Origin of the sequence: Streptomyces sp. NPDC056222 (assembly GCF_042264065.1) — a bacterium.
Classification (GTDB): Bacteria; Actinomycetota; Actinomycetes; order Streptomycetales; family Streptomycetaceae; genus Streptomyces.
This window is the reverse complement of sequence record NZ_JBHJTL010000006.1, coordinates 112,158-159,020: the sequence shown is the minus strand read 5'-3', so window position 1 is coordinate 159,020 and position 46,863 is coordinate 112,158. Positions and strand designations below refer to the sequence as shown.

Below are 46,863 nucleotides of genomic sequence, written 5' to 3'. Positions count from 1 at the left end.
GTCCACGACCGGGCGGCCTTCCTTCGTACGGGGGTGCTTACCGCGAGCGCTTCGCGAGGCGCTCCACGTCCAGCAGGATCACGGCGCGGGCCTCCAGGCGCAGCCAGCCGCGCTGCGCGAAGTCCGCCAGGGCCTTGTTGACCGTCTCGCGGGAGGCGCCGACCAGCTGGGCGAGCTCCTCCTGGGTCAGGTCGTGGACGACGTGGATGCCCTCCTCGGACTGCACGCCGAAGCGGCGCGACAGGTCGAGGAGCGCGCGGGCGACACGGCCCGGAACGTCGGAGAAGACCAGGTCGGACATCTGGTCGTTGGTCTTGCGCAGTCGGCGGGCGACCGCACGCAGCAGGGCGGTGGCCACCTCGGGGCGGGCGTTCAGCCAGGGCTGGAGGTCACCGTGGCCCAGGCCCAGCAGCTTGACCTCGGTCAGCGCGGTCGCCGTGGCGGTGCGCGGGCCCGGGTCGAAGAGGGACAGCTCGCCGATGAGCTCGCCGGGGCCGAGGACCGCCAGCATGTTCTCCCGGCCGTCGGGTGAGGTGCGGTGGAGCTTCACCTTGCCCTCGGTCACCACGTACAGGCGGTCACCGGGGTCGCCCTCGTGGAAGAGCGCGTCGCCACGGGCGAGCGTCGCTTCACTCATCGAGGCGCGCAGCTCCGCGGCCTGCTCGTCATCGAGCGCCGCGAAGAGCGGGGCGCGCCGCAGAACGTCGTCCACGAGTTCTCTCCTACATGTCGACCTGCTCAGGGACCTTGATCCCATGATGCCGGACGCACAAAACAGTGCGATCAGTCACAACAAGTTTGACGTACCGAACCGCCCGTCCGTACGTCAGGGCCCCGATTGGGTCGTGATCGGTCGTGCCCAGGGCGGATGTCGGTGGTGGCCCTTAGGCTGGCCGAGTGTCCAACTCGCCGGTGAGAGCGCAGGCCAAGGGGGCTGGAAGAGTGTCAGCCAAGGGTAATTCCGCTGTGGGCGAACAGGGTGCGCCGAAACGGGCGAATGCGGCAAAACGCCCGGCGAAGGCGGCCCCCAAGGCCGCTTCGAAGACGGCGAAGCCCGCGGAGAAGGCCGCCGCGAAGACGTCGAAAGCCGCCGCGAAGACAGTGAAGCCCGTACCGAAAGCCGCGAAAGCGGAATCCCGGCTCGCGATGGTCCGCCGGGCCCGGAAGATCAACCGTGAGCTGGCCGAGGTCTTCCCGTACGCCCACCCCGAGCTGGACTTCCGGAATCCCTTCGAGCTGCTCGTCGCCACGGTCCTCTCCGCCCAGACCACCGACCTGCGGGTCAACCAGACCACCCCCGCGCTCTTCGCGGCGTACCCGACCCCCGAGGACCTGGCCGCCGCCGTCCCCGAGGAGGTCGAGGAGCTGATCCGGCCCACCGGCTTCTTCCGCGCCAAGACCAAGTCGATCATGGGCCTCGCCACGGCCCTCCGGGACGATTTCGGGGGCGAGGTCCCCGGCCGCCTGGACGACCTGGTGAAACTGCCCGGAGTGGGCCGTAAGACCGCTTTCGTCGTCCTCGGCAACGCCTTCGGCGTGCCTGGCATCACCGTCGACACCCACTTCATGCGCCTCGCCCGCCGCTGGAAGTGGACCGAGAGCGACGACCCGGTCAAGATCGAGGCGGAGATCGCCGAGATCTTCCCGAAGAGCGACTGGACGATGCTGTCCCACCGGGTGATCTTCCACGGCCGCCGGATCTGCCATGCCCGCAAGCCCGCCTGCGGCGCCTGCCCGATCGCCCCGCTCTGCCCGGCGTACGGAGAGGGCGAGACAGACCCGGAGAAGGCGCGGAAGCTCCTGAAGTACGAGAAGGGCGGCTTCCCCGGCCAGCGCCTCAACCCGCCCCCGGACTATCCGGGCCGCCCGGCCGCACCCGCCCCCGGCGTCGCCCCGGGAGCCGAGTGAGCCCAGCCGGCGGAGGGATCCCGGCGGGGCCGAGGGCGCCGAAGGATCCGATCCATGAGGGAACGAACCCACACACCGATCGCGTTGTGAACCACGGGGGTGCCTATGACGCGCACTGAAGAGACCGAAACACACACCGGGGAGACGACCCATGGCGTCGGGACCGGCGGCCTGCTCAGCCGGGACGGCCTGCCGGACTGGATCGCCCCCGTCGACCGGGCCGCGCGCGCCGTCGCGCCCGAGCAGCTCAGCCGCTTCCTGCCGCCCGCCAGCGGCGCCGGCCGCCAGTCCGCGGTCCTGATCCTCTTCGGCGAGGGCGAGCGTGGCCCGGAGCTGCTGCTCATGGAGCGCTCCGGCTCCCTCCGCTCGCACGCTGGCCAGCCCTCCTTCCCCGGCGGCGCCCTCGACCCCGAGGACGGCGCCCCGGCCGACGGCGGCCTGCTGCGCGCCGCGCTGCGCGAAGCCGAGGAGGAGACCGGCCTCGACCCCTCCGGCGTCCAGCTCTTCGGCGTGCTGCCCCAGCTCTACATCCCGGTCAGCGGCTTCGTCGTCACCCCCGTGCTCGGCTGGTGGCGCACTCCCACCCCCGTCGGCGTGGTCGACCCCGCCGAGACCGCCCGGGTCTTCACCGTCCCCGTGGCGGATCTCACGGACCCCGCGAACCGCGCGACGACCGTCCACCCCAGCGGCCACGAGGGCCCCGGGTTCCTGGTCGCATCCGCTCTGGTCTGGGGTTTTACCGCCGGAGTGATCGACCGGCTGCTTCACTACGCAGGCTGGGAGAGACCGTGGGACCGGTCCAAGAAGGTCCCGCTCGACTGGCGCTCATGACAGGCTGACCTCCGGGCCGGGGCGACCGAAGACGAATCTGCGAGGCTATTGACGGTGAACGTGCTGGACATCCTGTTGCTGCTCGCCGCCGTGTGGTTCGCGATCATCGGTTACCGCCAGGGCTTCGTGGTCGGCATCCTGTCGGTCATCGGCTTCCTCGGCGGCGGTCTCGTCGCCGTCCTGCTGCTCCCGGTCGTCTGGGACTGGCTGACGAACAAGTCCGAGGTCTCCACCACGGCGACGGTCGTCTTCGTGATCGTGGTGATCGTCTGCGCCTCGGTCGGTCAGGCCTTCACCACCCACCTCGGCAACAAGCTGCGCCGGCACATCACCTGGTCACCGGCGCGCGCCCTGGACGCCACCGGCGGCGCGCTGGTCAACGTCGTCGCGATGCTGCTGGTCGCCTGGCTGCTCGGCTCCATCATCGCCCAGACCTCGATGCCCACGGTGAGCAAGGAGGTGCGCGACTCCAAGGTGCTCCTCGGAGTCGAACGGGTGATGCCCCATCAGGTCTCCACCTGGTTCACGAACTTCACCTCCACCCTCGCCCAGAACGGCTTCCCGCAGGTCTTCAGCCCGTTCGCCAACGAGACCATCACGGAGGTCCGGCCCCCGGACCCGGCGCTCGCCGGCAGCCCGGTCGCCGCCCGCGCCCAGCGCTCCATCGTCAAGGTCGTCGGTACGGCGCCGAGCTGCGGCAAGGTCCTCGAAGGCACCGGCTTCGTCTTCTCCGACCGCCGTGTGATGACCAACGCCCATGTCGTCGGAGGCGTGGACGAGCCCACCGTCCAGATCGGCGGCGAGGGCAAGCTGTACGACGCGAAGGTCGTCCTCTACGACTGGGCGCGCGACATCGCCGTCCTGGACGTGCCGGATCTCGACGCCGAGCCCCTGCAGTTCACCGACGCGGACGCCCGCAGCAGCGACAACGCCATCGTCGCGGGCTTCCCCGAGAACGGCTCGTACGACGTCCGCTCGGCGCGCGTCCGGGGCCGTATCAACGCCAAGGGCCCGGACATCTACCACCGCGGCGAGGTCCGCAGGGATGTCTACTCCCTGTACGCGACGGTCCGTCAGGGCAACTCCGGAGGCCCGCTCCTCACCGCCGACGGCAAGGTGTACGGCGTGATCTTCGCCCGTTCGCTCGATGACGCGAACACCGGCTACGCGCTGACGGCCGACGAGATCCGGGACGACATCATCCAGGGCCGCGCGGCCAACCAGCAGGTGGACAGCCAGGGGTGCGCTCTGTAGCCGAACGGGCGATCGCGGTCAGTCCCGGGTGTGCCTGAGCCTTGCCGAGACCCAGCGGGCCCGGCGGCGCAGGATGCGCGGGATCCCCATCCCCTGCACGGGATGCGAGCGTCCCTGCTCCTGCGGGCCACCCCTTTCGCGGGAGCTCGACCCAGCGGTCGAGCGGCGGTTGCGTGCTGTGTCACCGTAGTCGTGCGTCCAGCCCATACCCCGACGTCTGCCCGTGGCCCAAGGTCGGTAACCGCCCAGGGGCCCGCCAATTGGAGTATGTCTGGGGCACATGGCCGTTCGTGGAACGGGAGTCCGGTCAGCGGTCGGGCTCGGGGTCCTTGAGCCAGTTGATGAGCTCCGTGGAGAACGCCACCGGGTCCTCCTCGTGCGGGAAGTGCCCCAGGCCGTCGAAGAGTCGCCAGCGGTACGGCGCCTCCACGTACTCCCCGGAGCCCGCCGCACTGCGCGTGCGCATCGCCGGGTCCATCGAGCCGTGAAGGTGCAGGGTGGGTACCCGCACCGGGCGCTTCATACGCCGGTTGAACTGGATTCCGTCCGGCCGCGCCAGGGACCGCACCATCCACCGGTACGGCTCGATCGAGCAGTGCGCCGTCGACGGGATGCACATCGCCCGCCGGTACACCGCGATCGCCTCCTCGTCCGGCAGCCCGGGGCCCGACCAGTCCTCGATCAGCTTCCCCACCAGCGCCCCCTCGTCCGCGACGAGCTGACGCTCCGGCAGCCACGGGCGCTGGAAGCCCCATACGTACGAACCGGCCCGCGACTGCGAGAAGTCGGAGAGCATCGCCGAGCGCCAGCGGCGCGGGTGCGGCATCGAGGAGACCGCGAGCCGGCGGACCAGCTTCGGCCGCATCACGGCCGCGGTCCAGGCGAGATAGCCGCCCAGGTCGTGGCCGACCAGCGCCGCGTCCGGCTCGCCGAGGGAGCGGACGACGCCGGTGATGTCGAGCGCCAGGTTGGCGGGGTCGTAACCCCGGGGCGTACGGTCGCTGCCGCCCACGCCCCGCAGGTCCATCGCCACGGCCCGGAAGCCCGCCTCGGCGAGAGCAGGCAGCTGATGGCGCCAGGTCCACCAGAACTGCGGGAAGCCGTGCAGCAGCAGCACGAGCGGGCCGTCGCCCATCTCCGCGATGTGGAAGCGCGCGCCATTGGCGGCCACGTCGCGATGGGTCCAGGGGCCGTCGATCCGTACGGGACTGCCGTTGCCGCTGCCGTTGCTGCTCTCAGGGACGGTCATGCAGACGAGCGTCCCACAGCGGCGGCCTTCTCCTGGACCGCGGCCGGCAGCTCCGCCCGAACGGGGCGGGGGTGCGGCTTGGCGTTCTGCAGGATCGCGGCCGTCTGCTTGGCCGAGTTGATGGACTTCTCCGGCGGCTTGACCTTCTTGAACTTGGCGTAGGCGAGCAGCCCGAGCAGCCCCGCCAGCAGCACGTTCGCCGCGAAGGAGAGCAGGAAGCACCACACGAGGTTCCAGCCGCCCTCGCCGTTGTGGCCGCCGGTCCAGGTGTTGATGGCGTAGGCGAGCGCGAAGCTCAGCATCGGCAGCGAGAACAGGAGCACCGTCGCCGCCGCCACGCCCGCCGCGCTACCGATGGCGCCGCGCTTGACGTCCTGCCGGATCTCCGCCTTGGCCAGGGCGATCTCGTCGTGCACCAGCGCGGACATCTCGGCTGTCGCCGAGGCGACCAGCTGACCGAGGCTGCGCTCGGTTCCGTTGACCGGGTCGCTCATCGCTGCTCCCTCTTCTCTTCTACGGTCCGACCTCAGATCATGCCGGACTGTCGCCGCCGTCGCGCGATGCCCCCGCCAGTTGGGCGCGCTCGCGATGCTCCGCTGCCTTCTTCTCGTAGATCTCGGCCATCCGGAGGTGGTATTCCGGATTGTCCTGTTCGTAGATGTCGGGGATGCCGTCCTCGTCCTCGTCGCGCTCCTCGTCCGCCAGCAGGGCCTGGTACTTCCGCACTCGCAGCTTGAGCAGAACGGTCGCGAGCACGGCCGCGATCCCCGAGCCGATCAGGACGGCCGTCTTGACCTCGTCGGTCAGGGCCGCGTCGCCCTCGAAGGCCAGCTCGGCGATGAGCAGCGAGACGGTGAAGCCGATGCCGGCCAGCGAGGCGACGGCGAAGACATCGCCCCAGGCCAGGTCCTTGTTGAGCTCCGCCTTGGTGAAGCGGGCGGCCAGCCAGGTGCCGCCGAAGATGCCGAGCGCCTTGCCGACGACCAGACCGAGCACGACACCGAGGGTGACCGGCTGGGTGAAGACCGCGCCGATCGACCCCCCGGTGACGGTGACGCCGGCCGAGAACAGGGCGAAGAGGGGGACGGCGATCCCGGCGGAGAACGGCCGGACCAGGTGCTCGATGTGCTCGCCGGGGGACTGCTCCTCGCCCTCACGCCGGGTGCAGCGCAGCATCAGGCCCATCGCGACGCCCGCGATGGTGGCGTGGACGCCGCTGTTGTACATCAGGCCCCAGATCACCAGGGCGAGCGGGACGTAGACGTACCAGCCGCGGACGCCCTTGCGCAGGAGCAGCCAGAAGACGGCGAGGCCGACGAAGGAGCCGCCGAGCGCGGCGAAGTTCATGTCGCTGGTGAAGAAGACCGCGATGATCAGGATCGCGAAGAGGTCGTCGACGACGGCCAGTGTGAGCAGGAACGCCCGGAGCGCGGAGGGCAGCGAGGTGCCGATGACGGCGAGGACCGCGAGCGCGAAGGCGATGTCCGTCGCGGTCGGCACGGCCCAGCCGTCCATCGAGCCGCCGCCGATGACATTGGTCAGGGCGTAGACGAGCGCGGGCACGGCCATGCCGCAGATGGCGGCGATCACGGGGAGCGCGGCGGCCTTGGGGTCGCGCAGCTCGCCGGCGACGAGCTCGCGCTTGAGCTCGATGCCGGCGACGAAGAAGAAGATCGCGAGGAGGCCGTCGGCCGCCCAGTGCTGGATGGAGAGGTCGAGCCCGAGGGCGGCGGGACCTATGTGGAAGTCCCGTACGGTCGCGTAGCTGTCACCGAGGGGGGTGTTCGCCCAGACGAGTGCGACGACGGCGGCCACCAGCAGGAGCACGCCACCGACGGTCTCGGCGCGCAGGGCGTCGGCGACGTACTGCCGCTCGGGCAGGGACAGGCGTCCGAGGAAGGTCCGGCGGGTGGGGGCGGGCGCGGGCACGGTGGGCGACCTCCGGTCGGTTTGGGCAGGGCGAAGCACATGCCGACCAGACTTCCCGGCGCACCTAGGTATTTCTGTCGCGTCTCTGACGCGATCTTTACTTTACCTAACAAGCTGGGACTGTGTCCGGTGATCGTCACTTTAGGTGGATATGCACGAAGGCGCCCACCCCAGATGACCCGGAGTGGGCGCCCGAACGAGCCGTGAGCCGTCAGTCCTCGCTGGAGGCCGCCGGCAGCTTCGTCTGGATGAGGTCCATGACGGACGAGTCCGTCAGCGTGGTGACGTCTCCCAGCTCCCGGTTCTCCGCCACGTCCCGCAGCAGCCGCCGCATGATCTTCCCGGACCGCGTCTTCGGCAGCTCCGCCACCGGCAGCACACGCTTCGGCTTCGCGATCGGGCCGAGCGTCGTGCCGACGTGGTTGCGCAGCTCCGCGACGAGCCCCTCGTCCTCGCTGGCCGTACCCCGCAGGATCACGAAGGCGACGATCGCCTGGCCGGTCGTCTCGTCCGCCGCGCCGACCACCGCCGCCTCGGCGACGGCCGGGTGCGAGACGAGCGCGGACTCGACCTCGGTGGTGGAGATGTTGTGCCCGGAGACGAGCATGACGTCGTCGACCCGGCCGAGCAGCCAGATGTCGCCGTCCTCGTCCTTCTTCGCGCCGTCGCCTGCGAAGTACTTGCCCTCGAAGCGCGACCAGTACGTGTCGAGGAAGCGCTGGTCGTCGCCCCAGATGGTGCGCAGCATCGACGGCCACGGCTCGGTGAGGACCAGGTAGCCGCCGCCGCCGTTCGGCACCTCGTTCGCGTCGTCGTCGACGACGGTGGCGGAGATGCCGGGAAGCGGGCGCTGGGCCGAACCCGGCTTCGTCTCGGTGACGCCCGGCAGCGGCGAGATCATCATCGCGCCGGTCTCGGTCTGCCACCAGGTGTCCACGATCGGGGTGGTGCCGGCGCCGATGTGCTCGCGGTACCAGATCCACGCCTCGGGGTTGATCGGCTCGCCGACCGAGCCGAGGACGCGCAGCGACGACAGGTCGAACTTCGCGGGGATGTCGTCGCCCCACTTCATGAACGTGCGGATCGCGGTCGGCGCCGTGTAGAGGATCGTGACGCCGTACTTCTGGATGATCTCCCAGAAGCGGCCCTGGTGCGGGGTGTCCGGGGTGCCCTCGTACATGACCTGCGTCGCGCCGTTGGCCAGCGGTCCGTAGGTGATGTACGAGTGTCCGGTCACCCAGCCGATGTCGGCGGTGCACCAGTAGACGTCGGTCTCCGGCTTGAGGTCGAAGACGGCCTGGTGGGTGTACGCGGCCTGGGTGAGATAGCCGCCGGAGGTGTGCAGGATGCCCTTGGGCTTACCCGTCGTACCGGAGGTGTACAGGATGAAGAGCGGGTGCTCGGCCTCGAACGCCTCGGGGGTGTGCTCGGCGGACTGGCGGGCGACGATGTCGTCCCACCACACGTCCCGACCCTCGGTCCACGCCACGTCCTGGCCCGTGCGGCGTACGACGAGGACGTTGCTCACGCGGTCCACGCGGGCGAGGGCCTCGTCGACGGCGGGCTTGAGGGCGCTCGGCTTGCCGCGGCGGTAGCCGCCGTCGGCGGTGATCACCAGTTTGGCGTCGGCGTCCTCGATGCGGGTGGCGATGGCGTCGGCGGAGAAGCCGCCGAAGACCACGGAGTGCGCGGCGCCGATACGGGCGCAGGCCAGCATCGAGACGACGGCCTCGGGGATCATCGGGAGGTAGATGGCCACCCGGTCGCCCTTGGTGACGCCCAGCTCGGTCAGGGCGTTGGCGGCCCGGGAGACCTCGTCCTTGAGCTCGGCGTAGGTGATGGCCCGGCCGTCGCCCGGCTCCCCCTCGAAGTGGATGGCGACTCGGTCGCCGTTCCCGGCCTCGACGTGCCGGTCGACGCAGTTGTACGCCACGTTGAGCCTGCCGTCGGCGAACCACTTGGCGAACGGCGGGTTCGACCAGTCGAGGGTCTCGGTCGGCTCGGTGGCCCAGGTGAGCCGCTTCGCCTGCTCGGCCCAGAAGCCAAGCCTGTCCGCCGCGGCCTGCTCGTACGCCTCCGCCGTCACGTTGGCGTGCGCGGCCAGCTCGGCCGGCGGCGCGAACCGCCGCTCTTCCTTCAAGAGGTTGGCCAGGCTTTCGTTGCTCACGACATCTCCCTTTCCCAGGGCGTCCTATGTGCCTATGTGTCCCGCGTCATAGCTCATCAGTCAGATGCCCGGGTGACAAGAGTCTCCAGGGAATTGGTTTAGACCTGTGAGGTGGCGGGCGTGCGGTGGCCCCTCCCTCCCGAGCGGTGGGAAGAAGGGGCCACACAGTCTCACGGACGCTCGAACGGGAAGGTTCAGGACGCGCGGGCTTCCGCCCGCCCCACGATCATGGTCGGGGGGACCCGGTCGAAGACATCGTCGTAGCGGTGCTGCTCGTCCGGCCCGGCCAGCAGATACGCCTGGGCCTCGCCCACATGGAAGTACATCCCGTGCAGGGTGAGCGTCCCGTCGGCGAGCCGTCGCGCGACCGCGTCGTACGCCCGCAGATGCTCCAACTGCTGGACCACATTGGTCAGACACAGCTGCTCGACCGCGTCGGCCGGCAGTCGACCGGAGATCCGGGCCCAGGCGTGTCTGCGACTCGCCATCCGCTCCAGGCTGGGCATTCCGTACCGCAGCCAGCGCCGCAACGGGGTCGGCGGGTCGTCCGGTGTGCTCCCCAGCAGGGCCTGCATCGCCCCGCAGCCGGAGTGCCCGCAGACGGTGATCGACTGCACCCGCAGGATCTCCACCGCGTACTCGATCGCCGCCGCCACCGAGTCGTCCCCGCTCTCCTCGCCGGGCAGCGGAACGAGATTGCCCACGTTCCGTACGGTGAAGAGGTCGCCGGGGCCGCTGGAGGTGATCATGCTCGTCACGAGGCGGGAGTCGGCGCAGGTGAGGAAGAGCTGGGAGGGGCTCTGGCCCTCGCGCGCGAGGCGCGCCAGCTCGTCGCGCACCAGCGGCGCCGTGTTGCGCTGGAACTTCCCGATGCCGCTCGCCAGTTGATGCCCGGTCGCGCGGCGCGTCACGTCGACCGGCGGGTGCTGGCCGCAGTGGTGGTTGCGCCAGGGCGTCCAGGGGCGGCAGCAGGCGTGCGACTCGGAGGTCGGTTCCGTGATCCGGGCGCCGGAGGGGCCGGTGATCTCCACCGCACCGCCGTGCCGCACATGGCCCGACTGCCAGTCGTGCAGCGTCTCGTACGCCGCATGGTCCATGAAGGATCCGTCCAGTTCGACGACCACTCGGCCTCCCGGGGGTAGTTGGTGCAGGGCCCGGCTCAGCCGGGGTACGGCGAGGAAGGTCAGCTGTCCGCGGACGCGCACGAGATGGCGGTCGACGTGCTCCTCGAGGGTGATGCGGGTCTTGGCGAGGCGGTGCATCGCGACCGCGACGGCCACCGCGATCCCGAGCGCGACACCCTCCAGGATGCCGACGAGCACGACACCGCTCAGCGTCACCGCGTACACGAGGACCTCGCGGTGCCGGGTGACGCTGCGGATGTGGGTGATGCTCACCATCTGGACGCCGACCACCATCACGAGGGCGGCGAGCGCGGGCAGCGGGATCAGGTCGAGGACGGGGACGAGGAGGAGCGCGGCCAGCACGATCCACAGGCCGTGCAGCATCGTGGAGTGGCGGCTCACGGCGCCCGCGGAGACATTGGCGACGCTGCGCACCGCGACGCCCGCCACCGGCAGCCCACCGAGCGCGCCGGAGACGATGTTGGCCGCTCCCTGGCCCGCGAGCTCCCGGTCGAGACGGGAGCGGGGCACGCTGAACCCGTGGTCGGCGCGGGCGGCCACCAGCTTGTCGACGGCGACGGCGGAGAGCAGCGACTGCACGCTGGTGACCAGCGTGATGGTGAGGACGCCGGCCGCAAGGCCGAGGAGCGGTCCCTCCGGAAGCCCGGGCAGGGCGTGACTGCTCCAGGAGGGCAGGTCGACGCGGGGGACGGCGAGCCCGGCGAGCGCGGCCAGGGCCGTCGCCGCGGCCACGGCGGCGAGTGCCCCCGGAATCCTCCGTACGAACCGGCCGGCGCGCCCGGGCAGCCGGGGCCAGATCAGCAGGACGGCGACCGTCAGCGCGCTGACGAGCAGCGCGACCGGATGGAGGTCGGCCAACTGGGCCGGCAGTCCGAGGGCGTTGTCCACGGCGGAGCTCTGCGGGGTGCCGCCGAGGACGATGTGAAGTTGGGCGAGCGCGATGGTGGCGCCGATGCCGGCGATCATCCCGTGCACGATCGCGGGGGAGACCGCGAGGGCGGAGCGGGCCACTCGCAGGGCGGCGAGGCCGAGTTGGGCGAGTCCGGCGAGGACGGTGATGGCGCAGGTGGTGCGCCAGCCGTACCGCTGGATCAGCTCGGCGGTGACCACCGTGAGGCCCGCGGCGGGGCCGCTGACCTGGAGCGGCGCCCCGCCGATCCGGCCGGCGACGATGCCGCCGACGGCGGCTGCCACGAGGCCGGCCTGGAGCGGGGCTCCGGTGGCGAGGGCGATGCCGAGGGAGAGCGGCAGCGCGATCAGGAAGACGGAGATCGATGCGGACAGGTCGGCGCCCGCGATGCGGAAGCGGCGCCCGACGGGTGGCGGGCTGTGCGGCCGGTGGGTGGGCGTATGGCGGGTGGGCGTACGGCGGATGGGTGTGAATACGGTCATTGGTTCCCGTCTCCTCCGGGGCGGCGCGGTCGCGGCTCGTGCGGGACGAACGTGGGGTCGCGGCCGTGGGTCACGGCGTGCAGCGGCGGGATTCCGAGCGCGGATCCTCATCACGAGTATCAACACTCAGTAAATGGATCGTAATGCAGAGTAAAGACTGCGGCACTTTTTTCGGGGCAAACGGGGCAATGATTCACCGGTTCCGGTGATTAGTACTCAGAGTTCAGCTTGTCGTTTCATCTTTCCGGCGGTCGTGGTGCGACGTTGACGCCGCTCGCATCGAACCCGAGGAGAGGTGGGCGGATGACAGCCGCCGGGAGAAGGACCACTGCCCGCACCAGGACGCTTGCCGTCGGCGCTCTCGCCGCCGCGCTGATCACCGGAGTCGCCGGTTGCTCGGACTCGGGCAAGCCGACATCGAGTCAGGGCGCGCCGGGCGCGAAGGAACGCCCCGCCGCGGCCCCGCAGAACGCGGTGCGCCTGATCGGTGACGGCTCCACCGCCATCACCGGCGCCCAGCCGAACCAGCCGGTCTGGAAGAAGCTCAAGCCGGGCGAACAGCCCCCGCAGTTCGTGGTCTTCTCCTGGGACGGCGCGGGCGAGGACAGCCAGAAGCTCTTCTCCCACTTCCGCAAGGTGGGCAAGAAGTACGACGCGACGATGACGTACTTCCTCAGCGGCGTCTATCTGCTGCCCGAGGAGAAGCGCAAGCTCTACGACCCGCCGCAGCACAACGCCGGCAGTTCGGAGATCGGCTTCAACGACACCGAGGGCATCCGCGACACGGTCCGTGAGCTGCGTGGCGCCTGGCAGGAGGGCAACGAGGTCGGCACGCACTTCAACGGCCACTTCTGCGGGCCGGAGAGCGGTGTCGGCAACTGGTCGGTCGAGGACTGGAAGAGCGAGATCCGCCAGGCCAAGTCCTTTGTGAAGAACTGGAAGACGAACGCCGGCCTGACCGCCGAGCAGCCGCTCCCCTTCGACTACGACAAGGAGCTGGTCGGCGCCCGCACGCCGTGCCTGGAGGGCCGCGAGAACTTCGTCAAGGCCGCGTCCGAGCTGGGCTTCCGCTACGACACCAGCGGCGTCAACGACCAGATCTGGCCCGAGAAGGACCACGGCCTGTGGGACCTGTCGATGCACCTGGTCCCGGTGCCCGGTCGCGCGTTCCAGACGCTCTCCATGGACTACAACTTCATGGTCAACCAGTCGGGCGGCAAGACCCAGGGCGACCCGGCCATGCACGAGTACTGGGGCAACCAGATGCGTGACGGTCTGGTGCAGGCCTTCAACCGCTCGTACCGCGGCAACCGGGCGCCGGTGATCATCGGCAACCACTTCGAGTCCTGGAACGGCGGCACGTACATGCGCGCCATCGAGGAGACCATCGCCACGGTCTGCGTCCAGAAGGACGTGAAGTGCGTGTCCTTCCGCCAACTCGCGGACTGGCTGGACGCACAGGACCCGGCGGTGATCGCGAAGATGCGGACCCTGAAGGTCGGCGAGGCCCCGAAGGGCGGCTGGGAGACCTTCCTGGCCTCCCGGCCCCTGACGTCGCCCTCACCGGCGCTGAAGCAGGCTGAACGCCCCTGACGCCCCTTCGGTGACTGCTGGTGCTTCAGCTGGGTTGGGGAACGGCGTATCGCTCGCTGAGCACGAACTCGGGGTCGACCTGCGCTGCCAGGTCGGCCCCGGGCCTCTCCTTTGTCCGCACTCCTCGCGGCGTTCGGCGCCGGGGCGCCTCGCGGGCTTCGGAGTGCCGCGCCGGCCTCCGGCCGTCGGTCGTGGGCGCGGTCAGCTGGGTTGGGGAACGGCGTATCGCTCGCTGAGCACGAACTCGGGGTCGACCTGCGCTGCCAGGTCGGCCCCGGTCTTCGCGTTGCCCCAGCTCTCCGCGTTGCGGAGGTGGAAGTGGACCATCTGGCGCGTGTAGCGCTCCCAGTCGCGGTGGGCGTACGAGTCGTCCGCCGCGTTCTGGAGGGCCTGGAGCGCCATCCGGTTGTCCGCCTCCAGGAGTTCGAAGCGGGACGGGCGGCCCTTCTCCATCCCCCGGACCCAGTCCGAGTGGCCGACCGTCACCAGCAGGTCGTCCCCCACCTCGGCGCGCAGGAAGTCCACGTCGTCCGGGCCCTGCACCTTGTTGCCGACGACCTTGAGCGCTACGCCGAAGTCCCGCGCGTACTCCTTGTACTGGCGGTAGACCGAGACGCCCTTGCGGGTCGGCTCGGCGACCAGGAACGTCATGTCGAAACGGGTGAACATCCCGGAGGCGAAGGAGTCCGAGCCGGCCGTCATGTCGACGACGACGTACTCGTCCTCCCCGTCGACCAGGTGGTTCAGGCACAGTTCCACCGCGCCGACCTTGGAGTGGTAGCAGGACACCCCGAGATCCGACTCGGTGAACGGTCCCGTCGCCATCAGCCGGATGTCGCCGTCGTCGAGCCGCACGGTCCGGGCGCACGCCTCGTACACCGGGTTGTCCTCGCGGACCCGCAGCAGCCGCGAACCCTCTCCCGGCGGGGTCGTCTTGATCATCGTGTCGGCGGAGGTGATCCGTGGGTTGGAGCCCCGCAGGTACTCCTTGATCAGCGGCAGGTGCGCGCCCATCGCGGGCAGCGTCGCCGCCTCGGTCTCGTCGAGACCCAGCGCGGCCCCGAGATGTTGGTTGATGTCGGCGTCCACCGCGACGACGGGGGCTTCATTGGCGGCGAGGTGGCGGATGAAGAGCGAGGACAGCGTGGTCTTTCCGCTGCCGCCCTTCCCTACGAAAGCGATCTTCATGTTCACCTAGCGTAGTGCCATGATCGCGGCGTGTGGTCAAGGTGCGTGAAGAAGACCACTCCAACGTGGGGCGGCGGCCAGGGGCGCGTAGCCTCCCTACTTATGAGTACGCACGCCTCTGACCCCCTGGCCGCCCTCGGCTCCCTGCCGGGCGTCGCCGATTCGGTGGACTCCGTACGCAAGGCCGTCGACCGGGTCTACGGGCACCGCGTGATGCGGCGCCGCAGCAACGAGATCACCTCCGAGGCGGCTCTGCGCGGCGCGCGGGGTTCGGCCGCGCTCTCCGGCGCCGACTGGGCGCTGGAGGAGGTCCGCCGGCGGACCGACTTCGGTGGGGACGCCGAGGCGCGGACGGTGGGAGCGGCACTGCGGCTGGGCGCCGAGGCCGGTCAGCTGCTCTCCATCTGGCGCCAGTCGCCGCTGCGGGTGCTGGCCCGGCTCCACCTGGTCGCGGTGGGCGACACGGCCGACTTCGGGGACTCGGTCGGCAGGCCCCGGCAGGCCGGCGAGGCGGTCGACGAGCCGCTGATCGAGGCGCCGCTGCCGGACCCGGCCGAGGTCGCGGGACGGCTCGACGGGCTCTCGGAGCTGATCATCGCCGGTGGTACGGCCCCGGCGCTGGTGACGGCGGCCGTGGTGCACGGTGAACTGCTCGCGCTGCGGCCGTTCACCTCGTACAACGGGCTGATCGCGCGGGCCGCCGAGCGGATCGTGCTGATCGGCAGCGGGCTGGACCCGAAGTCCATCTGCCCGGCCGAGGTCGGGCACGCCGAGCAGGGGCGTGCCGCGTACGTCGCGGCGTTCGACGGGTATCTCTCCGGGACTCCGGAGGGCATGGCGGCCTGGATCGCCCACTGCGGGCGGGCCGTGGAGCTGGGTGTCCGGGAGTCGACGGCGGTGTGTGAGGCGCTCCAGCGCGGCGCTGCCTAGGCGGGTGCGACGCCGGGCGTCTCCTGGGGCGTCTCCCAGGGGTCCCGGGGCGATCTCGCGGTGATCTCGTGGGCCTCGGGAAACTTCCCGGAACAGGGTTGCGGCGGTACCAGTCCTGGTACCGCCGCTGGCACGTCTGCCGAGTTACCAAGCGTCCTCGATATGTGCCCATCAGGCGGGGAACTTTGCCCGTCGCCTGGTGCGGCTGGCCCGTAATCGACGGGTCGACGTCGCGTGGGTGCTCAGCTTCTGTGCATGGTCCGTGGGGCCTTCTTGCTCAACAGGTGATCCTCTCGGATGTCCTAGGTCTCGCGGGCCTGATTCCTTTCTACTCCTGTCGGATGGGATGCGAAAGTCCTGGCTGCACTTCTTTACTTTCGTATCAAATCCGGGCAAAGCGATCGGCGAGGGCGGCCTGCCGTCGACGGTTGGCGTACCAGACGAGTCCGGCGGTCGCAGCGGCCGCGCCGACGGCGGCCGCCGCCACGAGCGCGGGGCGCGGCGGCATCCGGAACGCGGGCAGGCGCTGCTTGAGGCGGACCGGCTTCTCGAAGGCCAGGATCGGCCAGTCCCGGGTCGTGGCCTCGCGGCGGAGCGTCCGGTCGGGGTTCACCGCATAGGGGTGGCCCACGGCCTCCAGCATCGGTACGTCGGTAGCCGAGTCGCTGTACGCGTAGCAGCGCGAGAGGTCGTAGCCCTCCGACTCCGCGAGCTCCCGGACCGCCTCGGCCTTGGTGGGTCCATAGGCGTAGTACTCCACCTCCCCGGTGAAGCAGCCGTCGTCGCCGACGACCATCCGGGTGGCGACGACCCGGTCGGCGCCCAGCATCTCGCCGATCGGCTCCACCACCTCGGCGCCCGAGGTCGAGACGATCACGACGTCACGGCCGGCGGCGTGGTGCTGCTCGATGAGCGAGGCCGCCTCGTCGTAGATGATTGGGTCGATCAGCTCATGCAGGGTCTCGGCGACAAGCTCCTTGACCTGCGAGACGTTCCAGCCTTTGCAGAGCGCGGAAAGATATTCGCGCATCCGCTCCATCTGATCGTGGTCGGCGCCGCCCACGAGGAAGACGAACTGGATGTAGGCAGTCCGTAGGACGGCGCGGCGGTTGATCAGTCCGCCTTGGTAGAAGGACTTGCTGAAGGTCAGCGTCGACGACTTCGCAATGACCGTCTTGTCCAGGTCAAAGAAGGCGGCTGTGCGCGGCAACGAGTGGTTTTCCACGAGGCGAGCATAGGTGCCCGCCATTCGGCGTACGCTCGGGCGTGTGGGTTTGCCTGAGAAGGCTCTCGGGTACACCATGGAAGTCACGGATCGTTCGCGACCGTGCTAACCCGGTCCGGCTCCTCCCCCCCCGAGTCGGCCGGAGAGACGACCCCCGCTCTCCCCCCCGGCGGGGGTCGTCGCATGTCCGGACGCATTTTCGCCTGCTGGATCCTCATGTCTCCCCCTCCCGTCGGCCGTGCGGCCGCCGCTGCGTGATGCCCTCGTTTCGTCACTCAGCGTAGCGGATGGGCTGCTCTCCGGACATCCCTGGTATGAGGCACGGGGATATTCACAACCGGTGAGTTATCCACAGTTTTTGAGCAAGATCCACAAGATTTCCGGGATGGCGTCACGGTGATTCCCGCCGCGAACTCCGCGGTTGGAAGGAATCACCGATCTCGGCCGTGCGACCGGCGCGGACGGGATCACACGGACAGGGGGCGTCTGCTGTGACGGGAATGTCGACTTTCAGAACTTCCGGGGGTTCCAGGGCCGCGAGGTCCATCGGCTCATCCGGAACGCCGGACGGGGAGAGGGCCGGCGGGGGACACCGGGCCGGGCCGTTGATCGTGACCGAGGACCTGACGCTGCTCGACGATCTGTTGCGGCTGTGCGCCGCGGCGGGGGCCGAGCCCGAGGTGCACCACACCGTGCCGGAACAGCGAGCGAGCTGGGCCGGCGCCCCGCTCGTCCTGGTCGGCGACGACGCGGCGGCCCGCTGTCGCGGGGCCGCCCGCAGGCCCGGCGTGATCCTCGTCGGCAGGGGCGCCGAGGGCCGCGAGGACCCCGAAGTGTGGCGGCGGGCCGTCGAGATCGGCGCCGACTGCGTGCTGCGGCTGCCGGACGCCGAGAGCTGGCTCGTCGACCGGATCGCCGACGCGGCCGAAGGCGCCGGGAAGCAGGCGCTGACCGTGGGCGTCATCGGTGGACGCGGCGGCGCCGGCGCCTCGACGCTGGCCTGTGCCCTCGCGCTGGCCGCCGCAAGGACCGGGAGGCGCACCCTGCTCGTGGACGGCGACCCGCTCGGCGGCGGACTCGACGTCCTGCTCGGCGGAGAGCGGGCCGAAGGCAGGCGATGGCCCGACTTCGCCGCCTCCAAAGGGCGAGTGGCGGGCGGCGCCCTGGAGGAGTCGCTGCCCTCGGTGCGCGGACTGCGGGTGCTCAGCTGGGACCGGGGGGACTCGGTCCTGGTACCGCCCGAGGCGATGCGCTCGGTGCTCGCCGCGGCGCGCAGGCGCGGCGGGATCGTGGTCGTGGATCTGCCCCGCCGGGTCGACGCGGCGGTGACCGAGGCGCTGGCACAGCTGGACCTCGGACTTCTCGTCGTCCCCGGCGAGTTGCGGGCCGTCGCTGCCGCGCAGCGGGTCGCCACCCACGCGGGCCGGGTGGTGCGCGATCTGCGTGCGATGGTGCGCGGTCCCTACCCTCCCGGGCTCGACGAGCAGTGGGTCGCGGACGCGCTGCGGCTGCCGCTCGCCGGAGAACTGCCGCACGATCCCGGCCTCCTGGCCGCCTTGGACGGCGGCGCACCGCCGGGCGGCGAGGCGCGGGGAGCGCTCGGCCGATTCTGTGCGGAGTTCTGGGCGCGTGCCCTGACCCCGGACGGGGCGTCATGAGCGCCGGGGCGCCCATGGGCGGTGCGGGTGGCGGTGCGGGGCTTCTGGAGGCCGTGCGGCAACGGCTCGCGGAGAGCGGTGCCGAGCCGACGCCCGCACGGGTCGCGGCCGCGCTGCGGGCCCAGGGGCGGCTGCTCGGAGACGCGGAAGTTCTGGGTGCGGCCGAGGCCTTGCGGTGCGAGCTCGTCGGCACAGGCCCGCTGGAACCGCTGCTCGCCGATCCCGCCGTCACCGATGTGCTCGTCTCCGCACCCGACCGGGTCTGGGTCGACCGGGGCGCCGGTCTCGAACTCACCGAGGTCCGCTTCGCGGACGCGCCGACCGTACGCCGGCTGGCGCAGCGGCTCGCGGCGGTGGCCGGCAGGCGCCTGGACGACGCCCGGCCCTGGGTGGACGCCCGTCTGCCCGACGGGACCCGGATGCACGCCGTTCTCCCGCCGGTGGCGGTCGGCTCGACGTGTCTGTCGCTGCGGGTGGTGCGGCCGCGGGCCTTCTCCGTGGGGGAGTTGACCGCGGCGGGCACGGTCCCGCCGGGCGGGGAGCGGCTCCTGCGGGCGCTGATCGAGGCCCGGGTCTCCTATCTGATCTCCGGCGGTACGGGTTCGGGCAAGACAACACTCCTTTCCACGCTGCTCGGTCTGGTCGGCGAGCGGGAGCGGATCGTCCTGGCCGAGGACTCGGCCGAACTGCGGCCCGACCACCCGCATGTGGTCCGTCTGGAGGCGCGCCCGGCCAATCAGGAGGGCGCAGGTCTGGTGACCCTTCGGGATCTGGTCCGGCAGGCGCTGCGGATGCGGCCCGACCGGCTGGTGGTCGGCGAGGTCCGGGGCGGGGAGGCGGTCGATCTGCTGGCCGCCCTCAACACGGGCCATGAAGGCGGCTCGGGAACGCTCCACGCCAACACGGCGACCGACGTGCCTGCCCGTCTCGAGGCGCTCGGGACGGCGGCGGGCCTCGACCGGGCGGCGCTGCACAGCCAGTTGGGCGCCGGACTCTCGGCGGTGCTGCATCTCGTACGGGACCGGGCGGGGCGACGGCGGATCGCCGAGATCCATGTCCTCGAGAGGAACCGGGAGGGGCTTGTGGTGACCGTGCCCGCGCTGCGTTGGGGAGCGGCCGGGTTCGAGCGGGACCGGGGCTGGGGGCGGCTGCGGTCGCTGATCGGGGGCGAGTGGTGAGCGGGCAGCAGTGGGTGCTTGCGCAGGGCGCGGCGGCGCTGTGCGCCGGGGTGGCGATCTGGCGGCTGGCCGAGCGGGAGCGGGGGCTGCGCCGGTCACGGCTGGTGCTGGCGGACGGGGGCGCTCCGGAGACCCTCGGGGCACTGGTGGCTTCGGGGCGTGGGTTCGCATCGTTTCGGGCGGTGGGCGAGCGGTGGTGTGCCGTGGTGCGGGCGCGGCGGGCCTGGCTGTGTCTGCCCGTAGCCGCGGTCCTTGCGCTCGTCGGGGAGTCACCGCTGCCGTTGGCTGCCGGGGCGCTCGCGGTGCCGCTGGTGGGGCGCAGGCTGCGGGCGGCGGCGCTCCGCAAGGAGCGGGAGGCGCGGTCCGACGCGGTCGTGGCCCTGTGCGGTGTGGTCGCGGGTGAGCTGAGAGCCGGCCGACAGCCCCCACAGGCGCTGCTCTTCGCGGTCGGGACGACCAAGGCGCTCGGGCCGGCGGAGGAGGCGGAGGTCCTCGCGGCCGCCCGGTTCGGCGGGGACGTGGCGGGGGCGTTGCGACGGGCGGCGCGTGAGGACGGTGGAGACGGTCTGGCCGGCCTGGCGGCCTGCTGGCAGGTCGCGGTGGACGGCGGCGCGGGGCTGGCCACGGGACTCGACCGACTGGAGGCCGCGCTCAGGGAGCACCGGGACCAGCGGGAACGGCTGAGGGCCCAACTGGCCGGGGCCTGGGCGACGGTGACTGTCCTGGCCGTGCTCCCGGCGGTGGGGCTCGCGCTCGGTACGGCACTCGGCGCGCGGCCGCTGCACGTGCTGCTGCACACGCCGGTGGGGCTCGGGTGTCTGGCCGTCGGCGGCGCCCTGGAAGCGGCCGGTCTGTGGTGGGCGGCGCGGATCGTGAGAGGCGGGGAGCGGGCGTGAGCGGACCGACGGGACTGACGGGACTCGTGGGGCTGGATGAGTTCGTCCACAGGCTGGGGATGGTGATTGCGGTCACCGGCCTGATCATCTCGGCCGCCTGGACCGTGGTCGACCGACGGCGTCAACGGCGCACGCGCAAGCGGATCGCGGCCTTGTTGGACACCGAGTTCGAGCGGCGAGGACGGCGCGCGATCGGACTTCCGTCCTGGCTGCGCTGCTGGGTGGGGCCGCTCCTGGCGGCGGTCGTGGGCTGGGTGCTGATCGGTGGCCCGGCCGGCCTCCTGGCGGGCGGCGCCACCGGCTGGGGAGTACGACGCTTCCGTGCCCGACGCGCCCCGGCGACGGGCGACGACGGGGCGGCCCTGCGGCAGCTCCCGCTCGCGGCCGACCTGTTGGCGGCCTGCGCGTCGGCCGGAGCGGGGCCCGGAGAGGCGGCGGAGGCGGTGGGCCGGTCGCTGGGCGGACCCGTCGGCGAGCGGTTGGCCCGGACGGCGGCGGAGCTCCGTCTGGGCGGCGAACCGGCCGACGTGTGGCGGAGGTTCGGCGCGATACCCGGCGCCGAGGGTCTCGCCCGCTGCCTGGAACGGGCCGGCTCCTCCGGGGCGCCCGCAGCGGAGGCCGTCTCGAAACACGCCGCCGACCTGCGGGCCGAGCGCGCACGGAAGGCGGCGGCCCGGGCGCAGCGTGCGCAGGTGCTGATCACCGCACCCGTGGGGCTCTGCTTCCTGCCCGCCTTCCTGGCGGTGGGGGTGGCTCCGGTGGTGATCGGCCTCGCCGGCGGCCTCCTGCGGCACTGATCGAACACGAACACGAACACGAACACGACCGCGAGCAACAGCACGAACACGACGACAGCACATGGGGGTTGGCATGAAGAGGATCAGCGCATGGTGGCGGGCCCGGCGGACGGCTCGGAGCGATTCGGGGATGACCACGTCGGAGTACGCGATGGGGACGATCGCCGCCGCGGCCTTCGCGGCCGTGCTGTACAAGATCGTGACCAGTGGCGGGGTCTCAGGGGCGCTGGAGTCCGTGATCGGGAAGGCGCTCGATGCGCCGTTCTGAGGACCGGGGCGCGGTGACCGTGGAGGCGGCGATGGCCCTGCCGGCCCTGGTGGTGTTCACCATGGCCCTGGTCTGGGCGCTCGCCGCGGCGGCGGCGCAGATCCAGTGCGTGGACGCGGCGCGGGCCGGGGCACGGGCGGTGGCCCGGTCGGAGCCGGTGGCCGGTGCCGAGGCGGCGGCCCGGGCGGCCGCGCCGGAGGGGGCCAGGGTCGGCGTCACCCGTTCGGGCGAGCTGTGGCGGGTGACTGTGGAGGTACCGGCTCCGGGGCCCGGCGGGATGGGGCTCACCCTGCGCGCCGGGGCGGCAGCGCTCGCCGAGGACACGGTGGGGGTGGCGGCGTCATGAGCAGAGCAGAGACGGGCGCGACCGGCAGAACGACGGGGAGGGGAGGGGCGAGCGGGGCCCATCGGGCGAGCAGGACGGGCGGGGCGAGCGGGACGGCTGGGCCGCGCGAGGTCGATAGGACGAGCAGGACGGCCCGGACGGCCCGGACGGCCCGGACGGCCCGGACGGCCCGGACGGGCGGGACGGCCCGGACGGGCGGGACGGGCGGAGTGAGCAGGACCGGAGGGGCGACCGGGGCCGATAGGGCGAGCAGGACGGCCCGGACGGCCGGGGCGAGCTGGGTCGGCAGAGCGGCCGGGAAGGGCGGGATGGCCGGGACGGTCGGGGCCGGCAGGGCCCGGGGGACGGCTGTCGGGCGGGGGGACCGGGGGATGGCGACGGTGTGGACCGCCTTCGCGGCCTGCGTCCTGTGTGTGGTGTTCGGGGCGGTGCTCGCGCTGGGGCAGGCGGTCGCGGCCCGGCATCGCGCGGGCGGGGCCGCGGACCTGGCGGCGCTCGCCGCGGCCGACCGGGCCCTGTGGGGCGAGGAGGCCGCCTGCGCGGCGGCCGCTCGAGTGGCGGGTGCGCAGGGCGCGGCCGTGCTGCGGTGCTCCCTGCGGGGCGACATCGCGGACGTGACCGCGGCGGTGCGCCTGGGGCCCTACGCGCCGACCGTCAGGGCCCGGGCGGGGCCTCCTGAGGCTCTTCCGGGGCTTCCCGCAGCAGTTCCGTGAGGAGGCGCACGGCGCCGCGCTTGTGGAGCGGGTCGTTGCCGTTGCCGCATTTGGGCGACTGGATGCAGGAGGGGCAGCCCGCCTCGCACTCGCAGGAGGCGATCGCCTCGCGGGTGGCCGAAAGCCACGCGCGGGCGGTGTGGAAGGCCCGCTCGGCGAAGCCGGCGCCACCCGGATGGCCGTCGTAGACGAAGACCGTGGGCAGCAGCGTGTCGGGGTGGAGCGGGACCGAGACCCCGCCGATGTCCCAGCGGTCGCAGGTGGCGAAGAGCGGCAGCATGCCGATCGAGGCGTGCTCGGCGGCGTGCAGGGCGCCCCCGAGGATCTCCGGATTGATCCGGGCCGCGTCCAGCTGGTCCTCGGTGACCGTCCACCACACGGCTCGGGTGCGCAGGGTGCGGGGCGGCAGGTCGAGCTTGGTCTCGCCGAGGACCTCGCCCGTGATGAGGCGGCGGCGCAGGAAGGAGACGACCTGGTTGGTGACCTCGACGGAGCCGTAGCAGAGGCGGCCGGATCCCCAGGGGATCTCGATGTCGGTTTCGAGGACGGAGATGGAGGTGGTGTCCCGGGCGGTGGTGGAGTACGGCGGACTGGCCTCCTCGACCAGGGCCACGGAGTCCTTCAGGTCGAGGGTCTTCACCAGGTAGGTGCGGCCCTGATGGAGGTGGACGGCGCCGTCGTGGACGGCGGTGTGGGAGGCGGCCTCGTCGACCGTGCCGAGGAGACGGCCGGTGGCGGCCTCCACGATCTGGACGGGGCTGCCGCCCCCGCCCCGGATGTCGGTCAGGTCGGCGGCCCGCTCACGGCGGGTCCAGTACCAGCCGGTGGAGCGCTTGCGCAGGAGCCCGGCGGCCTCCAGCTGGGGCAGCAGTTCGGGGACGGCCGGGCCGAAGAGCGCCAGGTCGGCGTCGGTCAGCGGGAGCTCCGCGGCGGCGGCGCACAGGTGGGGGGCGAGGACGTACGGGTTGTCGGGGTCGAGGACCGTCGACTCGACCGGCTGCTGGAACAGGGCCTCGGGGTGGTGGACCAGGAAGGTGTCCAGCGGGTCGTCGCGGGCGACCAGGATCGCCAGGGCGCCCTCTCCGGAGCGGCCGGCGCGGCCCGCCTGCTGCCACAGGGAGGCCCGTGTGCCCGGGTAGCCGGCGATCACCACGGCGTCCAGGCCCGAGACGTCCACGCCCAGCTCCAGGGCGGTCGTGGCGGCCAGGCCCAGCAGCTCGCCCGAGTGCAGGGCGCGCTCCAGGGCGCGGCGCTCCTCGGGCAGATAGCCACCACGGTAGGCGGCGACCCGGCGGGCGAGGGAGCGGTCGACCTCGGCGAGGCGTTCCTGGGCGATGACCGAGATCAGCTCGGCGCCGCGCCGGGAGCGGACGAAGGCGACCGAGCGGACGCCTTGGACGGTCAGGTCGGTCAGCAGGTCGGCGGTCTCGGCGGTGGCCGTGCGGCGCACCGGGGCGCCCTGCTCGCCGTGGAGCTCGGTCAGCGGCGGCTCCCAGAGGGCGAAGACCAGCTCGCCGTGCGGGGAGGCGTCGTCGGAGACCTCCGAGACCGGCAGGCCGGTCAGTCGGCCGGCGGCCAGGGCGGGCTCGGCCGAGGTGGCCGAGGCGAGGAGGAAGACGGGATCCGCGCCGTACCGGGCGCAGACACGCCGAAGCCGGCGCAGTACCTGGGCGACATGGGAGCCGAAGACGCCGCGGTAGGTGTGGCACTCGTCGATCACGACGAAGCGCAGGGAGCGCAGGAAGGAGGACCACCTGGGGTGGGACGGGAGTATGCCCCGGTGCAGCATGTCGGGATTGGTCAGCACGTAGTTCGCGTACTGGCGGACCCATTCGCGCTCCTCGACCGGCGTGTCGCCGTCGTAGACGGCAGGCCGGATCCGGTTGCCGAGCGGGGCGGCCAGCTCGCGTACGGCGCGGCGCTGGTCGGCGGCGAGGGCCTTGGTGGGCGCCAGGTACAGGGCGGTGGTGCCCCGGCCGTTCGCGGCCTCGGAGCCGTCCAGGAGCGTGGACAGGACGGGTGCGAGATAGGCCAGCGACTTGCCCGAGGCGGTGCCGGTCGAGATCACCACGGATTCGCCGTCCAGGGCGTGCTCGGCGGCCTCTGCCTGGTGGGCCCAGGGGTGCTCGATGCCGGCCGTCTGGATCGCGCCGATCACTTCCGGCCGGATGCGATGCGGCCAGACGGCATGGCGACCCTCCCGGGCGGGCAAGTGCTCCGTATGAGTGATGCGCGCGGCCCGGCTCTCGCCCGAGGAGAGCCGGTCGAGGATCATGCCGGGAGAGGGGCGGCTGCCCGTGTCCCCGGCAGGTCGACTGGGGCGGTGATTCTTGGCCATCGGCACCGAGTGTGTCACTGGCGTGACGGACAATGCTCCCAAGGCGTCGTGCATGGCTGCTGGTAAGTGATTGAATGCCATCGCGGCTGGCGATCCGTCCCCCGACTCCGCCGGGGAGACCGAGGGGCGACCGCTCGATAGCAAGGTGCTGGAGGATCCGTGGACCTGTCCCTGTCGACTCGCAATGTGTCCGGCCCGAGTGGCGACCGTACGGTCGTCGAGGTCGGTGGCGAGATTGATGTGTATACCGCGCCCAAGCTGCGCGAGCAGTTGGTCGAGTTGGTGAATGACGGCAGCTACCACCTGGTTGTCGACATGGAGGGCGTGGACTTCCTCGACTCGACCGGCCTCGGCGTGCTGGTGGGCGGCCTGAAGCGCGTCCGCGCGCACGAGGGCTCGCTGCGCCTGGTCTGCAACCAGGAGCGCATTCTGAAGATCTTCCGGATCACCGGTCTGACCAAGGTGTTCCCCATTCACACCACGGTCGACGAGGCCGTCAACGCCACCGACTGACGGCCGGCCGGCTTCGGAAGAAGGAGTGGAGAGCCGGGCCGCACACGCCCGGTCCTCCGACCTGCCCGCCCATACGTTCCTAGGGGGACCGCATGGCCACCGTTGAACTCCGCTTCAGCGCCCAACCCGAGCACGTCCGCACGGCCCGCCTCGTGGCGGCCGCGGTGGCGCGCAGGGCCGGGGTCGACGAGGCGGTTCTCGACGAGGTCAGACTCGCCGTCGGCGAGGCGTGTTCCCGTGCAGTGGGGCTCCACCGCAGCAACGACGTCATCACCCCTGTCCGGGTCGTGCTGACCGAGGAGGAGAAGACGTTCTCCATCGAGGTCGGCGACGAGGTCCCGGGCGCGGGTGTGGCGGCGGCCGATGCCGCCGGTGTGCCCGGTGCGCGGGACGATGCTCCGGCCGAGGAGTTCGACGACGCGGACGGTGAGGACGAGATGGGGCTCGCGGTGATCCGTGGGCTCGTCGACGACGTCGAGGTCCGAGCCGGCGAGGAGGGCGGGGTCATCAGGATGAGCTGGCCGACCACGCCTGCGGTCGCGCTCCCCTGAGAGTCCCCTGAAGGCTCCTCCGAGAGGCCTCCTGTGGGCGCGTCTCCGAGGGGTCCCCTGAGCGTTCCCCCGGGGAGCGTCCGAGGAGCACCCCCTCCGAGCGCTCCCCCAGGGACCGCTCTCCCAGGACCGTCCACCCAGGACCGTCCACCCAGGACCGTTCCCCGGGGCTCTTCCCCCGAATGGCTTACGTCGAACGAATGGCGCACCTCGATCCTTCGAGATCATGGCGAGATCATGAAAGAGGCCCTGCTGAGCAGGGCCTCTTTTCATTTCTCTAGATCATGGATCATGTGTAAATGCTTTTGCCCCATTACTTCTTTCGATGGGAAGATCGAGTCAATGGGGAATTCCGTTTGCGGCGCCCTGTTTTGATCAGGTTCTGCTCCCTACAATCCGTCCACATCTTGAGCTCGCAACGTCAAGGAGGACGAATGGCGGGGCTCTTCAACACAGAACTGACCGGACACCCCACTTCTCTCGCCGCGGCGGTACTCACCGACGAGAACCGAACCATCGTGATCGTCATCGCGGTCGTCGCGCTGGCCGCGCTCTTCGTAGCCCAGGTGCTGGTGCGCCAGGTGCTCGCGGCCGGTGAGGGCACCGAGGCGATGAAGAAGATCGCCGCCGCCGTACAGGAGGGTGCGAACGCGTATCTCGCACGGCAGTTGCGGACACTCGCGATCTTCGCCGCTGTCGTGTTCTTCCTGCTGTTGCTGCTTCCCGCCGACAACTGGTCGCAGCGCGCCGGGCGTTCCCTCTTCTTCCTGGTGGGTGCGCTTTTCTCGGCGGCCACCGGATACATCGGCATGAGGCTCGCCGTACGGGCGAATGTGCGAGTGGCCGCGGCCGCCCGCGAGGCGACCCCGGGGCCGGGCGAACCGGAAAAGGATCTGACGTCCGTCTCGCACAAGGCGATGAAGATCGCTTTCCGCACGGGCGGAGTGGTCGGCATGACCACCGTGGGCCTCGGCCTGCTCGGTGCCTCCTGCGTCGTCCTCGTCTACGCGGCCGACGCGCCCAAGGTCCTGGAGGGCTTCGGCCTGGGTGCCGCGCTCATCGCGATGTTCATGCGAGTCGGCGGCGGCATCTTCACCAAGGCCGCGGACGTCGGCGCCGACCTCGTCGGCAAGGTCGAGCAGGGCATCCCCGAGGACGACCCGCGCAACGCCGCCACCATCGCCGACAACGTGGGCGACAACGTCGGTGACTGCGCGGGCATGGCCGCCGACCTCTTCGAGTCGTACGCCGTCACGCTCGTCGCCGCACTCATCCTCGGCAAGGCGGCCTTCGGCGACCTCGGCCTCGCCTTTCCGCTGATCGTCCCGGCGATCGGCGTGGTCACCGCGATGATCGGCATCTTCGCGGTCGCCCCGCGGCGCGCCGACCGCAGCGGAATGACCGCCATCAACCGCGGCTTCTTCATCTCCGCGGTGATCTCGCTCACCCTGGTCGCCATCGCCGTCTTCGTCTACCTGCCCTCCTCCTACGCCGACCTCAAGGGCGTCACGGAGCCCGGCATCCAGAGCCATGCCGGAGACCCGCGGATCCTCGCCCTGGTCGCCGTCGCCATCGGCATCGTCCTGGCCGCGCTGATCCAGCAGCTCACCGGCTACTTCACCGAGACGACCCGGCGCCCGGTCAAGGACATCGGCAAGTCCTCGCTCACCGGCGCCGCCACCGTCGTCCTCGCCGGCATCTCCATCGGTCTGGAGTCCGCCGTCTACACCGCCATGCTGATCGGCCTCGCCGTCTACGGGGCGTTCCTGCTGGGCGGCGCCTCCATCGTGCTGGCCCTGTTCGCGGTCGCCCTGGCCGGCACCGGCCTGCTCACCACCGTCGGTGTGATCGTCGCCATGGACACCTTCGGACCGGTCTCCGACAACGCGCAGGGCATCGCCGAGATGTCCGGCGACGTCCAGGGCGCGGGCGCGCAGGTCCTCACCGACCTCGACGCCGTCGGCAACACCACCAAGGCCATCACCAAGGGCATCGCCATCGCGACCGCCGTCCTGGCGGCGGCGGCGCTGTTCGGCTCGTACCGCGACGCGATCGCCACGGCGGTCGGCGACGTCGGGGCCAAGGTCACCGAGACGAATCTCTCGATGGACATCTCCCAGCCCAACAACCTCTTCGGGCTGATCCTCGGCGCAGCGGTCGTCTTCCTCTTCTCGGGGCTCGCGATCAACGCGGTGTCGCGCTCGGCCGGCGCGGTGGTCTATGAGGTACGGCGGCAGTTCCGCGAGCACCCCGGGATCATGAACTACACCGAGAAGCCCGAGTACGGGCGCGTGGTCGACATCTGCACCAAGGACGCGCTGCGCGAACTCGCCACGCCCGGACTGCTCGCCGTGTTGGCGCCGATCGCGGTCGGCTTCTCACTCGGTGTGGGCGCGCTCGGCGCGTACCTCGCCGGAGCGATCGGCACGGGTGCGTTGATGGCGGTCTTCCTCGCCAACTCCGGCGGGGCGTGGGACAACGCCAAGAAGCTCGTCGAGGACGGTCACCACGGTGGCAAGGGCAGCGAGGCCCATGCCGCGACCGTCATCGGCGACACCGTCGGCGACCCGTTCAAGGACACCGCGGGACCGGCCATCAACCCGCTGTTGAAGGTGATGAACCTGGTCGCCCTGCTGATCGCGCCCGCGGTGGTGCAGTTCAGCTACGGCGACGACTCGAGTGCCGGACTGCGGGCGCTGATCGCCATCCTCGCGATCGTCGTCATCGTCGGTGCCGTCTACGTCTCCAAGCGGCGTTCGGTGGCCGTCGGCGACGAAGCGGGTGACGAAGGCAACGCCGCGCATCGCAAGGCCGCTTCGCCGGATACGCCGGTGATTTCGTAACACCTGGTCAGAGTGCGGGCGGACGGCATGTGTTGACATGTCGTCCGCTCGTTGCGTGTGGGGGAGTGAGGCGTGTCTCCCTTGGTGCGAACGGCTGCAATATGGGATGAATCGGTCGCACGAAAGGTGGATGTCGCCCGCATGGCGTGTATGTTCCGGGGCCGAGAGCCTTGGAAGGGACCGATCCGGTGAACAAGAAACTTGCGGCCGCGCTGTCCGGCGGCGCGGTACTGGTACTCGCGCTGTCCGGTTGCAGCGACGACGGCGACAAGGTCGACGACTGGGCCAAGACGGTCTGCGACCAGGCGAAGCCCCAGATCCAGAAGCGGGCCGACGCACAGCAGCTCATCATCTCGACGGCGGCGGACGGAAAGCCGGCCGACATCCAGGCCGCCGACTCGAAGGCCTTCCAGGACATCGCCGACGCGGACCGCGCGCTCGCCAAGTCCATCGAGGCCGCCGGTGCGCCGCCCGTGGACAACGGGGAGAAGCTCCAGCAGGACGCGGTCAAGGAGCTCAACGCCACGGCGGTGGCGTACGAGGGGCTGAAGAAGCAGGTCGACGGGCTCGACCCGAACAACCAGCAGAAGTTCGCGGACGGTCTGCAGGGTGTCGCCGACGGTCTGAAGAAGATCGAGAAGATGGACCAGGACGCGCTGGCCAAGCTGCAGTCCGGTGAGCTGGGCACGGCGATGGCGAAGCAGCCGGGCTGCCAGAGGGCGACGCCCTCGCCGGCGGCGGGCGGCTCGGCGTCTCCCGACGCGGGCTCCAAGCCTTCGGAGAAGACGTCCACCAAGCCTTCGGAGAAGCCGTCGGGATCCGCGAGCAAGAAGGCGGAGTAGGGCGGACGGGCCGTACGGGCCCCGGGTGAGCACCGCTCGCCCGGGGCCCTCGCGTTGCCGACCGGGCAGGCACGACGCGGCCGGGTCCGAGGCAGCCGGGACCGTGGCCCGGGTCCGTGGCGGGCCGGGTCCGTGGGCCTGGTCCGTGGCGGCCCAGGTCCGTGGCGGCCCGTTCCGCGGCCCAGGTCCGTGGCGGGCCGGTGGCCCGGGTCCGCGGCCCAGGTCCGTGGCGGGCCGGTGGCCCGGGTCCGTGGCCCGGGTCCGAAGCCGCCGGGTCCGGGGTCGCCCCGGGCGGGGCGGCAGAGGCAATGTCGGTGGCGGCCGTCACAATGGTGGGGTGAGTACGACCAGCCTGACCTCCCGCCTCCCCGTGCCCGCGCACGCCGCCCGGCTGCGCGAAGCGCTGCTCGCCGCCGACTTCACCGCCGACGGCCTGCTCGAACTGCTCGGCGCCCCCGCCTACGCCGCGCTCGCGCGCAGCGAGACCGTGCCTGCGCTGCGGGCCACCCGGGGGGACTCCCCGCTGGAGACCCTCGTGCGGCTCTTCCTGCTCCAGGGGTCCGTCCCCGCCGAGCGGGCGGCCGTCGCGCTGCCTCTGGAGGAGTGCCTGGCGGACGGCTGGGTGGAGCTCGTGGACGACGAGGTCCGCGCCGCCGTCGACGTACGGCCGTACGGCGGGCCCGAGGGCCAGGACTGGTTCATCGTCTCCGACCTGGGCTGCGCCGTCGGCGGGGCCGGCGGCATCGGAAAGAAGGACGAAGGCGTCGTCCTCGGCGTCGGCGGGGCCTCCACCACCCTCGCCGGCATCACCGTCCGTACGCCGGTGTCCTCCGCGCTCGACCTCGGCACCGGCTCCGGAATCCAGGCCCTGCATGCCGCCCAGCACACCACCCTGGTCACCGCCACCGACCTGAACCCCCGCGCGCTGGACTTCACCGGCCTCACCCTCGCGCTCTCCGGCGCCCGCGAGGCCGAGCTGCTCCAGGGCTCCCTCTTCGAGCCGGTCGACGGCGATACGTACGACCTGATCGTCTCCAATCCGCCGTTCGTCATCTCCCCCGGCGCCCGGCTCACCTACCGCGACGGCGGGATGGGCGGCGACGACCTGTGCCGCACGCTCGTGCAGGAGTCCGGGGAGCGGCTCAACGACGGCGGCTACGCCCAGTTCCTCGCCAACTGGCAGCACGTCGAGGGCGAGGAGTGGCAGGACCGGCTGCGCTCCTGGGTCCCCCGCGGCTGCGACGCCTGGATCGTGCAGCGCGAGGTCCAGGACATCACCCAGTACGCCGAGCTGTGGCTGCGCGACAGCGGCGACCACCGCGAGGAGCCGACGGAGTACGCGACGCGGTACGGGGCCTGGCTGGACGAGTTCGAGGCCCGTAAGACCAAGGCCGTCGGCTTCGGTTGGATCACCCTGCGCAAGAACGCCGCCGTGGCCTCCGGCGCTGTCGAGCCGTCGATCGTCATCGAGGAGTGGCCGCACCCGGTCGAGCAGCCGCTCGGCGACACCGTACGGGCCCACTTCGAGCGCCAGGACTATCTGCGCGCCCATGACGACGCGGCCCTGCTCGCCGACCACTTCGCCCTCGCACCCGAGGTGATGCAGGAGCAGGTCGGGCTGCCGGGCGCCGAGGACCCCGAGCACGTCGTGCTGCGGCAGAACCGCGGGATGCGGCGCGCCACCAAGGTGGACCACGTCGGGGCGGGCTTCGCGGGCGTCTGTGACGGCTCGCTCAGCGCCGGCCGGATCCTCGACGCGATCGGGCAGCTGATGGGCGAGGACCCCGTGCTGCTGCGCGACCGCACCCCGCAGGCGATCCGGCTGCTGGTGGAGGAGGGATTCCTCCTCCCGGTCGGCGAGGAGGGGCGGCAGGGTTGATACGGATCGAGCTGGACGAGGCCTCGCTCGGGGCGACCCGCATCGCGATCAGCCCGCTGCGGGACGCCTTCTGCGCCCTCCACCTCGCGCTGCCGTGGCGGCGGCCCTCCTGGCCGTACCAGGAGTGGGTCGTCGGCGCGCGGGAGGTGTGGCGCGAGGACGAGCGGCTCGGGCCGCTGCGCGAGCTGCTTGCCGAGGGACGGTACGAGGTCTCCGACTTCCTGCTGCCGCGCCCCGTCGGCACGGTGAATGTCCACGAGGAGCTCGATCAGCTGCGCTCCACCGACCCGGAGTTCGTCCGGGCCCAGGCGGCCGTCACCTTCCCCGGGATGGCCGACGAGCCCTTCCTGCTGCCCTATCTGAAGGACCCGCAGGCCGCCTGCGCGGCGCTCGCCGACGCGTACGCGGCCTGGTGGGAGGGCGCGATCGAGCCGTACTGGCCGACCATGCGCCGACTCGTCGAGGACGAAGTCCTCGTCCGGGCGCGGACCTTCGCGACCGAGGGCGTCGACACGCTGTTCAGCGGGCTCGAAGCGCGCGGGCGCTGGGAGCGTCCGGTGCTCGAACTGACCAAGCACTACGAGGCGGAGTACGCGACGGGGGAGCGGCGTCTGGTACTGGTCCCGCTCGTCTTCGCGGAGGGCTGCCGGCTCTACTCCACCGACGACCCCGAGGTGGTCGCCGTCTCCTACCAGGCGCGGGGGGCGGCAACGCTGCGCGAACCGGTCGAGCCCGTCGCCGAGGACCGGCTCGGGCTGATGCTCGGACGCGGCCGTGCGGCCGTCCTGCGGGAGCTGGTCGGTCCCCTGACCACGGCCGGTGTCGCGGACCGGCTCGGGCTCGCGCCCAGCACGGTCTCCGAGCATCTGTCGGTGCTCGCGGAAGCGGGCGTCGTGACCCGGCACCGGGTCGGCCGCTCCGTCTACTACCAGCTGACGGACACCGGCCGTTCGCTGCTCGCGCTCCTCGCCGGGGAGGGCGTGCTGCACGCGGTCGCCTGACGATTCGGGGGCTCCCGAATCGATGGCCCGGGGCGGTACGGCGCTCCTAACGTCCCGCGCATGCTCGCAATCGAGGCGGACGCGCTGCGCCGCACCTACACCAGCAGGACCGGGTGGCTGCGGCCCCGCCGGACCGAGACCGAGGCCGTGCGCGGGGTCACCTTCGAGGTGGCGCCGGGCGAACTGTTCGGGCTCCTCGGCCCCAACGGCGCCGGGAAGACCACGACCATCAAGATGCTCAACACCCTGCTCCTGCCGACGTCCGGCACGGCCCGGGTGTTCGGCCACGACGTGGCCCGCGACCCCGTCGCCGTACGCCGCCGCATCGGCTACGTCTTCGGCGGCGACCGCGGCCTCTACGACCGGCTGTCCGCCCTCGACAACCTCCGGTACTTCGCCGAGCTGTACGGAGTCCCGGCCCGCGCCCAGAAGCGGCGGATCGCCGAACTCCTCGACCTGGTGGGCCTCACGGGCCGCGAGAAGGAGCGGGTCGAGGGGTACTCGCGCGGGATGCGGCAACGCCTCCACATCGCCCGAGGCCTCCTCCACCACCCCGACGTCCTCTTCCTCGACGAGCCGTCCATCGGCGTCGACCCGGTCGCCGCCCGCGATCTGCGCCGCACCGTCGCCGATCTCACCGCCGCCGGTACGACCGTGCTGCTCACCACCCACTACATGGCCGAGGCGGACGAGCTCTGCGACCGTGTCGCCGTCATCGCCGGCGGCCGGATCAAGGCGCTCGGGACGCCCGAGAGCCTCAAGTCCCGCGTCCAGGAACGGGACGTGCTGGAGATCGAGGCGTACGGCGTCGGCGAGGAGCACCTGGCGCGGATCCGTGAACTGCCGGGTGTGCGGGGAGCGTCGGCGGAGGACCGGGGGGCCGCGCAGACCGTGACCGTGCAGACCGACCGCGGAGCCGTACCGCACGCCCGGATCCTGGCGGCCGTCGAAGGCATACGCATCGGGCGGGTCGCCAGCCGTGAACCCTCCCTGGAGGACGCCTACATCGCGATCGTCGCCGAGGACGACCGGCAGGGGTCCGACGGGTCCGATGCGCCGGAGCATGACCGGGCGTCCCGGCGTTCTCGGGGGGTGTCGGCGTGACGCGCGTCCTGCGGCTGATCGGCGTCGGCGTGCGCACCCATGTCTCGTACATGTCCCGCTCGCCGATCGAGATCACCTTCGCCGTCCTCGTGCCGCTCGTGTACGCGACCCTCGCCGTCTATCTGTTCCGTGCGGCCGGCGACCCGGAGCGGCTGCTCACCGCCTCCGTCGGCGCCGGTCTCATGGGCATCTGGGGCTCGGTGCTGTTCGGTTCGGGCGGAGCCGTGCAGAACCAGCGCTGGCTGGGGACGCTGGAGACGCTCGTCGTGGCGCCCGCCCCGCTCGCCCTCGTCCTGCTGCCGATCACCCTCGCGACCGCCGTCATCGGTACGTACGCGATGGGCGCGACCGTCCTGTGGGGCGTGCTGCTCTTCGGCGTGCCCCTGGACTTCGCGCACCCGCTCCTCTTCCTCCTCGCCGTCCCCGTGTGCGTGCTCGCGCTCGGCATGATGGGGCTGCTGCTCGCCGCCACCTTCGTGCTGCTGCGCAACGCCAACGCGCTGGCCAACCCGCTCGACACGCCTGTCTGGCTGCTGTCCGGGCTGCTCGTGCCGATCGGTGTGCTGCCCGCCTGGACCCACCCGATCTCCTGGGCGCTGCCGACGACCTGGGGCGCGCGTGCCGTGCATGCCGCGACCTCCGGCGGGGACCTCCTCACCCCGCTGCTCGGAGCCGTCGCCCTCGGCGCCGGATACGCGCTGGCCGCCGTCCTCGTCCTCGGTCGGGTGGAGCGCCGGGCGCGCGCCGCGGCCACGCTCGCCCTCGCCTGAAAGGACCCTGCCGGATGTTCTGCTTCCGCCTCCGCCTCATCGGCTTCCGCTTCCGTACCTCCGCCCGGCTCGTCGTGGTCGGCGGATCGCTCTCCTACCGCGCCCTGTTCAACTGGACGACCCCACCCATGTTCATCGGAACGCTGCTGGTCGGGCCGCTGCTCCAGGTGTTCTTCTTCGTCTTCCTTGGCAGAGAACTCGGTGTCGCCGACGACCGCTTCCATCTGGTCGGCAACGCCGTCCTCGCGGCTTCCGCCTCCTGCGTGTACGGCGGCACGATGGCGATCGCGAACGAGCGCCGGTTCGGCACCCTCGGGGCCGTCCTGCTCTCGCCGCGCCATCGCGTCCCCCTGTGGGCCGGACGTGCCCTCCCGTACGTCCTGAACGGGCTGCTCGTCAGCGCCTTCGTCCTCACCGTCGCCGCGTTCGTGCTCGGACTGCCGGTGCCCGTCGCCGCGCTGCCCGGTCTCGCCCTGGTGCTGCTCGTCGCGGCCGCTGCCTGCTCGGCGTTCGGGCTCGCGCTGGGCGCGCTCGGGCTGCGCTTCCGGGACGTTTTTCTCGTGTCGAACGTGGCCAGTTCGGTACTGCTCCTGCTGACGGGCGCAGCCGTCCCCCGCCCCACGCTGCCGGAGTGGATGCGGACGGCAGGCGACCTGCTGCCGCTGACCCACGCGGCGGACGCGGCGCGCCGGCTCACCGCCGGTGACGGCCTCGACGGCGCGCTGCTCGGCGCCGAGCTCGCGGTCGGCGCCGGATACGCGCTCCTGGCCGTGGCACTCCTCGCCGTCTTCGAGCGGGGCAGCAGGCGACGGGCCACGCTCGATGTGATGTGACGAACCAGAAGGAAGGAGGGAGGGGCGCACTACCGGCCATATTCGTGAACCCGTACGGGAGCGTCCGCGTCGTTCACCCGGAATTCGCGCCGACGACGCCGGGAGGTGCCAGCCTCGGCCTCCGGGGCCACGGGGGCCCGCGAAGGGAACGGGGTACGGGCATGGAGAGCGGGCCGGCGATCTTCGCGGGAATGGCGTTCGCGCTGTTCGGAGCCGCGCTGCTGCTGTGGACGGGGGTGCGCGTGGCGCACGGCCGACAGGTCGCGCAGGGGGTCGCCACGCCGATGGCCGCCACGCTGACGACGATCTTCGGAATCGTCTTCCTTCTCCTCGGGGTGTGGTGCTTCGGGCGGCTGTGACGAGGTCGCCCCGAGCGGGCCCGCCCCACCGGACCGGGAGTCCGGGCGGCAGGAATGCCAGGACTCGGGTTACCGTTCGAGTGGCCGTTGCGGGCTTTCGCCGTTTGACACGGGGGCGGGTTGTACCGTCACACTCCGCAGCGATGGCAGCGTCACCCAGCGTGTCGCCGCCGTGCGTGCCATGCGGAGTACCAGCGCCGTACGTGCCACCGAGCGTCGACCGGAGAGAAGAGCGAAGTTGTCCCCGACCAGCGAGACCGCACAGGGCGGCCGCCGACTCGTCATCGTCGAGTCGCCTGCCAAGGCGAAGACGATCAAGGGCTACCTCGGCCCGGGTTACGTCGTCGAGGCGAGCGTCGGGCACATCCGCGACCTCCCCAGCGGCGCCGCCGAGGTGCCCGAGAAGTACACCGGCGAGGTGCGCCGCCTCGGTGTCGACGTCGAGCACGACTTCCAGCCGATCTACGTCGTCAACGCGGACAAGAAGGCCCAGGTCAGGAAGCTCAAGGAGCAGCTGGCCGGGGTCGACGAACTCTTCCTCGCCACCGATGAGGACCGCGAGGGCGAAGCCATCGCGTGGCACCTCCTCGAGGTCCTGAAGCCCAAGGTCCCGGTCCACCGGATGGTCTTCCACGAGATCACCAAGGACGCGATCCAGGAGGCCGTCCGCAACCCGCGCGAGCTGAACAAGCGCATGGTGGACGCCCAGGAGACCCGCCGCATCCTCGACCGGCTGTACGGCTACGAGGTCTCGCCGGTCCTGTGGAAGAAGGTCATGCGCGGCCTCTCCGCGGGCCGAGTCCAGTCCGTGGCCACCCGACTCGTCGTCGAGCGTGAGCGCGAGCGCATCGCCTTCCGCTCCGCCGAGTACTGGGACCTCACCGGCACCTTCGCGACCGGCCGCGCCGGCGACCCGTCGGACCCGTCGTCGCTGGTCGCGCGCCTGAACACGGTCGACGGCAAGCGCGTCGCCCAGGGCCGCGACTTCGGCTCCGACGGGCAGCTGAAGACCGCGAACATCCTCCACCTCAACGAGGAGAAGGCGCGGGCGCTGGCCGCCTCGCTCGCCGACACCTCGTTCAGCGTCCGGTCGGTCGAGTCGAAGCCGTACCGCCGCTCCCCGTACGCCCCGTTCCGTACGACCACCCTCCAGCAGGAGGCGAGCCGGAAGCTGGGCTTCGGCGCGAAGGCGACCATGCAGGTCGCCCAGAAGCTGTACGAGAACGGCTTCATCACCTACATGCGTACGGACTCCACGACCCTGTCCGACACCGCCATCGCGGCGGCAAGGGCCCAGGTCACGCAGTTGTACGGCGCCGACTACCTGCCGGAGAAGCCCCGCGTCTACGCGGGCAAGGTCAAGAACGCGCAGGAGGCGCACGAGGCGATTCGCCCTTCGGGTGATCGTTTCCGCACCCCGGCGGAGACCGGTCTGACCGGCGACCAGTTCCGCCTCTACGAACTGATCTGGAAGCGGACCGTCGCCTCCCAGATGAAGGACGCGACCGGAAACTCGGTCACCGTGAAGATCGGCGGCCGCTCCGCGGACGGCCGGGACGCCGAGTTCAGCGCCTCCGGCAAGACGATCACCTTCCACGGCTTCATGAAGGCGTACGTGGAAGGGGCCGACGACCCCAACGCCGAGCTGGACGACCGTGAGCGCCGGCTGCCGCAGGTCGCCGAGGGCGACGCGCTGTCCGCCGAGGAGATCACCGCCGACGGCCACGCGACCAAGCCGCCGGCCCGCTACACCGAGGCCTCGCTGGTCAAGGAGCTGGAAGAGCGGGAGATCGGCCGCCCGTCGACGTACGCGTCGATCATCGGCACGATCCTGGACCGCGGCTACGTCTTCAAGAAGGGGACGGCGCTCGTGCCGTCCTTCCTGAGCTTCGCCGTGGTCAACCTGCTCGAGAAGCACTTCGGCCGGCTCGTCGACTACTCCTTCACCGCCAAGATGGAGGACGACCTCGACCGCATCGCGCGGGGCGAGGCCCAGGCAGTGCCGTGGCTGAAGCGTTTCTACTTCGGCGAGGGCGAGGGCTCCGGAGCGTCCGCCGCGGCGGACGCCGGGAACGGTGACGGCGACCACCTCGGCGGTCTCAAGGAGCTGGTGACCGACCTCGGCGCGATCGACGCCCGGGAGATCTCCTCCTTCCCGGTCGGCGACGGCATCATGCTGCGCGTCGGGCGGTACGGCCCGTACGTCGAGCGCGGCGAGAAGGACACCGAGGGCCACCAGCGCGCGGACGTCCCCGAGGAACTCGCGCCCGACGAGCTGACGGTCGCCTACGCCGAGGAGCTGCTGGCCAAGCCGAGCGGTGACTTCGAGCTGGGCGTCGACCCGGTCAGCGGCAACCAGATCGTCGCCAAGGCCGGCCGGTACGGCCCGTACGTCACCGAGATCCTGCCCGAGGACACCCCGAAGACCGGCAAGAACGCGGTGAAGCCGCGGACTGCCTCGCTCTTCAAGTCCATGGCGCTGGACACGGTCACGCTGGAGGACGCGCTCAAGCTGATGTCCCTGCCGCGTGTGGTGGGCGCCGACGCGGAGGGCGTCGAGATCACGGCGCAGAACGGCCGCTACGGCCCGTACCTGAAGAAGGGCACGGACTCGCGGTCGCTGACGGAGGAGGAGCAGCTCTTCACGATCACGCTGGAGGAGGCGCTCGCGATCTACGCGCAGCCCAAGCAGCGTGGCCGGGCGGCCGCCAAGCCGCCGCTGAAGGAGCTGGGTGTCGACCCGGTCAGCGAGAAGCCCGTGGTCGTCAAGGACGGTCGCTTCGGCCCGTACGTGACCGACGGCGAGACCAACGCGACCCTGCGGACGGGCGACAGCGTCGAGGACATCACGCCGGAGCGCGGCTTCGAGCTGCTCGCCGAGAAGCGTGCCAAGGGTCCGGCGAAGAAGACGGCCAAGAAGGCGCCCGCGAAGAAGACGGCCGCCAAGAAGGCCGCGCCGGCGAAGAAGACGGCGGCCAAGAAGACCGCCGCGAAGAAGACGACGACGGCCAAGACCGCGGCGGCGAAGAAGACCGCCGCCGCGAAGAAGACGGCCGAATAGCCGCGATCGGCACACCTTGTAAGGGGCGGGGGCCCGTTGCCCCCGCCCCTTACGTCGTTTGTTCGGGCGCGGGCCACGGGGAGTAAAGGGGTCCGGATAGGGTGGACGGATGACGCGAGCAGAGCAGCCAGACTCCGACGTCGCGCTTGTCGCAGACTCCCGGGAGCGTGCCGTACGGGCGCTTTTGCGCCATCAACCGTTGCGACGGCTCTGGAGCGCCCAGTTCGTCGGCGGGACCGGGGACGCCCTCGCCCTGCTGGTCCTGGTGCTCCTCGGGCTCCAGGCCGCCGTCTTCGAGGGAGCCCTCGGCGGCGGATACCGTGGGGCCGCGTTCGCCGTCGCCGCCGTGGTCGGCGCCCGACTGCTGGCGTCGGTGCTGTTCGGCGCCGTCCTCCTCGGCCCCCTCACCGCGCTGACCTCGCCCGGCGGCGCGCTCGACCGGCGCTGGACCATGATGGGAGCCGACGGTCTGCGGATCGCGCTGCTCGTGGTCGCGCCCCTGTGGATCGACTGGACCCCGGACAAGGCGCTCGGGTTCCTGCTCGGCACCGTCTTCGTCGTCGGCGCCGCCGAGCGGCTGTGGACCGTGGCCAAGGAGGGCGCGGCTCCCGCGCTGCTGCCCGCGCCGCCGCTGGAGGGCGCCGCCGTGCGGCCCCTGCCGGACCACCTGGACGCACTGCGCCGACTGTCGCTGCGTACCGGATTCCTCGCCGTACCGGCCGCGGCCGCCGTGCTCCTCGTCGCCACCCTCGTCGGCAACCTGCTCGGCACGGGCATCGAGTGGTTCTCGCTGCACCAGGCCGCCCTCGGCGCGTACGTCGCCGCCGGACTGTTCGCCGCCTCGCTCTCCGTGCTGTACGCCGTCGAGCTGCCCGGCGGGCAGACGCCGCGCCCCCGCTCGCCCCTGGAGGGCCTGCGCAGGCCCTCCGCGGAGAAGGGCCGCACGGGAGCCGTCCGGCTGCTCGTCCTCGCCTGCGCCACCGTCGCCGCAGCCATCACCGCCGCGGCGGCGGTCTCCGTCCTGCACGCGTACGACCTCGGAGGCGGCCCCGTCACCTTCGCGCTGCTGATCCTCGCGCTGAGCGGGGCCACCGGCGTCGGCATCAGGACGGCCGGATCCGTCCTGCCCGTCCTCTCCCGCCGCCGGCTGCTCGCCCTCGCGATCAGCCTCACCGGCATCGCGCTGCTCGCGATGGGCCTCGTCCCGGACACGGCCACGGTCCTGCTCCTCGCCGTGCTCGCCGGGTACGCGGCCGGTGTCGCCGCCAACACCGGCCACACCCTCATCGACCAGGAGACCGAGGAGGCCCGGCGCCCCCGGGTCACCGAACACCTCCAGGCCGTCGCCCGGGTCGCCATGGCCGTCGGCGCGCTCGGCGCTCCGCTGCTCGCCGCCGCCATCGGGGAGCACCGCCTCGCCTCCGGAAGCTTCGTCTTCGCGCACGGCGGTGCCGCGTTCACGCTGATGCTGGTCGGTGCGCTGCTGCTGCCCGTCGCCGCGCTCGTCCTCGCCAAGACCGACGACCGGGCCGGCGTACCGCTGCGCCGCGATCTGCGCGACGCGCTGCGCGGCGCCGACCCCGTCCAGGCGCCCGCCCCGACCGGCTTCTTCATCGCCCTGGAGGGCGGCGACGGCGCCGGCAAGTCCACCCAGGCCGAGGCGCTCGCCGAGTGGATCCGCGCCAAGGGCCACGAGGTCGTCGTCACCCGCGAGCCGGGCGCGACGCCGATCGGCAAGCGGCTGCGCTCGATCCTTCTCGACGTGTCCAGCGCCGGGCTCTCGAACCGCGCCGAGGCGCTGCTGTACGCCGCCGACCGCGCCGAGCACGTCGACTCGCTGGTCAAGCCCGCCCTCGAGCGCGGCGCGGTGGTGATCTCCGACCGGTACATCGACTCGTCCGTCGCCTATCAGGGCGCCGGGCGGGATCTGTCGCCGACCGAGATCGCCCGCATCAACCGCTGGGCGACCGGCGGTCTCGTTCCGCACCTGACCGTGCTGCTCGACGTCTCCCCGGAGACCGCGCGGGAACGGTTCACCGAGGCACCCGACCGGCTGGAGTCCGAGCCGCCGGAGTTCCACGCGCGCGTGCGGGCCGGTTTCCTGGCGCTGGCCGCCGGTGACCCCGGCCGCTACCTCGTCGTCGACGCCGGCCAGGAGCCGGAGGCCGTCACCACCGTCGTACGCCACCGGCTCGACCGGATGCTGCCGCTGTCCGAGGCCGAGGTGAAGGCCCAGGAGGAGGCGCGGCGGAAGGCCGAGGAGGACGCCAGGCGCCGGGCCGAGGAGGAGGCCGCCCGCAAGGCGGAGGAGGAGCGGCTGGAGCGCGAGCGCCAGGAGCAGCTCGCCAAGCTCCGCGCCGAGGAGGAGGAGCGCAAGCGCCAGGAGGAGGAAGAGGCCCGGCGCCGCGAGGCAGAACGGCAGGCGGAGGAGGCCCGTCAACGGGCCGAGGAGGCCCGGCTGGCCGCCGAGGAGGAGCGCAAGCGGCGCGAGGCCGAGGAGAAGGCCCGCCGCGAGGAGGAGGAACGCCGCCGCAAGCAGGCCGAGGAAGAGGCCCGGTTGCGCGCGGAGGCGGAGGAACGCCGCCGCGAGAAGCAGCGCAAGGCCGAGGAGGCCCTGCTGCGGGCGGAAGAGGCGCGACGCCTGGCCGAGGCCGCGGCGGCGAAGTCCGCCGAGGAGACCGCTCGGAAGGCGGCTGCCGAGGCCGCGGAGAAGGCCGCCGCCGAGGCCGCCCGTGCGGAAGAGGCGAGGAAGGCCGCCGAGGTCGTCCGCGCCGAGGAGGCGAGGAAGGCCGCCGAGGCACAGCGGGCCGCGGAGGCGCAGCGGGCCGTCGAGGCCGCCGAGGCTCGCAAGGCGGCCGAGGCCGCTGCCGCCAAGGCCGCGCAGGCCGCCCGCGCGGCGGAGGCGTCGGCCAACGAGGTGACCGTGGAGACCCCCGTCGTGCAGCCCGACGAGGTGACCGTGGAAACGCCCGTCGTGAGGCCCGACGAGGTGACGCAGACGGTGCCCCAGGTCTCGCCGAACGAGATCACCGTCCCGACGCCGGTCGTCGACCCGAACGCCGTACGGCCCGAGGCGGAGACCTCGGTCCTGCCGCAGGTGCCGGCCGCGGACGAGACGGCGGTGCTGCCGCCGGTGCGGGCCGCCGACGAGACGGCCGTGCTGCCTCCCGTACGGGGGACGGACCCGGTCGATCGGGTGCCGTCGGGCATCTTCCGCGACGAGCAGCCCGGAGGATCCAACGAGCAGACGCGCGAGCTGCCGCAGCTCGACGACCAGGGCCGCCCGCGCCGCCGCTCCGACTGGGCGGAGGAGACCCCGCTCGACGACCTCCCGACCCTGGCGGACGAGCTGCTCGGCCCCCACGACGACGAGGACGACGGCCGCCGCCGGCGTCGCTGACGCGAGGCGGTACGGACGGGGGCGCGGCAGGCCGCGCCCCCGTCCGGCGTATCCGGGACGACCCAGGGGCGTTCCGGGCGTCGTCCCGGGCCGTCCGGAGGTGTCAGAGGGGTGCCCCACAATGGAGTGCGTACCTGAGGAGGGGCAGACATGGCCGTATGGGACGACCTCGTCGGACAGGCGCGTGTCGAGGAGCAGCTCGCCGCCGCGGCGCGGGACGCCGACGCGCTCGTGACCGCCCATGCCGCCGGCGGGCCGGACCCCGAGGCGTCCAAGATGACCCACGCCTGGCTCTTCACCGGCCCCCCGGGCTCCGGCCGGGCGACCGCGGCGCGCGCCTTCGCGGCCGCGCTGCAGTGCGTGAGCCCGGACCGGGCGCTGGGCGGGGCACCGGGATGCGGTTTCTGCGACGGCTGCCACACGGCGCTCGTCGGGACGCACGCCGATGTGGAGGTCGTGCGCACGGACCTGCTCTCCATCGGTGTGAAGGAGACCCGCGACCTCGTCCGGCGCGCCCAGCTCTCGCCCGCCGGCGGTCGCTGGCAGGTGATCGTCCTGGAGGACGCCGACCGGCTCACCGAGGGCGCGGGCAATGTGCTCCTGAAGGCCGTCGAGGAGCCCGCGCCGCGCACGGTGTGGCTGCTCTGCGCGCCGTCCCTGGAGGACGTGCTCCCCACCATCCGCTCCCGCTGCCGCCACCTGACCCTGCGCACACCCCCGGTGGACGCGGTCGCCGACGTGCTCGTACGCCGGGACGGCATCGAGCCCCAGGTCGCCGCCGCTGCCGCCCGGGCCACCCAGGGCCACATCGACCGGGCCCGCAGGCTGGCCACCGACGAGCGGGCCCGGGCCCGCCGCGCCGTCGTCCTGAAGCTCCCGATGCGCGTCGACGACATCGGCGGCTGCCTCAAGGCGGCCCAGGAGCTGGTCGACGCGGCCGGCGAGGACGCCAAGCAGGTCGCCGAGGAGATCGACGTCAAGGAGACCGAGGAGCTCAAGGCCGCGCTCGGCGGGGGCCAGGGCGGGCGGATGCCGCGCGGCACCGCCGGGGCGATGAAGGAGCTGGAGGAGCGGCAGAAGCGGCGGAAGACCCGGACGCAGCGCGACAGCCTCGACCTCGCGCTCACCGACCTCACCGGCTTCTACCGCGATGTCCTCACCCTGCAGCTCCGGGCGCGGACGCCGCTCGCCAACGAGGACGTGCGGGACGCCGTGGAGCGGATCGCCCGTGACACCGCGCCGGAGCGGACGCTGCGCCGGATCGAGGCGGTGCTCGCCTGCCGGGAGGCGCTGGACCGCAATGTCGCCCCGCTGCTCGCGGTGGAGGCGATGACGATGGCGCTGCGCGACTGAGCACGGGCGATTGGACACGGTCCGTACTCGTACGGATACGCTCCGGTCCATGGACTCCAGGCGTTTGCTCCGTACGTCCGCCACGGCCCTCGCGGCCGCCGGGCTGATCCTCTCCGGCTGCACGGGCGGCAGCGACGCCGCCGCGCCCGCGACTCCGTCGTCGGCGGGGGCGCCCGCCCCGACGTCCGACGCGGCCCTGCGGAGCTACTACGCGCAGAAGCTCACCTGGCGCGACTGTGGAGTGCCGAGCTTCCAGTGCGCCTCGCTGCGCGTGCCGCTCGACTACGCGAAGCCGGCGGCCGGGGACATCGAGCTGGCCGTCTCCCGGGTCGCGGCCACCGGCCCCGGCAAGCGCATCGGCTCGCTCCTGGTCAACCCCGGCGGCCCGGGAGGCTCCGCCGTCGGCTACCTCCAGGCGTACGCGGGCATCGGCTACCCGGTCCCCGTCCGCGCCCGCTACGACATGGTCGCCGTCGACCCGCGCGGGGTGGCGCGCAGCGCTCCCGTCGAGTGTCTGACGGGCCCGCAGATGGACGACTACACGCAGGTCGACCAGACCCCCGACGACCTCGCCGAGACCGATGCGCTCGCCGCCTCCTTCAAGGGCTTCGCGGCGGGCTGCGTGAAGCGCTCGGGGAAGGTCCTGCCGCGCGTCTCCACGGTGGAGACCGCCCGGGACATGGACATCCTTCGGGAGGTGCTCGGTGACAAGAAGCTGAACTACGTCGGGGCCTCGTACGGCACGTTCCTCGGCGCCACCTACGCCGAACTGTTCCCCTCCCGCGCCGGACGGCTGGTCCTCGACGGGGCGATGGACCCGTCGCTGCCCGCGATCGACCTCAACCGCGACCAGACCGCCGGATTCGAGACCGCCTTCCGGGCGTTCGCGGCCGACTGCGTCGAGCAGACGGACTGCCCGCTCGGCACCGAGTCCGTCGCCTCGGCCGGCAACAGGCTGAAGGCCTTCTTCCGCGACGTCGACGCCCGGCCCGTACCGACCGGCGAGAGCCGCCGGCTGGGGGAGTCCCTGGCGACGACCGGGGTGATCGCCGCGATGTACGACGAGGCGGCCTGGCCGCAGTTGCGCGACGCGCTGACCCAGGCGATCGGCGGTGAGGGCGCGGGGCTGCTGGCACTGGCCGACGCCTACTACGAGCGCGAGGCGGACGGCTCGTACGCGAACCTGATGTCCGCCAACGCGGCCGTGAACTGCCTCGACCTCCCGGCGTCCTTCCGTGGGCCGGCCGACGCCGAGAAGGCGGTGCCGTCGTTCGAGAAGGCGTCCCCCGTCTTTGGCAAGAGCCTCGCCTGGGCGGCGCTGAACTGCACCTACTGGCCGACCCCGGCGACCGGCCGCCCCCACCGCATCACCGCCGAGGGCGCGCCCCCGATCGTGGTCGTCGGCACCACCCGTGACCCGGCGACCCCCTACAAGTGGGCCGAGTCCCTGGCGTCCCAGCTCGCCTCCGGAAACCTGCTGACGTACGAGGGCGACGGCCACACGGCGTACGGCCGGGGCAGCGACTGCATCGACACCGCGATCAACGCCTACCTCCTGGAGGGCACGGTCCCGAAGGACGGCAAGCGCTGCACGTGAGGGGTGGCGTGGGCCACGTGGAGGGTGGTCAGGAGCACCCCTCGAAACTGTGTAGACTTGGCGAGGCCGCTGCACCCACCATGGGAACGCACGGCATGCCGCCTTAGCTCAGTTGGCCAGAGCAACGCACTCGTAATGCGTAGGTCTCGGGTTCGAATCCCGAAGGCGGCTCGGATCAGCCCCAGGACTCACTCGCCGTGACCTGGGGCTTTTTCATGCCCTGTTGGGTCGGGATGGGGAGCGCGACGGTTCTGTCGCCCTCGTGCGTGCCCATTGCGTGCCCATGGATGCGCGGCCGCTCCCCATCGGGCCGGTCGGCGGCCGCTCGGGGGTTACTGCGTTCAGCGGGCGTGTTTCACACTTCGCTGCGGTAAGTGATCGACTGTTACGCAAAGTGATTGACCTTGATCGTTTCTGCTGGTCATCTCAGGGCCATGCGTACACGAATCAGGTTCGCCCTCGCGGTGGCGCTCTCCGCCGCCGTGGCGATCGCCGGGCCCCTCTCGGCCTCGGCCCACTCCGTGCCCTCCCCCTCGGGCGGCCCCTCGCTCGCCCCGCTGACCACCTCGACCTCTCCCAAGGCCATTCCGGGGCAGTACATCGTCACCCTGAAGGCGGGGCAGTCGGCCGGCACCGCGCAACAGGTGCCGGGTGTGAAGCCGCTCTTCACCTACAACCGTGTCTTCTCCGGCTACGCGGCCAAGCTGACGGCCGCTCAGCTGGACTCCGTCCGCAAGCTGCCGGGCGTCGCCACCGTCGAGCAGGACGCCACGGTCACCGTGGCGCCCGAGCAGGCGCGGACGACCCTGCGGGACGTCGCGTACAGCTGGGGTCAGGACCGGATCGACCAGCCCTATCTGCCGCTCAACGGCCAGTTCAACGTCGGCACCGGCGGCACGGGCGCCACCGCCTACATCCTCGACACCGGTCTGGAGTTCGGGCACGCCGAGTTCGACGGCCGGGCGCGGCCCGGCTTCGACGCGATCGGCGACGGCAGGAGCGGCGCCGACTGCAACGGCCACGGCACCCATGTCGGCGGCACCGTCGCCGGCAAGCGGTACGGCGTGGCGCGCGAGGCCGCCCTGGTCAGCGTCCGTGTCCTGAACTGCCAGGGCTCGGGCTCCTGGTCGGGCATCATCGCCGGCCTGGACTGGGTGGCGCAGAACGCCGTCCAGCCGGCCGTCCTCAACGGCTCGCTCGGCGGCCCCCGCAACACCGCCGTCAACAACGCCGCCACCGCCCTGGCCGCCCGGGGCGTCCTGCCCGTGTTCGCCGCGGGCAACGACTCCATCAACGCCTGCAACGTCTCGCCCGCCAGCGCCGCCGACGTGCTGACGGTCGGCGCCACGAACCATCTGGACGAGGAGACGGACTTCTCGAACTTCGGAGCGTGCCTCGACCTCTACGCTCCCGGCGCGGCCATCATCTCCGCCAGACTCGGCGGCGACAGCATCGCCCTGAACGGCACGTCCATGGCCGCCCCGCACGTGGCCGGTGTCGCCGCCCTCGCCAGGGCCCAGAGCCCGTCGACCGGCCCGGCGGCCATCGCGACCTGGATCACCGATCACACCGTCAAGGACGAACTGACCGTCTCGGGGGGCTCCCCGAACCGGCTGCTCCAGACCGGCGGGCTGTAGCACCGTCAGTAGCCAGCGTCGGGCCCGGCCGGTGAAACCGGGGGGGCCGCGGGGGGGTGGGGGGGGGGGGGTGATAACAAAAACCGATCCCACGAAACCCCGCGGTGTGTCGGAT

The 46,863-nt window shown here is 71.9% G+C and carries 37 protein-coding genes and 1 tRNA gene; 28 read left to right on the top strand and 10 right to left on the bottom strand.

The features are described 5' to 3' along the window. Positions 1-37 precede the first annotated feature (37 nt). Positions 38-712 carry a Crp/Fnr family transcriptional regulator gene (locus tag ACFC0D_RS05455; protein WP_015034542.1) on the bottom strand — a complete coding sequence of 225 codons (675 nt, stop codon included), beginning with the start codon at positions 710-712 and terminating at the stop codon, positions 38-40. A gap of 230 nt (positions 713-942) precedes the next feature. On the opposite strand from ACFC0D_RS05455, the gene nth reads away from it, so the two are divergent. From nth to ACFC0D_RS05440, 3 genes are all read left to right on the top strand, one after another. Next, positions 943-1,908 (top strand): endonuclease III, encoded by a 966-nt coding sequence (nth, locus tag ACFC0D_RS05450; protein WP_376431271.1) that lies wholly within the window; start codon positions 943-945, stop codon positions 1,906-1,908. A 105-nt stretch (positions 1,909-2,013) separates the two neighbouring features. Further along, entirely contained in the window at positions 2,014-2,739 is a 726-nt protein-coding gene (locus ACFC0D_RS05445) for an NUDIX hydrolase (protein WP_376431269.1), read from the top strand. A 54-nt stretch (positions 2,740-2,793) separates the two neighbouring features. Beyond that, complete coding sequence (locus ACFC0D_RS05440; protein ID WP_376431267.1) at positions 2,794-3,993, top strand: MarP family serine protease; 1,200 nt, start codon at positions 2,794-2,796, stop codon at positions 3,991-3,993. Positions 3,994-4,011: 18 nt separating this feature from the next. On the opposite strand, the gene ACFC0D_RS05435 is transcribed toward ACFC0D_RS05440, so the two are convergent. The 6 genes from ACFC0D_RS05435 to ACFC0D_RS05410 form a co-directional block, all read right to left on the bottom strand. Further along, a complete protein-coding gene (locus ACFC0D_RS05435) occupies positions 4,012-4,200 on the bottom strand; it encodes a hypothetical protein (RefSeq protein ID WP_329118948.1) in 189 nt (62 codons plus the stop codon). A gap of 100 nt (positions 4,201-4,300) precedes the next feature. Then, a complete protein-coding gene (locus tag ACFC0D_RS05430; RefSeq protein WP_376431264.1) occupies positions 4,301-5,242 on the bottom strand; it encodes an alpha/beta fold hydrolase in 942 nt (313 codons plus the stop codon). Then, the gene (locus ACFC0D_RS05425) at positions 5,239-5,736 is read right to left on the bottom strand and encodes a phage holin family protein (protein WP_376431262.1); all 498 of its coding nucleotides are present in this window, start codon (positions 5,734-5,736) and stop codon (positions 5,239-5,241) included. Before ACFC0D_RS05425 ends, ACFC0D_RS05430 begins: the two co-directional genes overlap by 4 nt. Positions 5,737-5,773: 37 nt before the next feature. Continuing rightward, positions 5,774-7,171, bottom strand: coding sequence for a Na+/H+ antiporter NhaA (gene nhaA / locus ACFC0D_RS05420; RefSeq protein WP_376431260.1), 1,398 nt, complete (start codon positions 7,169-7,171; stop codon positions 5,774-5,776). A gap of 211 nt (positions 7,172-7,382) precedes the next feature. Next, the gene (gene acs / locus ACFC0D_RS05415; RefSeq protein WP_376431258.1) at positions 7,383-9,338 is read right to left on the bottom strand and encodes an acetate--CoA ligase; all 1,956 of its coding nucleotides are present in this window, start codon (positions 9,336-9,338) and stop codon (positions 7,383-7,385) included. Between the two features lie 194 nt (positions 9,339-9,532). After that, a complete protein-coding gene (locus tag ACFC0D_RS05410; RefSeq protein ID WP_376431256.1) occupies positions 9,533-11,875 on the bottom strand; it encodes a bifunctional SulP family inorganic anion transporter/carbonic anhydrase in 2,343 nt (780 codons plus the stop codon). Positions 11,876-12,178: 303 nt separating this feature from the next. Here ACFC0D_RS05410 and ACFC0D_RS05405 point away from each other — a divergent pair, with 303 nt between their 5' ends. Beyond that, positions 12,179-13,468: a hypothetical protein gene (locus tag ACFC0D_RS05405; RefSeq protein WP_376431254.1), complete on the top strand. Its 1,290-nt coding sequence runs from the start codon at positions 12,179-12,181 to the stop codon at positions 13,466-13,468. Positions 13,469-13,669: 201 nt separating this feature from the next. Here ACFC0D_RS05405 and ACFC0D_RS05400 read toward each other — a convergent pair whose 3' ends face one another. Next, positions 13,670-14,656 (bottom strand): ATP-binding protein, encoded by a 987-nt coding sequence (locus tag ACFC0D_RS05400; protein ID WP_376431252.1) that lies wholly within the window; start codon positions 14,654-14,656, stop codon positions 13,670-13,672. A gap of 102 nt (positions 14,657-14,758) precedes the next feature. Here ACFC0D_RS05400 and ACFC0D_RS05395 point away from each other — a divergent pair, with 102 nt between their 5' ends. Beyond that, positions 14,759-15,586 carry an oxidoreductase gene (locus ACFC0D_RS05395; RefSeq protein ID WP_376431250.1) on the top strand — a complete coding sequence of 276 codons (828 nt, stop codon included), beginning with the start codon at positions 14,759-14,761 and terminating at the stop codon, positions 15,584-15,586. A gap of 382 nt (positions 15,587-15,968) precedes the next feature. Here the strand turns inward: ACFC0D_RS05395 and ACFC0D_RS05390 are convergent, their stop codons facing one another. Further along, on the bottom strand, positions 15,969-16,835 hold the full coding sequence (locus ACFC0D_RS05390) for an HAD family hydrolase (protein WP_376431248.1): 867 nt from the start codon (positions 16,833-16,835) through the stop codon (positions 15,969-15,971). A gap of 476 nt (positions 16,836-17,311) precedes the next feature. Here ACFC0D_RS05390 and ssd point away from each other — a divergent pair, with 476 nt between their 5' ends. From ssd to ACFC0D_RS05355, 7 genes are all read left to right on the top strand, one after another. Then, a complete protein-coding gene (gene ssd / locus ACFC0D_RS05385) occupies positions 17,312-18,469 on the top strand; it encodes a septum site-determining protein Ssd (protein ID WP_376431246.1) in 1,158 nt (385 codons plus the stop codon). Beyond that, on the top strand, positions 18,466-19,647 hold the full coding sequence (locus tag ACFC0D_RS05380) for a TadA family conjugal transfer-associated ATPase (protein WP_376431244.1): 1,182 nt from the start codon (positions 18,466-18,468) through the stop codon (positions 19,645-19,647). The genes ssd and ACFC0D_RS05380 overlap by 4 nt, the downstream gene beginning before the upstream one ends. Beyond that, positions 19,644-20,543: a type II secretion system F family protein gene (locus ACFC0D_RS05375; RefSeq protein ID WP_376431242.1), complete on the top strand. Its 900-nt coding sequence runs from the start codon at positions 19,644-19,646 to the stop codon at positions 20,541-20,543. Before ACFC0D_RS05380 ends, ACFC0D_RS05375 begins: the two co-directional genes overlap by 4 nt. A gap of 59 nt (positions 20,544-20,602) precedes the next feature. Continuing rightward, positions 20,603-21,340 carry a type II secretion system F family protein gene (locus ACFC0D_RS05370; protein ID WP_376431284.1) on the top strand — a complete coding sequence of 246 codons (738 nt, stop codon included), beginning with the start codon at positions 20,603-20,605 and terminating at the stop codon, positions 21,338-21,340. A gap of 61 nt (positions 21,341-21,401) precedes the next feature. Next, entirely contained in the window at positions 21,402-21,608 is a 207-nt protein-coding gene (locus ACFC0D_RS05365) for a DUF4244 domain-containing protein (RefSeq protein ID WP_376431240.1), read from the top strand. Further along, on the top strand, positions 21,595-21,954 hold the full coding sequence (locus ACFC0D_RS05360; RefSeq protein ID WP_376431238.1) for a TadE family type IV pilus minor pilin: 360 nt from the start codon (positions 21,595-21,597) through the stop codon (positions 21,952-21,954). The genes ACFC0D_RS05365 and ACFC0D_RS05360 overlap by 14 nt, the downstream gene beginning before the upstream one ends. Before the next feature lie 371 nt (positions 21,955-22,325). Next, positions 22,326-22,667 (top strand): Rv3654c family TadE-like protein, encoded by a 342-nt coding sequence (locus tag ACFC0D_RS05355; RefSeq protein ID WP_376431236.1) that lies wholly within the window; start codon positions 22,326-22,328, stop codon positions 22,665-22,667. On the opposite strand, the gene ACFC0D_RS05350 is transcribed toward ACFC0D_RS05355, so the two are convergent. Further along, positions 22,609-25,086 (bottom strand): DEAD/DEAH box helicase, encoded by a 2,478-nt coding sequence (locus tag ACFC0D_RS05350; protein ID WP_376431234.1) that lies wholly within the window; start codon positions 25,084-25,086, stop codon positions 22,609-22,611. The genes ACFC0D_RS05355 and ACFC0D_RS05350 overlap by 59 nt on opposite strands. A 78-nt stretch (positions 25,087-25,164) precedes the next feature. On the opposite strand from ACFC0D_RS05350, the gene ACFC0D_RS05345 reads away from it, so the two are divergent. The 16 genes from ACFC0D_RS05345 to ACFC0D_RS05270 all read left to right on the top strand — a co-directional run bounded on the left by ACFC0D_RS05345 (position 25,165) and on the right by ACFC0D_RS05270 (position 46,748). After that, on the top strand, positions 25,165-25,518 hold the full coding sequence (locus tag ACFC0D_RS05345; RefSeq protein WP_137988538.1) for an STAS domain-containing protein: 354 nt from the start codon (positions 25,165-25,167) through the stop codon (positions 25,516-25,518). A gap of 92 nt (positions 25,519-25,610) precedes the next feature. Then, positions 25,611-26,069, top strand: a complete 459-nt coding sequence (locus ACFC0D_RS05340) for an ATP-binding protein (protein WP_376431232.1) — start codon at positions 25,611-25,613, stop codon at positions 26,067-26,069. A gap of 434 nt (positions 26,070-26,503) precedes the next feature. Next, positions 26,504-28,912, top strand: a complete 2,409-nt coding sequence (locus tag ACFC0D_RS05335; protein WP_376431230.1) for a sodium-translocating pyrophosphatase — start codon at positions 26,504-26,506, stop codon at positions 28,910-28,912. Positions 28,913-29,100: 188 nt separating this feature from the next. Beyond that, a complete protein-coding gene (locus tag ACFC0D_RS05330; protein ID WP_376431228.1) occupies positions 29,101-29,754 on the top strand; it encodes a small secreted protein in 654 nt (217 codons plus the stop codon). Between the two features lie 337 nt (positions 29,755-30,091). Then, entirely contained in the window at positions 30,092-31,633 is a 1,542-nt protein-coding gene (locus tag ACFC0D_RS05325; protein ID WP_376431226.1) for a methyltransferase, read from the top strand. Continuing rightward, the gene (locus ACFC0D_RS05320) at positions 31,630-32,634 is read left to right on the top strand and encodes an ArsR/SmtB family transcription factor (protein WP_376431224.1); all 1,005 of its coding nucleotides are present in this window, start codon (positions 31,630-31,632) and stop codon (positions 32,632-32,634) included. Before ACFC0D_RS05325 ends, ACFC0D_RS05320 begins: the two co-directional genes overlap by 4 nt. A 60-nt stretch (positions 32,635-32,694) precedes the next feature. Beyond that, the gene (locus ACFC0D_RS05315; RefSeq protein ID WP_376431222.1) at positions 32,695-33,738 is read left to right on the top strand and encodes an ATP-binding cassette domain-containing protein; all 1,044 of its coding nucleotides are present in this window, start codon (positions 32,695-32,697) and stop codon (positions 33,736-33,738) included. Beyond that, positions 33,735-34,508 carry an ABC transporter permease gene (locus tag ACFC0D_RS05310; protein WP_376431219.1) on the top strand — a complete coding sequence of 258 codons (774 nt, stop codon included), beginning with the start codon at positions 33,735-33,737 and terminating at the stop codon, positions 34,506-34,508. The genes ACFC0D_RS05315 and ACFC0D_RS05310 overlap by 4 nt, the downstream gene beginning before the upstream one ends. Before the next feature lie 14 nt (positions 34,509-34,522). Continuing rightward, a complete protein-coding gene (locus tag ACFC0D_RS05305) occupies positions 34,523-35,341 on the top strand; it encodes an ABC transporter permease (protein ID WP_376431217.1) in 819 nt (272 codons plus the stop codon). 161 nt (positions 35,342-35,502) lie between these two features. Further along, entirely contained in the window at positions 35,503-35,700 is a 198-nt protein-coding gene (locus ACFC0D_RS05300) for a hypothetical protein (protein WP_376431215.1), read from the top strand. A gap of 238 nt (positions 35,701-35,938) precedes the next feature. After that, positions 35,939-38,761, top strand: coding sequence for a type I DNA topoisomerase (topA, locus tag ACFC0D_RS05295; protein WP_376431213.1), 2,823 nt, complete (start codon positions 35,939-35,941; stop codon positions 38,759-38,761). 109 nt (positions 38,762-38,870) lie between these two features. Continuing rightward, positions 38,871-42,161 (top strand): dTMP kinase, encoded by a 3,291-nt coding sequence (gene tmk, locus ACFC0D_RS05290; protein WP_376431211.1) that lies wholly within the window; start codon positions 38,871-38,873, stop codon positions 42,159-42,161. Between the two features lie 150 nt (positions 42,162-42,311). Further along, positions 42,312-43,514 carry a DNA polymerase III subunit delta' gene (locus ACFC0D_RS05285; RefSeq protein WP_376431209.1) on the top strand — a complete coding sequence of 401 codons (1,203 nt, stop codon included), beginning with the start codon at positions 42,312-42,314 and terminating at the stop codon, positions 43,512-43,514. Between the two features lie 49 nt (positions 43,515-43,563). Beyond that, the gene (locus ACFC0D_RS05280) at positions 43,564-45,111 is read left to right on the top strand and encodes an alpha/beta hydrolase (RefSeq protein WP_376431207.1); all 1,548 of its coding nucleotides are present in this window, start codon (positions 43,564-43,566) and stop codon (positions 45,109-45,111) included. Between the two features lie 97 nt (positions 45,112-45,208). Next, positions 45,209-45,282: transfer RNA gene (locus ACFC0D_RS05275), tRNA-Thr, on the top strand. 263 nt (positions 45,283-45,545) lie between these two features. Beyond that, positions 45,546-46,748: a S8 family peptidase gene (locus ACFC0D_RS05270; protein WP_376431205.1), complete on the top strand. Its 1,203-nt coding sequence runs from the start codon at positions 45,546-45,548 to the stop codon at positions 46,746-46,748. Positions 46,749-46,863 lie beyond the last annotated feature (115 nt).

Excerpts from the sequence above, each read along its gene's own strand:
- ACFC0D_RS05445 (WP_376431269.1), top strand. The coding sequence starts at position 2,014 with ATGACGCGCACTGAAGAGACCGAAACACACACCGGGGAGACGACCCAT.
- ACFC0D_RS05435 (WP_329118948.1), bottom strand. The coding sequence starts at position 4,200 with ATGGGCTGGACGCACGACTACGGTGACACAGCACGCAACCGCCGCTCG.
- ACFC0D_RS05430 (WP_376431264.1), bottom strand. The coding sequence starts at position 5,242 with ATGACCGTCCCTGAGAGCAGCAACGGCAGCGGCAACGGCAGTCCCGTA.
- ACFC0D_RS05425 (WP_376431262.1), bottom strand. The coding sequence starts at position 5,736 with ATGAGCGACCCGGTCAACGGAACCGAGCGCAGCCTCGGTCAGCTGGTC.
- ACFC0D_RS05410 (WP_376431256.1), bottom strand. The coding sequence starts at position 11,875 with ATGACCGTATTCACACCCATCCGCCGTACGCCCACCCGCCATACGCCC.
- ACFC0D_RS05405 (WP_376431254.1), top strand. The coding sequence starts at position 12,179 with ATGACAGCCGCCGGGAGAAGGACCACTGCCCGCACCAGGACGCTTGCC.
- ACFC0D_RS05400 (WP_376431252.1), bottom strand. The coding sequence starts at position 14,656 with ATGAAGATCGCTTTCGTAGGGAAGGGCGGCAGCGGAAAGACCACGCTG.
- ACFC0D_RS05395 (WP_376431250.1), top strand. The coding sequence starts at position 14,759 with ATGAGTACGCACGCCTCTGACCCCCTGGCCGCCCTCGGCTCCCTGCCG.
- ACFC0D_RS05390 (WP_376431248.1), bottom strand. The coding sequence starts at position 16,835 with ATGGCGGGCACCTATGCTCGCCTCGTGGAAAACCACTCGTTGCCGCGC.
- ssd (WP_376431246.1), top strand. The coding sequence starts at position 17,312 with ATGTCGACTTTCAGAACTTCCGGGGGTTCCAGGGCCGCGAGGTCCATC.
- ACFC0D_RS05380 (WP_376431244.1), top strand. The coding sequence starts at position 18,466 with ATGAGCGCCGGGGCGCCCATGGGCGGTGCGGGTGGCGGTGCGGGGCTT.
- ACFC0D_RS05370 (WP_376431284.1), top strand. The coding sequence starts at position 20,603 with ATGGTGATTGCGGTCACCGGCCTGATCATCTCGGCCGCCTGGACCGTG.
- ACFC0D_RS05365 (WP_376431240.1), top strand. The coding sequence starts at position 21,402 with ATGGGGGTTGGCATGAAGAGGATCAGCGCATGGTGGCGGGCCCGGCGG.
- ACFC0D_RS05360 (WP_376431238.1), top strand. The coding sequence starts at position 21,595 with ATGCGCCGTTCTGAGGACCGGGGCGCGGTGACCGTGGAGGCGGCGATG.
- ACFC0D_RS05355 (WP_376431236.1), top strand. The coding sequence starts at position 22,326 with ATGGCGACGGTGTGGACCGCCTTCGCGGCCTGCGTCCTGTGTGTGGTG.
- ACFC0D_RS05350 (WP_376431234.1), bottom strand. The coding sequence starts at position 25,086 with ATGGCATTCAATCACTTACCAGCAGCCATGCACGACGCCTTGGGAGCA.
- ACFC0D_RS05340 (WP_376431232.1), top strand. The coding sequence starts at position 25,611 with ATGGCCACCGTTGAACTCCGCTTCAGCGCCCAACCCGAGCACGTCCGC.
- ACFC0D_RS05335 (WP_376431230.1), top strand. The coding sequence starts at position 26,504 with ATGGCGGGGCTCTTCAACACAGAACTGACCGGACACCCCACTTCTCTC.
- ACFC0D_RS05315 (WP_376431222.1), top strand. The coding sequence starts at position 32,695 with ATGCTCGCAATCGAGGCGGACGCGCTGCGCCGCACCTACACCAGCAGG.
- ACFC0D_RS05305 (WP_376431217.1), top strand. The coding sequence starts at position 34,523 with ATGTTCTGCTTCCGCCTCCGCCTCATCGGCTTCCGCTTCCGTACCTCC.
- ACFC0D_RS05300 (WP_376431215.1), top strand. The coding sequence starts at position 35,503 with ATGGAGAGCGGGCCGGCGATCTTCGCGGGAATGGCGTTCGCGCTGTTC.
- tmk (WP_376431211.1), top strand. The coding sequence starts at position 38,871 with ATGACGCGAGCAGAGCAGCCAGACTCCGACGTCGCGCTTGTCGCAGAC.
- ACFC0D_RS05285 (WP_376431209.1), top strand. The coding sequence starts at position 42,312 with ATGGCCGTATGGGACGACCTCGTCGGACAGGCGCGTGTCGAGGAGCAG.
- ACFC0D_RS05280 (WP_376431207.1), top strand. The coding sequence starts at position 43,564 with ATGGACTCCAGGCGTTTGCTCCGTACGTCCGCCACGGCCCTCGCGGCC.
- ACFC0D_RS05270 (WP_376431205.1), top strand. The coding sequence starts at position 45,546 with ATGCGTACACGAATCAGGTTCGCCCTCGCGGTGGCGCTCTCCGCCGCC.